Below are 56,384 nucleotides of genomic sequence, written 5' to 3' on the forward strand. Positions count from 1 at the left end.
TGGCACGACAGCCCTCCACTCACAACCGCCGCAACGACCCGCTTCCTCACATCCAAAGAGTAAGGCTTGCCCATCCATGCCGGCCTCCAGCCCAGCCAGCATGGGGAATCAGAAACCGCCTGATTTGCGAATCCCAAATCGATTCAAGCTAACTTCATTCCGCTTTAGGCGCGGACAGTACAATTTTCTCCGGGAACTTGAACCTTTTTCGGCATCCGGAGACAGAAATGCACTGGGGGTTTTCAGGGCCCAGTATTTAGCGCAGCGCCCCGTGACGAATATACTCCGTCAGGCGGCGCTGTTGCATTTTAGAGTTCAACCTTAAGGTCAAGGGTTCGGTCCACAAGCGCAATCGAGCCAAGTCATGGTGCCGTCCCTTTTGTCCGCTCACCGTCGCGGCCTGTGACTGTTCACCATAGTTCCTTGTCGCCGCTCACCGACAGCGACATCAGATTCAATCGTTGAGGTTTATCGAGGAAGCCGCGATGGCTTGCTCCACTTCCTTCACCAATGCTCGGTGATGTTCGGCGAGCTTGGCGAATAGCGCTTTCTTGGTCGCGTTGGTCGCGAGCTTGCTGATTAAATCGCACTCTGCCGCTTCATTCCGAAGCTTCTCCAAGTGCGCTTGCATGTCTTTCATGAGTCGCTCCCGCAGACGGCGGGAAGATTAGGCAACATGGAATCCGCTGGCAACCCCCTGAGAAGCGACGAGATCAAGCCAAATCACGTTCCAAAATAGACCGAGATGAGATGCGAAGAGTTACTTACTTCCGGGTTGCTTTTTGCCCGGTTTTTGTTTGGTTTTCAGCTTTTCCTTAGCTTTGAGCACGTCGGCCTGACTGCGGTACGCCTTCGCCAGATTGAGGAAGGTTTCTGAGATTTCAGCATCGGCGAGTGCGAGCGCGATGCGCTCTGCGCTCTTTGCTTGTTTCCGGTATTGCTTGGATTGCCTCACCGTCCGCACTCCGCGTAGGCAAAGCATGGCAGAAATCATAACACGAGAGCAAGGGTGCGCGATTAGACTCATGGGGCAGCGCCCTACAAGTGGGTGCATCTGGATAAGGAGGATCGCTGTGCGCTGCGGCAGCCTTAGTGCTCGAGACGACTCCGGAGCTTCTTGATGATTTCCCGCAGATTGCCCGCGTATTCTTGGACGGCTCGGCGCGCCTCCTCCAAGCGCGAAGGCTCGGGCTTTGGCGCTTCCTGACCGGAGCGATGATCCTCTGGCGGCGGCTTCATACCCTCTGGTCGGAGAAACCACACGGGCACCATTGATCTAAATCAATGAAACCGACATCCGCCATCGATGCGTCTCCGATCGCTACTTGTCTTGGCTGAAGAGCCAGGAAATGCGGGCGCTCTACCTATTGAGCTAAGCCGGCTGAATGGTTGCGCGCTTGACCGCCTAACCCATGTTAGCGGCCGGCGCTCTTCCGCGACGATGATGTGACAGAACAGCGGGGAAAACCGGCATCATTCGATTAGGAACGAAGTCTGATTTCCTCTATTGTCGTTGCATCATCGCACTGACCTTGGCATCTATCGGTGATGAGAACGCCGGTTGCGCTCCCGCCCCCACTCAAAATAGGGAGCAGCGCATGCAAGAGCGGCGTCGTCTCCAACAATCAGGACCACTCGAAGAACGGCTAGCTGAAGAAGCAGCACGCCTGCGCAAACAGGCCCAAGGCACTCACCCGGGTATCGAACGCGAACGACTTATTCGCAGAGCACGGCAAGCCGAGACTGGAGCGCAACTGAGCCAATGGCTGAAACCATCCGCTCATCGACTGCCACGATAAGCCCGCCGTTCCGCGTTATTTGGCTGAAGAGGAGGATTCGAACCTGCGACCACGGCATTAACGGTGCCCTGCGCTACCGCTGCGCCACTCTCCAATCTTTTCGGCTGAGCAAGGAACAAAATTGATCGACGATGGTCGATTCTGCGCCTCCGGTCCCGGTTGCGACTGCACCCTCAGCCCCCCGGCCGGAGGAAAACCAGTCGTGTGGTTGGCGGCCCCAGCGGTGACAGGCTGAGGCCGTTTCGTTGAGCCCTTACAGCGCTACTCGACCTCGCCTTTGGGACTAGCCAGCAGCATAGACTAACGTAGATCAATGAAGCTTGGTGGCCGTGGGACTAAATCACGGGGCATGAAACGCAAACGCAATCGAGCCAAGCAAACCACCTCGGCCTACAATGACGTCCGCGTTGCACCTGGTCCGGTCGCTTCAGCGCCCATTCGCCAAGTGCCGTGCGAGGGCAGCGGACATGGGCACCAATCATGAGCTATGCGTCGAGGGTCATTCTTCACCTGCCACTATCGAACGAAGACCTATTGAGCGCCTTCGTCGAGCCGTGCCTTCGCGATAAAGTTGCTCTTATTGCAGTCGTCGGAGAAGGCGCGGCGCGGATAGAGGATATCATCGACGAACTCGTGGTGGGCGACGCGTCGGATGACACGCGCTTTGTTACCACCACCTCGCACTCGAATGAGTCGGTGGAGGAGGTGTTGGAGTTCGCTGGTTGGTGGAACGACGAGCGAGATCGGCCGGTCCAAATAGTAAAATTATAGTCCGCAAGGATATCCGCTATGGGTCAAAAGCGCCGTCCAAGCGGATTGCTTGCGACGTTCGGTCCGCCCTGGAGAGCAGACCACTGAGCGCTCTCTGAAGACTTCGCCATCGGGCCAGTAGGCGACACGCGTCGAGGCGCTGAAACGGCCGAGACTGGGATGGCCTCACGCGTCATCCCGCCGAGGGAATGGCTCTTGTGTCTTCCGGCCGAGGAACATGTCAGGCATCGGCTGCCGGAGCAGTTCACGTGACCGGTGCAACAGTTCGCGCGTCTGCTCGATTGTTTGTCGGAAATACTGTTCGAGTGGAAAACGGGACGGCGTGCGTTGATCCATGAAGCGCTCCCTCGCTGTGCAGGCGGGAGCGCGACGGTCTCTCAGCCACCGACGCCTACGGGCAGAGCCTCGGCCGGTGATGCGGAACAACGATCTCCGGGCTCTTGGGTTCCAAAGTGAACTCTGGCTGGTGATTGACTTATGCTATTCGTCGGTATGACTGATGCCTCGGATGCCGGTGAAAAGCTTTTTCGCCCGTGTTGTTGCCGCCATCACTGAGGCTGAGCGGCTGACTGCTAGGAACAAGGCATGGCGGGCTGAGGTTCTTTTCAGCTTAAGGTGGATGGTCACCCGAACGACCTTCCATCCGAAGAGAGCGCACGAGGACGAACTCTTCGGGCGGTACAGAAAACGTGCGAATTGATTTCGTGGTGCAGCTGGCGTTCCCCATCCCGCTCTTGCTTGGATTTCGTGGGCATTTCCGAAACCGGCGGACGACATTTGCGAGGATGCGGGACACGTCGTTGTCGTAACGATTGTGGCATAGGCTGCCGATGAAGGTGATTGACCCGGTCGAGAAGAAGTACCCGCGATCGCCACCGCCGACCACCATGAGCGCTTCCGGCTTGATATCGGCCGTCAACGACAGCGTACTCGCGACCTGGCGGAGCGGCTCCGCTCTGTTATCCAAGCGACGTGACGGCTGAAATGATTGAGGCCTATAAACGGCGAACTGCATCACGTTGAGGAGGACAAATCGCGTTGGCGTACCAAGACGATGTAGTCGGGAGCTTTGAGCAGGTGCTAAGACTAATACCGCCCTGGATGCGCGCGCCTTCAGACAGGGTGAAGGCCAATGCCGCATGATACGCTGCGGATTGTCTTGCGCGGGGGCGGACAAGGAAGATCAGCAGCGGCGCAGAGCTATTCACCAGTTTTGTAACGTCCGAACATTCAGGCTGCGGGGAAATGATCGAACTTGTCGAATTTTGGAAGAATTGTGATCTGAGCCAGCCTCCATACGTTCACGACGATGACCGATCATTCATTGATGCGGCTACGAACATAAGCAAGATTACCCTTCGAAGTCATCGCGCATTCGTTGAGCACCCCACCTTTGGTGACGAAAACGATGGCTCGCTTCACTTAGGACTCCTGCCTGTGCCCTATCAGGGCAATCTATTGAGGGCGGATATTTTCATCATCATGCTCAATCCCGGTCTCGGCCTCAGCGATTACCAGACCGAGGAAGATGCAGAGCACGCCGAGCAGGTCCGTTTAATCATCAGGCAGAACTTTGCTGAGGTAGAAGTATCCTTTTCTGTCCCTAAATCCTGACTACGCCTGGACGGGAGGCTTCCAGTGGTGGGAACGGAAGCTACGGAAAGTCATCCAGCAGATTGCAAGCGACCATTGCGGGAATGACTACGCTGCCGCGCTGCGCTCGCTATCGCAGCGATTAGCTGCGATAGAAATCTTTCCGTACCATTCACGGACGTTCAAAGCAGCCTCCCTTAGGTCAAGCCTGCCATCGGTGCGGAAGGCGAAGGAATTTGTGCAAAGCCTAGTGCCGCGTGCTCAAATGGGGGAAATCACCGTCATCGTATCAAGGGGGATCAAATCAATCGGAATAGACGACCATAAACTTGCGAACTACGATCCAAAGCTGGCTCGTGGCGCTTCGCTTGGTCCTGGGACGCAGGGAGGCGCGGCCATCCTCAGAGCGTTTGAACGGAAAACATCGCGGTGAGTTCTTTGGTGATCCCCGCCGAATGATGTGCTCAAGATCGCGATGCCAGGGCGCGGACAAAGAAGACAAGGCGGGCTAGATGCAAGATTGGAACGACATCAGATTCCTTGAAAGCACCACAAATCTCAAAACAATCATTAAGAAATCAACTGGAAAGACCCCATCAACTGAAGTCGCTCGAGATATCGCCGCTTGCTTGCAGCAAGGCAGATTGTTTTTCGAAATAGCATCTTCCGCTCCGCTCCAAGTACAGCCATTGCAGATCTATTACGGCATGGTTGGCTTTGCCAAAGCAATCGTCCTTGCGCGCAACATCCAATCAATATCAACGATCGCACAATCTCATGGGTTGTCTGACGTAGCGCAACCCACTTCAAAAATTGAAGACTTGACACTAAAATTCCACCAAAAGGGTTTGTTCGCGCAGTTCAATGACGTAGTCGCCTCTTTAGGTCGGCTGAATTATTTCGATAATTCTATGCCGCGCTCAGAGCCAAAGCCCTTCGACTCCGCCGCTGCATTGGGTGGTACCACTTGCTCTTTCAAAGACATCCTCGGCAGAATTCCAAGCTTGCAGAGGCTTTATCAACGGACGTTTTCCGAAGATGCAGCCTGTTGGTCGATAAGCTTCTATCATAGAGGTAATGATGTCGAGCTGCGAATTGACGATCCCCATTTGATAGCCGACAGGAATGACCTGCGGTTGGTCATAGACAAATGGCGTCAGAAATTTCCGTTTCTGCGGCAATGGTGTCTTTGCGAAGCCGGTCATGCATGGGACAACACGGTCCTACTTTCCCATAACGTTGATAAGCCCTCTAACGGTGAGTTTTCCGATAAATTCCTCATTGAAACCGAAAGTGGTTTTAGTGCAGCGCCATATCCGAGTCAGGTACGCATTCCTTTTTCGTCGATATTGCCTGCTTTGGCTGGGGGCATCACCAATGATCATCCCACCGCTATCCAACCACTGAACGGAGTTAACCTGTCGGAGTTTGCCCTACAGTTTTGCGGCGCATTTCTCCTGAGTTCTTTGGTGCGGTATCGACCCCAAGTCTGGCAGCACGCTCTTTCTCATTCGGCATTTGAGAGACGTGCAGCGGATGACCGCGCGCTTTCAATAATTGAGGCATTTTCAGCCAAAGTGCTCAGCGACTTTCCGAAGCTTGTCGAAAAATCTATCGATTGGGCAAATTCGCGAAACCTCTATGGATAGGACGTGGCTCGTGTCTTGATAAGTCAACTCCTACCCCGATGGACAAGGGGCAACCTGCGCAGTAGATGGTGTCGATCTCGCCGCATGGCTCGTCCGCAACGGCTACTCGCTCGATTACGCTGCTGAACCGGGGCGGTTTGTATGGGAATTTGGGACGTATGTCGGGATGCCGTTCCTTGGCCAGCTTGGGATAGTGGGATGCTTCTATTTTCGGGTATGCGCTGATGGCACTACCGCCCATCACCATGATCAGCGCAGCAAGTTCGTAATGTGCAACCTCTACAGCATCACCTCCAACCAGGAAGCGATCCGCGCGCTGTTCCGAGTCATCAACCGCTACGTCGGCAACCTGCCGCCGATGCCCGGGGTGTTTCCTGATTATCCGGCCCCCGTGTGCGCAACGGTGCCGACGGCCGCGAAATGGTGTTGATGCGCTGGGGCATGCCGCCTCCGCCGAGCAAACCCGGTCCGCCCGTGACGAATATCCGCAGGACCAGCTCGCCGCACTGGCGCGGCTGCTGAAGCCGGAGAACCGGTGCCTGGTCCCCTTCAACAGTTTCGCTGAATACGCGCCGGAGCCAAATCCGGCCACGAAAAAAAAGGACGTGGTCTGGTTCGCGCTGAACGAGGACCGGCCGCTTACGGCATTTGCCGGGATCTGGACCGAGTTCAAGGGTGACCGGGGCACCAAGTCGAAACCGGTCCCCGGTCTTCATCTCGTCTATGGCTTCCTCACCACCGAGCCGAATGCGATCGTCGCGCCGATCCACCCCAAGGCGATGCCCATGGTCCTGACGACCGACGAGGAACGCGACGTCTGGCTCCGCGCACCGTGGGATGAAGCTAAAGCGCTGCAGCGTCCGTTGCCGGATCATGCGCTCAAGATCGTCCTGAGAGGGCCGGACAAAGAAGACAAGCTGGCAGCCTGACACCGGCCTGCGGTTTGGCCCGCACCGTGTTTTGGTGTCAGGAAACATCAGCATAGTGGCGCCTACCCGGTTGGGGTGAGGCGGCTGGCCTTGATCTAAATCAACGGTCGCGCTCGATCCTCGACCAAGCATTAAACTTATGACGAGGTCCGAGGAACCAGATCGACAGGCGTCGTCGAAGCCCAAGTCGTCACCCTTAGAGGAGGCGCTACGTATCCTCGAGGAGTATGCGCGCGACCTGCGCGAGATCATCGAGAAGCTGCGCCAGCGGCTCCATTGAGGGATGTCGCCTCAAAGTAAAAGCTGAGGTTCAAGGCCAGCTGCCACTCGGCCGCTCACGTTCGCCAGCTGTTCTGTCGGCCACAGAAAAGTCCTACTAGCGATCGAAGAACCAAAGCGCAAGACGTGCCTGCCAGCTTGTTCAATCTTTATCTGGAAAGAGCCGGTCGCGAATGTAGCGCGACGTCGGCGTCAAACGGACGGCTCCCGGCTTGTGCCAGGCTACCCGATCGATTTCCTTTTTATCACCGATCGTCAGCTTCCCCTTCGCGTTTTTGGCGACAAAGATGACGTCGCTCATTTTGCGGCCGGACCGCTTATTCTTGGCCTTCAGTTCTTTCCAAAGACGCACTCTGCCGACCTTGATATCTGGAAGCCCCTCCCTGAGCTCTCGTCGCAGACACTCCCTTTCGGTCTCTCTCGTCCGCTTACGGCCGCCTGGAAACATCCACAAACCATCACGTCGCCGCCTCACCAGCAGAACTCTGCCCCGCTTTGCTGCGACGAGTTTAGACGACTTCGCCATCCTCAGCTCTCCCAGCCTGGCCTAAACCTGATGAGACAGCGCCGGAGCGCGAGAAGTAGGAACCACTTACATCAATTGGTTTTAGGCCGCATCACTGGATAAGGAGATACGTGATGAAGGCGAACGTCGGCCCGGGCACTGACAACCTTACCGGTAAGCAATCCGGCGGCAGATAACCTGAAATAGTAAATCCCGAGGTGTAGTGAGAAGGGCCTCGGCAAAGTGGAAGCTGAGGCCACCGGTTGGCTGGGCCACTCAAATTGGCACCGTTTGGCCGCTCTTGTAATGCACTATAAGCCAAGCGGTTTCTATCTCTTCCGCGCGAGCCGCTTCTCCACGCGCTTCCTGCTGTTGCCGACCTTCTTGACCGCCTTCTTCACGCTCGTGGCTGATCGGCCGGTCTTCTTGGATTCATAACTGACTTCGTGCCGCTGCCCGCCGGCGACACGCGCGCGATCCTGCTTGCGACCCCGCTGTCTGTTTCTTTGCCTTTTTCGCCATTCTGGCCTCCCTTACTGTATCGGCGCAACGCGGGATGCACGTCCCTAGTTCCCGGCAAAGGGGCGGCGCTCCGGAACCAATCGAGACGACCTCATTTGATTTAGCCTTCGCCCTTGGAGTTGTGGAGTGGCGTCTCAGCGTAAGAAGTCGGCAGCGATCGGCGCCAAGGCTCCCTACCCGGGCTTCATCGAGCCGGCGCTGGCCACCGAGATCGAGCGCGTGCCAAGCGGCGCCAGATGGATTCATGAGATCAAGTTCGACGGCTACCGCGTCCAGGTCCACCTAGCCAATGAGACGATCAAGGTATTCACCCGTCGCGGCCATGACTGGACCCACCGCTTCCGCAGGATCGCCGACGACGCTTGGCACATCTCCGCCGGCAGCGCGATCGTCGACGGCGAAGTGGTCGCGCCGGCCGAAGATGGCACCACGGATTTCTCGGTGCTGCAGAGCGAGCTTAAGGGCCGGTCGAAGAAAATCGTGCTGGTCGCGTTCGACCTGCTCTACCTCAACGGCCACGACCTGCGGAAGCTGTCGCTTTCCACGCGCAAGGCTGCCCTGAAAAACCTGATCGCCGGCACCGACGTCCAGTTCAGCGAGAGCTTCGACGTCGACGGCCGCGCGATGTTCGCACACGCCTGCAAGGCCGGCTACGAAGGCGTCGTGTCGAAGATCGCCGACAGCCCCTACGTTTCAGGCCGCGGCCGCAATTGGTTGAAGAAGCCGTGCGCGCAGCGGGAGACGCTGACGATCGCCGGCTTCGCCCTGGACGAAGGAAAATGGGACGGCATCTATCTCGGCCGGCGTAAGGGCGCCGAGCTGATCTACGCCGGCAAGGTCGACCACGGCTTCGATAAGGCATCCGCGGCCGACTTGCGGAAGCGCCTGACGCCGCTGATCCGGAAGACGCGACCCTACACCAAGCGGATCGCGCACAAGGGCATCTGGGTTGAGCCGACGCTGCTGGCCGAAATCGAGTACCGCGCCAAGTCGGCCGCGGGCAAGGTGCGGCACCCATTCTTTAAAGGCCTGCGGGAGGATCTATGATGGACCGCCGGAAGTTCCTGACGAGCGGCAGTGCAGGGGCAAATCTCGCTTGCTATTCCATTCAAGGCCGGGATTCCCAGAGGCGATATCTACGACGGATCCAGCTCCATCTGAATAAGGGAAAGGCGAAGGCCTACACTCGAACCGCCTGGACTGGACCAAACGCTTCTCGGTCATCGCCGGTGCCCTTGGCATCCCCGGTCAAGCCATTATCGATGGGGAACGCGTGACGAATCCTAAGTGTCCGATCTGCTTGGGCCTCGGTTGGGTCTGCGAGAACCATCCGAAACTCGCCTGGAGTGAAGAGCTCGGCTGTCAGTGCAGCGCGGGGATGCCATGCGAAGTGCAACCGGCCTGACGATGAGGGCATCGACGAACCGGACGTGAGCAAGGTCCTCGATGAGACCCCGCCCGTAAAGCATTAGCCTCGCTGCCTTCTTTCGACGATACGCTGCGACGCCGCCCCCGCCCGACGTTATCGAATATGCCGCGCTCGGCCCTGCCTGGAGTGAGTCATTGCGAGCAAGTCTAGGGTGATCGAAGCAGATGGAATTCCCCCGCTGCTACGTCACGCCTGTTCGAAGCTAGCGGCAGCGAGGTGCCGCAGCCCACCACCGTGATGCTGCGTACGGTCGGACCGCAGGTTGAAAATCTTGCGCTACGCGTTCGAAGCTGCAGGCCTGCACTGCAGGTCGCACTCGGCCGACGACGAGCCGCAGGTCGTGGAGACGTGGGTCTGATCGCCAAGACTTCGCTCAAAACGCGAGAAGAGCAAACGCTGTCATGACTGTCGTGAGAGCGCCCGCGTGAGAACGAACGCGGTGAATAAACGGTCAGTGTCCAGCATGACACATCCCCAGCCCGAATTGTGAGCTGTGAAATATACATCCTTGGAGCGAGGTCTGCAGTAGCTATTTCCGGAGGGAAGGCATGGTGCTACGTCGATGGCGGGAGCAATTCAACTGATTTAAGCCGATCAAAAGAGAGCCCCCGAAGGGATTCCCTTCGGAGGCTGTCGAAGTTACTGCTCTGAAACGCTGGGGGAGAAACGGGACTTCTCCAACCGGCGCGCAAGCGTGCCATGCCGACCGGCGCGATCAACAACCTGGGTTAAGAGCCCCCCGCGGGGGCGATCACCAGCCCCACCGTCGTCCGATCCTAACCGACATTATTGATCTCACGAATTTCTGCGCCATCTGTGTGCAGAAGTGCACAGACTTCCCGCCCACGCGGCGCTTGGCTCGGCGTGCAACCTCCTGGCCGATCATCTCGATTCCTCCAGACCAATGGTCGGCCGAAGAGGAAGCGCAGCCCCGGCGTGCTCCCCCACGAAAGTCGCGTCGGGGCAGCGCTCTCGCCTATCGACGGAAACGGATGCGCAAGCGCTGGTTCGGATTAAGTGAACGACGGGACATGATGATGACGCCGCGCGAGGAACGCGACATGCCCTACATTGTCGGACTCGCTGTGTGGCGGCGGCAATGATGGTCGCGTTTGCTGTGTTTTGGCGATAGCGCGCAGCCCGCTGTTCGCGCGGCGAAATGAGATCATATCGGGGTATAACCTAAAAACGCCGGGACGGCGGCACAAACTGCGCTGCCCTTGCGGCGTCGGCGTGCTTATCGTGCGGCGCTGGCTCTCGCCGATCACCTACAGCCCCCAGCCCCAGTGGTCGGCCGAAAGACGGCACGCCCCGGCGTTGATCCTGCATGGTTGGCGTCGGGGCACTCCCGTCACAACACCGATCACCAGCCCCACGGCCCACGGTCAAAAGAGAGAGGCCCGCCTTTGGGACGAGCCGCCCGCTCGCATCAGCGCCTATTCCCCGCGCCCATGCCGATGCCCTCCATGCCGAATTGCGGGATAGGTGGCCGCCAAGGCCGATGCCGTAAGGCCCAACGGCACAATCCGCGCCTGACATCCAGGTCACCGTGGTGGCTTTCTTAATCTAAGTAATTGATCCCCCAGGTCGGCATGGCACCCTACCAGTGCTGGTGGAGAAAAGTGCCGTTTCTCTGTCAGCTGCTCTTAAACCCGAATGACTAGCCCCCTCTTCTGGGGGCTTTCTTTTGGTCTGCGGCGGGGCAGTCGAAACAAATGAGCAAGCGGCAGCGTTTGTTTTCATTGCGCTAAAGTGTTGCGTTGATGGTCGCGCTTGGGATGTTCTGGCGATAGCGCGTTACGACTACTTTCACGGGGATGAATTGAGCAGCACGCGGCTGATAGTGGTACGCAAAATCCTTGCCGAGCACGGGCCGATGACAGCAGAAGCCATGGTCCGGGAAATGCTGAAACTCGGCCATGACGTGTCCGTTCACGAAACGCTGCCCGGCAAAGTCTCTTCGCTTCTCATAAGTCTGTGGCGGTTGGAAAAAGCCGGCATGGTCGCGCGTGAAGGCAAAGGCCGTTCGGCGCTGTGGCGGTTCAGCGTATCACAAACGCAAACACCGCACCGGATTTGAAGGCTACAGCCGCATCGGCAGCGCCAGCGGATCGCGGACGGCTCGCCATAGCGCCCGATGAACGCCGCCAATTGCTCCGGAATTTCGCCCCGTTCCGGGCAGCGCTGGCGCAGCTCGGCGGCGATCTCCTCCGCGGCGTCCTGCGCCAGCCTTCGCTGGATCCGGATGGGGTTGCGGTACTGGCCCTCCATCAGGTGACGCAGCACGGTCTCGCGGTCAGTGTCCTCCTCGTGAGCGGCGGTTTCATCGTGACGCGCTTTCCGCAACTTTTGGTCCCGCTCATGGCCAGGTGGGAGCGCTTTAGCTTCCTCGCGTAGGCACTTGGCCTCTTCGATCAGACGATTTTCGAGTGTTTGAGTCACCTTGAAGTGATGCCGCTTAAGCATAGCGCTACTCCCTATGCCTGAGTGGGCGGGAGCGCGACGGTTATCGAGCGTTCTCCCATAGATACCAAGAGCCGTGCGGTGATGCCCATCAACGTCCCAGCACGGGTATTGGTCGCTGGTTCCAAATGAGGAACCAACCGGGGCGCCCTACTCGCCTGAAGGCTTCCTGCACCAGCAAGCCCAGCGAGTTCATGCCGCGCCGCATATCGGTGTGGCCGGTCGCAATCCACACCCGCACGCCCGACGCGATGGGGATCACCGTGGGCGTCCATCTGCCAGCGCCGCCGCGGCGGCCTTCAGCGTCGCCGCGTCGACCGTACCCATGATCCGCATCCGAGCCCCGGCAGCAAACTCGATCTCGATCCACCCGCCGCTGCTCGCCGGCGCGACTGGACAGGGCGTCGGCCCTGATTCCGCGACCACCATCGCCGGTATGGCTGAAACGAGCGTCGCCATCGCAGCAGCAATGAGCGCGAAACGCCATATCGCCGCGCTGTTGCCGCGACTTGGCGCGGCGCCTGTAAGCTCTCCAGGACGATCTTGAGCTTCTCATCCTCGGGCCAGCGCCGCCGCCGGCCCGTGTCCACCACCTCAAGCCGTTCGACTTGGGCACTGCGCCTATCACTGTCCATAAGGACAGTTCTCAACAACACGCCTCATTCCGCAAGGCGGCCTTCACCGAACGGATACGTATGTGCCAGAGCCGAATGGGCTGCGCGTCAATTTTCGCTGGCTAGATAACTTAGCATAGTTGTGCAGGCGGCCTCGGCCTCGGCAAAAGTTTTGAAGGGCGAGCCAACGACCCTGATCGCGCCACGGCTCTGTTCAAACGGACGCCATGACGCGACATAGCCGGGCCTTCCGCGAAAGCCAGGGCCGGTAAGACTTTCGAAGCTGATCACGAATGAATAGCCGTCGCTGCTGGCGCTCCATATTTCCATGTGCTCGACGGCACGATGGAAAAGCAGGGACATTTGCAGTCACTCACCTGTGGTCGCCAAGTCAATTGGTGCTAGCCTACCGCATTCGCAATCCATCCTCCTGGGGTCGGCGACCCGGCAAGTGGTAGCAGCGGAAAAAACTGCATTGCTGTTGTATTCGCGCAACGCTCCTTTCTGATCTGCGGCGATATGCTGGCGTTGGCTGGGGAGAACCGCGATGTTCGATGTCTATCTAAACGGCAGGCGCGATTTGCTCGTCGTTCGCAGGGGATTTCCAATCCCTCCTGGCGGTGCATCAGGCAGGTGGCGCAGGCGTAGGAAACGCGTCGCCAGTGTCAGCGAAGAGATTTGGCGGGCCGTTCAGAGGCAAGGCTACTACATGCGGAAACTGAGCGGTCTCAAGTAAAACTAGCGGGGTTGGCTTGGTGCTTGCACTTGAGGACTAGGCCGCCGTTTGCTTCGACCGCTCCGTAGGTCGTCGAGCCGATACACCCTAAAGAGCCATGCGTGACAGTCTGGATGTGGGCGCCGTGGGATGAGGCGAAGACATTGCAAGCGGCCCGTTGCCGGACGACGTGCTCAAGATCGTGATGCGGCGGATAGATCGCTTCGGGCCGCACATTTCGATCATCGTATCCAAGATACTGGAGCGCGAGATCAACATTGTGATGGGTTGCCGGCAGCTTGTCGGTTGACCTCTATCAGAGCGGCCTACACTCACAAGGTCTCTGACCGATGTCCCGATCCCTTTGTAGATCAGCTTCGAGTTGTTCGATAATGGCGTGAAGCAGACACGTGGCAAGCGGATCTGTGACTTCCCGCTCCAACAGGCGATAGCGCACGATCTCGACTTCTCGGTCTCTCAACTGGCGCTCTGTCATGATCGATGCCCTCCGGCAAACCGACGTGGAGGCGGCTGAATTGTTTCGCTAAAATTTTCGGATCATTTCCTATGGTTGCTAATCAGTGAAAATGAGGCGAGCGACGTGCACCAGCCGTGTCCGATCTCACCCGAGAACGGAGGAGAAATCCGTAAATCCCCATCGTCTGAATATTTGCTATATTAAATTCTGGGGTAAATATATACACGTAAATTAAACAAATTAAATGTGGACGCTATTTAACTTTGGATTAAGATTGGAGCACTTGGCGCCGGATGAACGCGTCAAGGATCTCGGAGAAACGGCTCCAGCATCCTGCCCCCTTGATGTAGGGGCCGTTTCTTCGAAATGGTGAGGTGAGACATGCGGTTCCTATCACCGGGTGACCTGTTTCTTGTCTCCGCCATGACAGGGGCGGTCTTACTGGTTGAAATCGGACTTTTCATCATTGTGGGCGTGATCTGACTTCCGTTGGAAAACCGGCAGTCAAAAAAGTAGGTGGAGGCAAGCGGACAAATATTCGGTGGTCTCCAGCTTTCGCGCCGCACCAGCTAGGTGCATTGCCGCAACTCTGGTTCTTTGTTGCCGCCGAAAATGTACTAAGTTCCCTGGCTCGAGGGGATTGCACCAATGGCGACCTATCGCGCCTATCTCTTGGATGAGACCGGCCACGTCGCGAACCGGCTCGATCTGGAATGTCCAGACGATGAGACAGCGAGAGAGCGCGCGAAGTCCCTGCTGAATGAGAATGGCTTGGAACTCTGGTTGCTCGACCGGCGCATCGCCGTGTTCAAGCCCGATGGGCGGGGATCAACAACGATGAAGACATGACGGAAGGCTCGAAAAGCTTTTGATGGAGGCCGAGGATTCCACCTTTTCAGCCGGCCCAGGAGGTCCCGATTATGTTGATTGCAGATAGGTTTGACAGCCGGACCTTTGCCCACATGCAAGTCGCGCTCGAAAGGGCTTGTCAGGCGCTGCCGCAAGGCAGCAATAATCATGAGGCTCGCGGTCACATTGCGAGCAGGATTATCGAATGCGCGGAAGGCGGCGATCGAACGCTCAGCGGCCTGACCGAGGTCGGGCGACGGGCCGCGTTGGAGCTGCCGCCACACCAGGCTGCCTAGCTCGCCATACCAACAAGAAGCTATCTACCTCACGGACGCTTCCGTTCGCGTACGAGCAGATCGGCGATTGATCTCGGGGTGCGGCCCTTCCCCAGAGTTCAACGGCAGGTCTCGCGGTACCTTCGGCAATTGCCCATGCCTTCCTCGCCCAGGCGTTCCTTATTCAGGCATGCGGCTCTCAGTTCTGCACACACATCGCCACGACGAGCGCCCCTTTGACAGGTTTCCCGATATCGCCGGCAGCCGCCTTCGCCCCTCTCACACGACCGTCTTAGCTCCTCACATTGCCCGTAGACACGCACTCCGCCAGGACCGATTTCGAAGCCCTGAGACATAGCTGTACCGGGCGACAGGGAAATGACCATCAAAGCGAAAACAACCAATGCAGAGGTTCTCATTTTTAACCTCCGAAACAAGACAAGGAAACTCTTGTGGTTTTGTTCCGCCACCCACTAGGCAAGACCCTGGACGATCGCGGGCGTGAATCGGTCGCGGGCCGCGACGCTGCGCCGAAGCGACAGCGGCTCCTGCGCTCCGAGAAATTTTCCCAGCCATAATGGCAAGAGATTGGGAACGAAAGCTCCCGCCACGATTTCAGAAGCCATGAGACCGCCGCTCGCCGTTAAAACTACACGGCGCATGTCGCGGATAGCCAAAGGTCGCAAGACCCGCTGTTGTCGGAACAAGCGCTCGCGCAGATAGCCAAAAGCGGCGGTCTCCGGGTCCATTTGCCAGGGGTGCTCGGCAAGTTGGGAGGAGCTACGGGTGGCGTGGGCGTGGGTCTGTGGTGGGCGGCATTCTTACCCGCACGAGGCTTCGTGATGTCCAACCGCATTGACATAGACCACAAACACGGCCGCGCCATTGTTCGAGAGATCGGCGAGAGATTGCGTGCGTTGCTGAAACCAGAGCCGGATTTACCGGCGAACGTTCCAACGCAAATCAACCGGCTCCGCGCATTGGAAGAGCAGTCACCATCGATCATCCCAGCGGCCGAGCATTGGGACAAGCCGCGCCGGTAAGCTGCGATGGGGCAGCACAGACGGCTCGGCGGAACAGGGGCGAGCAGTGTCATCGGCCAAGCTTCGTGCGTCAAAAATTTTGAGTGAGTTCGGTGAGGCACAATCCGAACTGATCGGCATCGCCGTCGTCCTTACTAACGGAAAGGCAGGTACGGTCGAGAACGTTTGGCTGGATGAGTTGCACGGCCTTCGGATTTCGATCAAAGGCCACGACGGGAAATGGCCGGTCTCAACCATCAAGTTCCCTGAGGACTAATTTCTTGCACCGGCCCCCGCTGTCCACCTGCGCGCTCTTTTCAGAACATTCCGATCAGGATGAAGAAGCCGACCTCGAGCAGAAACGTCGTCGACATGGTGGCGACGGTCAGGAACACATCGCCCGCTGAGAGAGGGTTCATGCTGCCTCGCATCTCGCGAAGCCCCGTCATGAAATGCACATGGGTTAGAAAGGTTTCGGTTCCAAACACGGGAGATGCGAGCGGCGCCGGCCTATCGCATTTCGAGTTCTTTGATGGCCAGAGCCGAAATTTGGGCGGGGTCCTTGATGCCGGATTGCGCGATCTTGATGACCTTCTTTGCGATCATTTCCGTTAGAGGGTCGTCGCGATCCTTGACGCACAGGGTATGCAATGCGCGCTCGTAAGCCGCTGTGATGCGGCTGATCTCCTCCGGCTTCACCCCGGAGTTTAGCAACAGTCGATAAATGGCCAATTCTCACCGCCCAAGTCCATGCCGGCGAGCAAGGAAACCACAGTATAGGAACCTTGTACACGGTCGGAGAACTACGGGCGCTTGGCTTCCCGTCCAGCCGCCACGGCTACTGCTTCTGCTCGCGCGCAGCAGCGCCGCTCTCGTCCTTGCTGAAAAGAGCCAAGTCCTCGACCCGCTCGTTGAGGTCGGCGGCCTTCTCCACCAATGCGGCCGCCAGGTTGCGGTCGGAAGTCGATTTTGCAAAGCGGAGCAGCGTCGCTGCCGCTTCGCGAGTATACTTGCCTCTCACGATCCAATGTCCGCGCTTTTCCCAGCACGCTCATGACGCGTGACAAGGCCATTCGTTCCACAGCAACTCCTAACTTGGAACGATCGGGCCGGGCGGCCGTTCGCCCTCTGCGTCTGTTGGAACGCCTGTAGGAGAAAGCGGCCCTTGCTCCTCTCTCCGAGGCAGGGGCCGCTTTCCAGTGCCTGGATGTAGAGCCCCGTTACGGCCCCTCCGTCAGAGCGCCCTCTGCCACGGCGCAGCCGTGAAAGCCGAATACCGTCCTGGACGGCCATTCTGACACGCCGGCCCCGATAGCGACGCACTAGACAGCCTCTATGATCGGCACGCAGGCCGTGAGCCGGATTTTTCCGGCATCGGTAAACCGGAAATGCGTCCGCACGCGCTTGCCGTCATATCCGCGATAGTCGAGCGAGAGGCCGTCCCCCTCCGGCATCAATGCGTCGATCCCGAAAGCATCGGCTGCGGATGCCGCGAGCCTTTGACCCCAGTACCATTTCATCGCGGCTCGGCCTTGAAAGCGCCCACCCTCGCAGCACTCGACCGTAGCCGCCTCATCATAGAGATCTAGCAAATCATCCAACCGACCCTGCTTACAGGCGTCGATCCAATCGACAACGATATCGATCGCATCGAAGCCCTCGCGAGCGTTCGACATGTTACACCTCCTCGTTGACGCTTCCCGCGGAGATGAGTACGGGCTTTGGCCTGAATGGACTGTGAACCGCCCAAATTCTGCCGAGAATTTTTCAAGTTCCGGCAACCATCAGTCTCCTCGCGCGTCTTGCTCACGCAAGGAGTGCGCAATGACCGACGACGAGCAACAGCGGGAACTTGAAGAGCGGCTGATGCGCTATCGCATGATGGAACGCGAGGTCACCGACCCGCTCGCAATCCGTCTCTTGCAAGACATCGTTGCAGAAATGGAAGCGGACCTATGGAGTCCCGAGGAGTAGTTCAAATCGTCAGCAGCCATCGGGCGTGACTGGGCTTTTTCAAGGTACCCCCCGTCGGCGTCGCTGATGCGTGCGGACGCCGTGTTGTTTCTCAGCGCGGCGCCGAGGGTTGGTGACCCAGCCTTAGGGCTGCTGGCTTTTGTGCGCAATGCTGGCGACCTCTGCCAGAGCTCCAAACAGCCCAGTTCGTCAAAACCGGGCACACGGACACGGGCACACCAACGGAGCCCCGGGGCCAATCGCCGGCGCAGGCCTTCCGATCCTTGCCCTCGGCTACGGCGTGTAGTGGCTGGTAAGGCGCCGATGGCAAGCTCATCACCTAAACGCTTGAATAGCTCGCGTTGACTTGGATCTGTCGCCGACACATTCAAGAGGGCAAAATGCTTTCAAGAGGGCAAAATGCTTTGCATCGGCGCGGAGTCGGCGCCACTTTCCTGGGAGGTCCTTCATGGCTCACTTCCTTGGTTTGAGTGGGACGGAACTCCACCCAGCGTTCGGCCGGCGCCCAGGGACTGGCACGTGTGTGCCGCGTCGGACACCTTTTTTCGAAGAGCAAGCAGCTGAGCCCTCTCCTGTTCCAGCCGATCAACCACGATAATCACAACTTGAGGGTCCTTTTTGGGATCAGCCTCGATCGGAAAAGCCATCTACGTCTCCCTCGGGAAAAAATAGCATGACCCGCTCTCGAGCAGCCGTCCACCTAACTGTGTTAAGCGGAGGCGCGATTTCCAGGCCATGGCGGCAGACATTCCACAGCCTAGCGTACAAGAAAATTCGGATGGGTGCGACAGGTTGCAGGGTCGGAACGATTTCTTTTGTGCCAATTTGATCAGCACATAGCGTCGGGATTCCTTGGCGTGGCGTTTCAGCGTAAGAAACCGGTGCCGATCGGCGTCAAGGCTGCCTACTCCGGCTTCATCGAGCCGGCACTAGCGATCGACGTCGAACGGGTGCCGACCGGCGCCAGGTGGATCCACGAGATCAAGTTCGACGGCTACCGCGTCCAAACCCACATCGCCAATGAGGCCGTCAAGATCTTCACGCGGCGAGGCCATGACTGGACCCACCGCTTCCGTTAGATCACCGCCGACGCCTGGCACATCTCCGCCGCCAGCGCGATCATCGATGGCGAGGTGGTCGCGCCGGCCAAAGACGGCACTACGGATTTCTCGGTGCTGCAAAACGAGCTCAAGGGCCGATCAAAGAAGATCATCCTGGTCGCCTTCGACCTGCTCTATCTCGACGGTCACGATTTGCGGAAGCTGCCGCTCTCCACGCGCACGGCCGAGTTAAGGAGACTCATCGCCGGCACCGATGTCCAATTCAGCGAGAGCTTCGAGGTCGACGGCCGTGCGATGTTCGGTCACGCCTGCAAGGCTGGCTATGAGGGCGTGGTCTCGAAGGTCGCCGATAGCCCTTATATCTCGGGCCGTGGCCGCAATTGGGTGAAGAAGCCTTGCGCGCAGCGGGAGACGTTGATCATCGACCAGAATGTCGACTTTTGGGCATCGCGACGGATTTGGCATGTCTCGCTCAGGTCTCGTTTCGCAGGCAGAGCTGACGTGATTTGCTCGCCGCGAGCATTACGGCTCGTGACCCGAAGCGGACCAAGGCTCGTTCGATTGCTGCCCGTCCGCGGTTTGGAGTTTTTTCACCGGGATCTACGTCAAATGTGAAGGAAGTATAGGTTAGCTTCGCCCGGCGTCCCGATAACCCTCGTCAATGGCGCCACGCGCCGCAAGGAAGCAACGGCAGGAGATCATCTCAACCTTCGTGCAGCATTGACCGCAGACGCGCCGCCAATTCTGACATGCGGAACGGTTTGTCGATAATCGGAAATTCGCCCACCGCCTGATGTCGTTCCAACACGTCTCCCGCATAGCCGCAGGCGAGCAGGACATTGATGCGCCTGTTCAATCGCCGCGCTTCGCGGGCAAGCTCAATGCCGTTAATCCCGTTTGGCATCACGATGTCACTTAACAGGAGGTCAAATTCTTCGCCGCTGAGCAGCTGAAGTGCTTCCGCGCCGTTTCGAGCGCAGCGAACCTGATAGCCCGACTTGGTCAGCATCGCCGAGGTGAGGTCCAGAAGATCGAAATTGTCCTCGACAACCAGGATTCGCTCCGAGCCTGCCGGTATCGCTTCGGGCTGGATGTCTTCCATCTCGGCGTCAGGCTTTTGCGTGGCTCTGGGTAAGTAGAGAGCGACGGTGGTCCCCTTTCCAGGTGCGGTTTCGATGGCAATGTGCCCCCCGGACTGACGGACAAAGCCGTAGACCATGCTGAGGCCGAGCCCGGTACCTTTGCCAACTTCCTTTGTTGTGAAGAAGGGCTCAAACACCCGATCCCGCACTTCGGGGGGCATTCCACAACCAGTGTCTCTGACGGACAGCCTGACGTACGATCCGGGCAGGCACCCCGCCACCGCCCCTGCATCAACGACGATGTTCCTCATCTCGATCTCGAGCACGCCGCCATCCGGCATGGCGTCACGCGCGTTTACGGCCAGGTTGAGGAGTGCGGTCTCCAGCAGCGCCGGGTCGACATGGCACAGCCACAGGCCTTCATCAGTCTGCAGCTTGACTTGGCATGCTTCCCCGACGGCGTGGCGAACGAGCCCCTGGAACTCACAGACAAGCTGGTTGGCGTTGACTGGTCTTGGGTTCAATACCTGCCGTCGTGAGAAGGCGAGGAGCTGCGCCGTCACCTTTGCTCCCCGATCGACGGCACGCAGTGCAGCCGCGGCGGAGTGTCGGGCTTTGCCAATATCGTCGTTAACCTGGATGAGTTCGAGGTTCGCGGCGATCACCGTGAGCAGGTTGTTGAAGTCGTGCGCGACGCCACCGGTGAGCTGGCCGACGGACTCCATCTTCTGGCTCTGATGGAACTGCTCCTCGATCAGGCGGCGCTCCTCCAGGGCAAGCTTGTGATCGGTGATGTCTCTGACGAACACCGCGAGACCTTGGCTCGAGGGGAACGCACTGATCGCGTACCAGATATTTTTGAGGGTGCAGAACGCTTCTGCAAAGACCGGGCGTTGCTCCGACATCGCCTCCCGGAGTTGGCTCAAGAGATCATCCATTTCGGCGACTTGGGGAAAGACGTCCGACAGGTTGATTCCGATGAGATCGCGTCCTTCGGCGATTTGCGACCAAGCCTGTCCGTTGAGGTAGCTGATGCGCCAGTTCTGATCGATAATGAGGACGCTGTCGGTCGTGCTCTCGAAGATCATCGTAATTTGAGCCGCGGCTTCCTCGGCCTTCTCCCTCGCTTCCTCGGCCTTCTCCTTCGCTTCGAACAATTCGTGCTCGCGGTGCTTCAGCGCATCGGCCATGGCGTTGAACGCGCCGGCGACCCGCGCAATTTCCGAGTTGTCCCGGATGTCCATACGCCGGGCAAAGTCGCCGAGCCGCCACCGGTTCGCGGCGTCAACCAATTGCGCAAACGGGCGTTGGATGAACCGTTGGCCGCCCCACACCGTCAGGACCAAGACAATCAGGGTGCTCAGAGCGATGAACAACACGTCGCGCTGCGTGCGACGTTCCATCTTGGCGAAAGTCTGCGCCCTGCCGAGGCCGTAGCTGACAAGAAGATCTTGCCCCGCAGCGGCGAAGCCGACGATCCTTCGCACGCCGTCAATGCCAGCCATCTCCGCCACGGTCCCATTGTCGAGTATCGGGTCTCTGCGGGCGGGCGACTTCTTGCCGACGAACAGAGCGTTACCAGGATAGCGAGCGAGAACGATGCCGTTGCGGTCCGTGATGGCGAGCGCGGCTCCCTCCGGAACGCCCATTTTTGCGATGTAGTCAGCGAGCCAATCGAGGCTGAGAGCGGCGATAACGACGCCACCCATGTGGCCCTCGTCGTCGTAGAATGGCAGCGCAAAATGGAGGGCCTTGCTGCCGGTCACTCGACTGATCGCGAACTCTCCGACTGTGAATTCGCCGGTTTTCAGGACGTGGGCGAAGTAGGCCCGCCCGGCAGCGGTCGTTGGCTTATGATCGCTGCTTGTGTCGCAGATGCGGCTGCCATTGATGTCGACCACGTCAAAGCTGATGAACCCCGGATAGCGTTCCTTGATTCTGGACAGATAGACGTTGCATCCGTCGGCGTCCTTCGCCTTGATCGCCGGATGCTCCGAGAGCGCAATCAGGGCCTGATGAACTCCCTGGACGATCTGCTGCTGCTCAGCGGCGGCGAGCTTGGCACGGCCGAGTGCTTCGTCCCGCGCTTCGACTTGGCGCGTGCGACGCAGGTCGATTTCATTGTACGCCTGTATCGCGATGGCCGGCAGCATGGCCGCAGCCACCAGCACGAATAGACGTGATAACAGGCTACTCATTCGACCATTTCCTACCCACGATCACCCGCATGAGACCGAGCGTGCCAGTCCACCGACAAGCGCTGCGACGGTGAGCGTTCGGGCGAACACCACGATCGGCTGACGGTCATATCGACCATAAGCTGGCGCATGGAACAGCGGCGCGACGGCAGAAACCAAGCACTAGAAGATTCACGTCCCGCCGGCCTACGCGGGAGCGACACGGAGGGTGGCACCCATGGCCATGAAGGTTGGCTGTCTCATGTTGATGCCAAAGGATGGCAGGGCGACGGGCTATGATCAAACTGAACCGGCCGTATTGCAGCGCTGTTTCAGTCCGTCTAAGAACGGTTACGATTGTAGGTGCCATGTGTGGACGTTGGCCAGTCTGTGTTTCAACATGCCCATATCGCCCCCCTGTCAGCGGAACAGGACGCAACTTGCCGTCGACCACGACGGCGGGAACGAAACGAATACCCAGTAGCTTCGCGCGTCTGACGACCTGCATATCTTTGATATCGTGCACGATCACTTCCCAGCAGGAACCTGCATCTCGCTTGACTGTCTCGATTGCGTCTTGGCAAATCGCGGAACCCGCGCTGAATACCTCGATTTTCGGTTTGTCGGCCATCCTACGCTCCTGTGCGATTTGACGTGCGGGTGGAGGATGCGTCTCCGCGCGATCGGGCGATCCCCATGAGCCACTGAGGAGGCTTATCGCCGAAACGCAATTGGCGCGACGTGCGATGATGATCGCAATCTTTGGCTTGGCCATGTTCGACTCCTCTATCCGTATTACCGAGCGGACGAGCTGATCAGGTCATGATCAACCAGCGACCCTGCCGCGGCTTGCACGGCCTTTAGGTGAGGCCCCATCCGTGATAAGAAAACCTGGATAATTTTGAAAAGTGTGTTCAGGAAATCTGAAATGGCGATCGCCCCGGCACTGAGCTTGGATCAGTTGCAGGTCCTTCTCACTGTGGTCGACACAGGCAGCTTTGCCGCAGCCGGAAGGAAGCTAAATCGGGCGACGTCGGCAATTAGTTACGCCATCGACACACTCGAGCATCAGCTCGGCATTCAGCTGTTTGATCGCGGCAGCACGCGCCGGCCCCAACTGACTCACGCTGGTGAAGCCGTGGTCGCGGAGGCCCGCGCGGTCATGCTGGGCGCCGATATGCTGCGGGCGCGCGTGAAGGGCCTCGTGGAAGGGTTGGAAGCCGAGGTGTCTTTGGCCATAGACCAAATGGTGCCACCACAGCAGCTTGCAGAAATTCTCAGCGCCTTCCATCGGGAGTTTCCGACAGTACCGTTGCGAATGAACTCCGAGACGATGGGCGGCGTCGAACGTATCCTGCAGAGCGGTCACTGCGGGATTGGAATTGGCGGCCTTCTCCACATGAGTGGGGATGGTTTTACGAGCGTGCGCATCGACGGCGTACGGATCATTCCGGTCGCCAGGCCGGATCATCCCTTGGCAAGGGCGCGCGCGAAGGCGGCCGCTGCACGCGAGCACCTTCAGATTGTCCTCACCGACTCAGGGCAGACCGACACGCGTACCTACAGCGTTGTCGCGGGCTCAATCTGGCGCGTGGGCGACCTCTCATGGAAGCGTGCCCTTCCGCTCGCCGGCGTGGGGTGGGGAGGGATGCCAGAGCCCATGGTTCGGGAGGACCTTCAGGCCGGGCGCCTGACCCATCTCCGGCTGTCCGAGTTTCGCGGAAGCAAATACCCCCTGCAGATCGTGCACAAGAACGATAGTCCGCCAGGGCCGGCGGGGAGCTGGCTGATCGAGCGAATTGCACGAGACATGGGGCGCACAGCGGGCCGAACGTTCTAACGCCGGCGAGCTGGCCGATCGGTCAAGAAAATTCGCTAGCGACCGGCAGGTTGCTTGCTGCCGCAGCGAGGCAACACGCAGGACGCGGGTCGGGAAGCCGTGGTTTTCCGCGCCGCACGTCTTCCTTTTCGGTCGCTCGCCTTAGCCGAATGCGTCGAGCAATATCCGAGTTCGAGGGCAAAGCGGAAAACATATGCTCGCGCTGATTCTTCTCGATTTGGGTGGAGTCGAGATGTGGCGCGGTGGCTTTAGGCTACACATATCTGTTCCCGCCCCTTTCGTCTGGCGGTGCCCTAGTGGTGTAGCCGTGACTCCGTTTCCACATCCCGCTCGTCGAACCGGACAGGCAGATCTCCCGCATCCGGCTCTCGGACAAGACCTCACGCCTTCGCCCACGGCCGGTCGCGGCCAAGCGCGGTTAGACGTACGAGCCCAAAGTGCCCGTAAAGGTGCGAGAGTGGATAGGTCCCGCCCTTGCATCGCCTGACCTTGTGCTTGATGCGCAACCACCGGCGCAACCGCACAGCGGTGTAGTTGTCGATCGCCCGATACGCTTTGGTGACGGTGCCTACATTGAAGTAGTTCGCCCATCCGCGCAGCGTGCGGTTCAACTTCGCCACCAACTCTGTGGTGTCTTGCCCTAACCCGGTTCGAGCCGTCAGCGCATGAAGGGTTTCCACCATGCGCTTGATGCTTTTCTTCGATGGCCGGTACCCCAGGCGCGCCTGGCCGGTTCTCGCTGAGTACATCCGTCCGAACGAGTATCCCAGGAAGTCGAACTCTCCTTCCGGCGCCTTGCAGATTCGTGTCTTGTCCTCGTTGACCGTCAGCTTCAACTTTCCCATGATCTCGCGCAGTCGCGACAAGGCCTCTTCGGCTTTGCCCCGCCGGCATAGGATCACGAGATCGTCGGCGTAGGTCACGATGCGAGTGCCGAGGCTTCGCTCGAGACCGAGCATCTTCCATCCCAGCACGAACCGGCGCATGTAGAGATTCGCCAGCAATGGGGAGATGGGTGAACCTTGCGGGATGCCGCGCCGCTTGTCTCGGGCTTCGGTCGTACGTGTCTTCCTTCCTCGATCGTCGGTTTCTTCCACGGGACACTCCAGCCACATCTTGATCAGATGCAGCACGCGCCGATCGACAATTCGGCGTGCTACCGACTTCAGAAGTTCGGCATGCGGAATGCTCCCGAAGTAGTCCGCGAGGTCGGCGTCGACGACTTCCGGGTGACCACGGAACAGCAGCGCTTCCACCTCAACCACCGCCTGCTGGGCATTGCGCCCCGGACGGTAGGCATACTGCTCCGGTGGAAGATCGGCCTCAAAGATCGGCTCCAGCACCAGCATCGCTGCCGTCATGCAGACCCGATCCCGCAAGGTCGAGATGCCCAATGGCCTGAGTTTGCCATTGGCCTTCGGTATGTACACTCTTCTGATAGGATCCGGTCGATACGTCTCCTGCCTGAGCGCAAGCGCCAGTTCGCCAAGCCACCGCTGCACCCCATACACTTCGATGTCCGCGAAGTCCTGCCCGTCCACGCCCGGTGCGCCCTTGTTGGAGCGGCATTGAGCATAGGCATGGGCCAAGATGTCTTCCCGGCTGATCTTGTCGTGCAGGGCGTAGAAGCGGTAGCCGGCTTCTGCCTTCGCTTTCGCGTGCAACGCCGTCTGCAGCTTCTGAACACTCTTCGGAGTTGATAGGTTGCCCAATCCCCAGGTCCCTCACTACGTCTTGCGTTCGTCTTGAACTGAGGTCCCTTCCCTCCGCCGGCGTTACCCGGCTTCAGCGGTACTACGAACCCCTCCGCATCCCCACGGCGCCCGGCCTGTCCCTCGCGGGCGTCCGGTTGATCATCCCTGACCACGTCGTGGGGCCTCCCGTGTTGCGTACGCTTTCCTTGTGTACATGCCGTCGCCACTACCCCGGCACAGCGACTGGAGGTATTGCTTCGCTCACTTCGCCCCAGCCGTATCAGCCTTCCCCGAAAGGGTCATCGGGTCGGCCTGCGCATCGTCCTTTTCGAGGCTTGCTCGGCGTTCACTCGCGTTACGGCCTGCACACTCGCGCTGTCACCAATTCGTGACACGCTAATCGAAGGCTTCAGCCACTTCGTTACCTCCATGACTGCTCCGACTGCTTCCGGCTGGAGCGTTTGCCGGGTGGGACTTGCACCCACTGGAAAGCGCCGCCTTGTCACGGCCCACACCCAGAACGGACATTCCGCGATGCTTGGACTTGCGTCGGGAATTAGGAAACGGGCCATGCCGACCGCGATGAAACGGTTCGTGATCAGGGGAGACCGGAAGTCATCACCGGAGAGCAAACGACGCGAAGGCCTCCTAAACGGGCCTCGCGCCATTGCACCTTGTGACGTATCTGACGGCAAGCCGAGCCCGGATAAGCTACTTTAATCCGATCACCATCGAATCCGGGCCGACAAGCGGTTCGACCCGCGTTTCTGAAAATCCGACTTCGCGCATCCAAGCCTGACAGTCCTCGCCTGTATAGTCGAACCCCCCGGCAGTTTCGATCAGCATATTTAAGCTCATCATGAGACCGAAAGCATTTTTGCGGCGGTCATCATCGATGATGGCATCATAAACGATGACTGCGCCGCCTTTCGGAAGCGCATCAAACGCTTTGCCGAGAAGCGCCTTTTTCTCGGCAAGGTTCCAATCATGGAGGATGTGCCCCATGACGATGACGTCAACTTTCGGCAGTGGGTCCTCGAAGAAATCTCCTTCGTGAAACCGCACGCGGTCCTTCACCCCTCGGTGAGCAACAAATTCCTCGAAAACCGGCTTGACCGCGGGAAGGTCGAAGCCAATGCCGATGAGGTGGGGATGGGCGCGGACAACAGTGGTGGGTACCATGCCTTGAGCGGAGCCAAGATCCATGAAGGTCTTGTAGTCTTTCCATGGGAAGCGGGCGGCGATGGCTTGGGCGGCACCCACACTTATTCCACTCATCGCGCTCAGAAACTCGCGCAACTGATCCGGATCGACATACAGTGCCGCAAAGAGGTTTTCTCCTCCACCCTTACTCTCGTTCTGCACTTCACCGGTGCGCAGGGCCTCCGTGAGCGATCCCCAGAAACGGTAGAGCCGGGCATTAGCCATCTCCAGGACACCGCCGATATAGGATGGCTTGGCTCGATCGAGAAACACGTCCGTGTCTGCGGTGTTGCTGTAGATGCCGTTCTCGCGCTCCAGCAACTTGAGTGCGACCAGCGCATCGAGGAAGTCGCGGGCTGATCGTTGATGCAGCGCAAGCTTTCTTTGAAGCGTCGGCAGGTCGGCGGGTGCATTGGCCAAAGTGCTGAATACGCCCAGTTCGACAGCACTCAGCAGCGTTTTGGATGCCCAAAAGCCAAAACCAACCTCAATAATATGTTCCGGTGTTGCTGCGCCCACGACTTGATCCTCAGTTTGGCTGTCACTTGATACGCCGGACTAGTCGCACGAACTCGCTACGGCGTAATTTCAAAACGATTGCGGCCGTAACATTCGGCTCGGCAGGCACCATCGGCGCAGATTAAGGGTTCTTCAGGTCCGCAACTGGCCCTAATGCGAAGTCCGCCCGGGTTCTGAAATTGGTCTGCTTATCGGGGTAGACCGGAAGTGACTGATCAACCTTCCAAGCGGCGCTTTTGACCCAAAGCCGACCTCCAGAGCTGAGCCCTCACGTCGGCTTGGGCCCAAACAGAACTATTGCGTTGCCTCTCGACGAAAGCTGGGCGGGAGTCTGATCCTTGGAAGCCTCTTAAGCCGCGTGGCCCCGCACCGCATCCAAATCGAAAGAGAAGCCCCACCCCGGTCGATCCGGGACGATCGCGTTGCCATCTCTGTCCAGTTCGATCCGCTCAGCATAAATCGGTTCGAACCACGGCATATGCTCAAGAATGTAAGCGTTCGGTGCAGCGGCAAGTAGCGACAGGCTCATCTCGCTGAACAAATGCGAAGACAGCTTGACGTCGAACGCCGCGGCGAGGTGACCCGTCCGAATGAACTCGGTCGGACCTCCCATCCGCTGCAGGTCCGGCATCAGAACGTCGGCCGATTTCATCTGCATCATCGCAAACATTCCGCGGCTTGTGTACTCGGTCTCACCGCTTGCAATCGGCGTGTCGAGCGCAGCCGCGATGGTTGCCTCGCCCGCGTGGTCCCAATACGGAATAGGCTCTTCGAACCATGTCAAATCGTATTCTTCCATCGCACGGCCAAGGCATATCGCCTCGGAGACGGTTAGTGATTGGTTTGCGTCGGCCATGAGCTTGATGTCTGGGCCGATCACTTGGCGCACGGCGCGGACCCGCTCGATATTCCACGCAACCGGGCGGGCGCCGACACGCATTTTGATCGCCTTAAAGCCGCAAGCCAAATAGTCCGCTGCCTCTCGCTGCAACTCATCGACGGATGAGGAGAGCCACAGTCCACCGCTAGCGTAGGTCGGTACCGCGGTTGCGGCAGCGCCAAGCAGGCGAGATACGTTGAGATCGACAATGCGACCCCGGAGGTCCCACAATGCGGTTTCGGCGCCGGCAAAACCGGCGATAGTCGCGCCGGTATGGCCAAAAAAGGCAATATCGGCCCAGGCGCGTTTGTAAAAAGACGATGCCATCGTCGGATCGAGGCCAATAAGTAGGGGTTCGAACGAGCGAACCATATCGTGCAAGAGATTCAGGCGGTTGCCGTTGAGTGCGAAGCACAGGCCTTCGCCGGTCACGCCTTCGTCGGTGTCGAGGAACACCAGAACTGCGTCCGTTGAATGGATCTCGAGAGTCGCCGACAAGATTGGCCGCGGTAGTGGCAGCCTCACGATCTTGGTACGTAGCCCGGTTATTTTCACCTTCCGTCTCCTTGCAGCCACCCTAGATGGCGCTAGTGGTAGCGTCGTATCCTGGTCCGATCCAGACAAGATTGCGCTCAGGAAGTCGGGCCATCGCCCAACTTAGGGGGCCGTTCTTGTTGCCGTAGGGGGCGGCTTCTGACCCCAAGCAGTCTTACTAATGCGCGGCCTTTCGCATCATCCCTTGCAGAAGAGCCAGAGCCTCATCGGCCCTGTCATGAGGCACAAACAGGTGATCGTGGTAAAACGCTGAAACCACGTTTACGCTTATTCCGGCTTCAGACAATCGCGTCGTGATCGTGGCCAGAAAACCGACAGCCTCAAGCGAGGAATGAACGGTCAAGGTGATAAGACGTGATATAAACTGGTAAGTGAGACCGAGACTTTCGGCTTCCTCTCGCTGGACGACAAATGTCGTTCCCTCGCTCTCACGGAAGGTAAAGAGCGGCTTTATCATGGCTGGAACTTCTGTCTCTTCCGAAATCGTGCAAAACACAAAGATGCCCGGCTGCATTTCCGGCTTCATACGGCTTAAGAGTACCTGAAGATCGATTTCGCTCGCCATTACAATCTGACCAGCCGCTGTTCGGTTTGCGATTTTAGAGCACTAACTAGCGCGGACAAACGGGATGTACACTTAGAGCTGGTTTTCGGGCGACGATCCGGCGAACCTAGTCTATTGAGATACGCTTTCGCATATGCACCGCAACAGCGCCTGGCGCCACGGTTTCCCGCATATATTCGATGTAACCGCGCTTAGCGTAAAAGGCCAAATTTGAGGCGAAAGCGGCGTTTGTGTAAAGGCGAGTTTCGGTCAAACGGAGTGCGCGAGCTCGATCTTCGGCGTGCTGTAGCAGTTTATCACCCAAACCGAAGCCTTGCTGATCGGGACGAACAGCGATGCTCTCAATCAGCAGGTGATCGGCTAGTGGAACTACTTCGATCAGCGCTAAGAGCTGACCGTTCTCTTCGTAGAGGTCGATGATGTGGTCAATGATTGCACGCTCGTAATCGGCGGTCATTGGTTTAGGTTCGCGCGCAATTAGCGGCACCCATTTCGCGTAAGCTGACCGGGTGACTACACGAGCTTTATCGGCGTCAATCAAGGTCGCTCTTCTGAGCGGTAGCGGCGCCATCGAAATCTCCAGATCAATTTGTGTCCAATAAGGGCCGATATTTGGGGCATTAGTCTTGTACGGGCTTATGTGCCCCAAGCCAACTCGAGGCCAACAGCCTCGCGATGCAGACAGTCCCCGACTTCGGCAACGACGTCTTCAGGTTCAAGGTCGCCAGGGGGATCCTGAAGGATTTTCCGGAGGTCGAAGTCACAATCCGGATGAGAACCTGGACGGCCAATTCCAAGTGTCAAATTGAAGTAGAGCAGTATGGTCACGAGCAGGACATCGGCTTGGCTACGGAACAGGTCGTCAGGAATGCCAAGATATTCGCCAAGTTCAAAACCCACATGCTCGGTCCCAGGGGACAACGGCAAGCAATAGGCAAGACACGGTCGGCCAAGCCGAGAAGCCGCCAGTCGAGCAACGTCCGCTTCTGGCCCTAATGCGAAGTCCGTGCGGGTTCTGAAATGGTCCGTTTATCTGGGCAGAGCGGAAGCGACTGGCTGGCTTCCTAGACGGCTCTTTTGACCCGAACCGGAAATCGACCAACTGTCCGGGTGGCCGATGATCAGCCCAGAGATTCGGCTCCATTGCTCGTCGCTCAGAACCGGTGGATCCAGGACACCCAAGGCAGCCTCCCAAAAAGCAGCCTTGAATCATGCTTCGACTGATTTGAGAATCCCAGGAGTCGACACAACCTAGATGGCTTGCTGGCTGACCGATGCCTCATACGTCGGTGATGGGCCAGCACAACGCCAGCATTGCGGCCCAACCCCGCCGCGTGGGGCTCTCAGCCTCGCGTCACGTTACCCAGCCGACCTTCTGGCGCCACAGGAGTGCTGCGGCCCGCCTAGCCTCGTGCTCCAGCGGCGTAGGGAGCGGATCGGCCTTTGCCCTGGCGAGAACGACGGCGATTGCTGGCAAGCCTGCCTCTTTCCGCCACGCATCGACTTGAGACGCGTCTTCCAGTTTGTGGACTTGCGGCCCCTCCGGCCGAAGGTCGATCTGTGTTCCAAAGCGCTGAGGAATTACATCCTTCAGGTCGTTCTTAAAGTTGAGTGCGCTTGCGAGTTTGAGGGCTAAGACAGTCTGGGGCGAACAATTTCTTCTATCGCCATCAAGCGCCTTGGCGTTTTCACACAGCCAAGACCCGAAGCCGACATTCCGCAACGCAAGGAATCCTCGCCGCGAACTTCTGTCCCACTGCGTAACGAACTTCAAACCCCAAGTTTAAAGCCTTTGCTCGTCTCTGGGGTTAGCGCAGCTCGCCGATGCCGCTTGTGAAAGATAGGGCTCTCCCACGATTACCGATTGTTCACTACACTTCCGCCGAAAATGCGCTCAGCATAGTTCGAAGCAAAACGATGGTGGATGCGTAACAGATCGAGTCATCGCCATGCGCCACGCCCTACTCTTGCACGCTCTTGCCACAGCCGGCCTGTTCACCGGTCTGGGATCCAGCAGCCTCATCTCAGATGCATCCGCCGGGACCGCCGGCCACGCCTTGGCTGTCTCCGTCGACGATTTCTGCTATAGAGACACGTCGAACGAGCCCACCGATCAGACGGCCGTGCATGAAAAGCGATTGCGGGCTTTCATGACCTCGCTGCGGGACGATGTCACGGCAGACGGCCGTTTTGAGCTCGTGCTGTCCTCCTGCGCACCAAATTGTCCGACCGACGGACCGGCGTTGCGCGATCGGCTGCGCGCGGCGTCACAGGCCGGCGCGCAAATCCTGATCATCGGGGGCGTTCATAAGATGAGCACTCTGGTGCAGTTTGCGCAGACTGTTGCCATCGATACAACATCCCAGCGCGTCGTGTTCCGGAAGTACTTCCAGTTCCGCGGCGACAATGACGAGGCATGGCAGCGGGCGGAGCGCTTTGTATCGGAGGAGCTCCGCGACCGGCTGCTTGAAAGCAGATCGCAGCAATAGGCGGCGCGCGGCGAATGTGCATGGCCCGTGAGTCCGTTTTAACCGTTCGCGACAACATCCGCCTGTCGCCTCCATGTCGGCTCTGAAGGGGTAGACCGGACCGGATCGAGATCGGGCAAAACCGTCGCGATTGACCCGGAGCGGACTCGGATCAGCGCTCCTGAACGCTTCGCGGTGGTCGAGCGCGCGCCAAGCTCAGCACGCGCCCCACCGTCACCAGCTGATGCATCACTTCACTTCGCGTCTTGTGCGGCGCGACTCGCCTCCATCAGCTTCTTCTCATCCTCCGGCGTCAGCTTCGGAGGGGCGACGGCAAGGGTCACCTTGTTGATCTTGCCCGTGAACGGGAACGGGACCTTGTAGTCGCGGTCGTCGACAGGTGTGGCACCGCTGGTGCCGATGTTGAACGTCTGATCGAGCGGCAAGCCAAGGGGAATGCTGCGCTCCATCCGTTTCGTGGATACCGCCTGCCCGTCCACCTTCAGGGCCCCCCTTCCGCCGCGGCCGACGCCGCTGACATTGTTGAACGCGAGCGTGCCGGCGCCGAGCCCGTCATAGTGGAAGTCGTACACGATCGTGTGCTTGCCAGGACCAAGCGCGTCTGTGCCTTCCCAGCGCACCCGTTCGAGGTCGAGCAGGTTCTGAGTGAACACGGGTTTGCCTTTCACCAAGTACAGCGCGTATCCGGCAAATCGTCCTCCCTCGCCGATGATCACGCCCTCGGAGCCGTTCTGCGGCACGTCGATCTCGGCCGTTATCGTGAAGGAGGTGTTCAGCAGGCTCGGCTGGTTACCATTGGGCATGCTCATGGGCGTACCCGAATAGGTGAAGACGTTGCGTCCTGCCGCCATGCTCGGACGGGGCGTGACAAAGCGCGTTGACGCCGAGCCGTCCAGCGGCAGCACCTGATACTTGGCAAACTGGCCGAACATCAGGTCCCGCATCTCTTGCACCTTGACCGGGTACTTCGCCGCGACGTCGTTTGACTGCGTCCAATCATTGCCGAGATCATAAAGCTCGAACTTGAACGCGGTGGCAGGATCGGCGACCGCCGCGCCGGCCAATTGCCAGGGGGCACGGATCGGAACGGCGCTCAGCATCCAGCCGTCATTGTACAGTCCCTGCACGCTCAACATCTCGAAATACTGGGTCCGGTGTGTGGACGGCGCGTTCGCGTTGGCCTTGTCGAAAGTGTAGCCCATGCTCACCCCTTCGATCGGCTTCTGGCCGACGCCATCGACCATAACAGGGGCTGGAATGCCGGTGGCCTCCAACAACGTCGGAACGATATCGATAACATGGTGAAACTGGGAGCGGATGCCGCCCTTATCCTTGATCTTGGCCGGCCAGGAGATTGCCATGCCCTGGCGCGTCCCGCCGAAGAACGAGGGAATCTGCTTGGTCCATTTGTACGGAGTGCAAAAGGCCCAGGCCCATCCCACCGCATAGTGCGGGTAGGTTTGCGCCGACCCCCAGGCGTCATACCACGGCATTTGCTGTTCAGCGCTCATGTCGATGCCATTGAACGGCAAAGCCTCATTGACTGTCCCGGTAACCGACCCCTCGGCTGAAGCACCGTTGTCGCCGCTAATGTAGATGATGAGCGTATTGTCGAGTTTGTCCATGTCCTCGACCGCCTGGATCACGCGGCCGATCTCGTGATCAGTATAGGCAAGATACGCCGCGTACACGTCGGCTTGTTTGATGAACAGCTTCCTCTCGACGTCAGTGAGCTTATCCCAACTCTTCAATAGATCGTCGGGCCACGGCGTCAGCTTCGCATCGGCAGGGATCACGCCAAGCTTCTTCTGGTTGTCGAAGATCTGATCGCGCAAGGCATTCCAGCCCTTGTCGAACAGATGCATGTCGCTGATCTTCTTGATCCATTCGGGAGTCGGATGGTGCGGCGCGTGCGTGCCGCCTGGAACGTAGTACAGGAAGAACGGGATCTCCGGATTGACGTCGTTGAGCCCGTTCATCCACTGGATGGCGTCATCGGCCATGGCTGTGGTCAGATTCCAGTCGGGTTTTCCGAGGTAGGGCTGGATGTGCGTCGTGTTCCGGAACAGCGAGCCGGGCGTCCACTGGTCGGTGTCGCCGCCCATGAAACCATAGAAGTACTCGAACCCCATGCCAGTCGGCCACTGGTCGAACGGGCCGGCCAGGCTGGTCTGATAGACCGGCGTGTTGTGGTTCTTGCCGAACCACGAGGTGCGATAGCCGTTCTCCAGCAGGATGCGGCCGATCGTGGCGCTGTCCTTGCCGATTACGCTGTTATAGCCGGGGTAGCCCGTCGCGATCTCGGAGATCACGCCGAAGCCTACCGAGTGGTGATTTCGTCCGGTGATGAGCGCCGCTCGCGTCGGCGAGCACAGCGAGGTCGAGTGGAAATTGTTGTAGCGCAGCCCCTCGGCTGCGATCCTGTCCAGTGCGGGCGTCGGAATGACGCCGCCGAAGGTCGACGGCGCACCAAAACCGACATCGTCGGTCATGATGAGCAGGACATTCGGCGCCCCCTTCGGCGGCACGACGCGCGCGGGCCAGCCGGGCTGTGACTGGAGAGCATTGAGATTGATCTGGCCGTCGAATTTTTGCGGAGGGGGCGGCAAATAGCGGCCGTCGATCGTCGTGGTAGCATCAGGCGAGCCACGAACGCCCGTGGTCTGCTGACCGAAAGCTGACGCAACGGTCAGCACGGTCAAAGCCACACCTGAGAGAGCAATCTTGAAAGTCTTCATGTGCAACCCTCCAATTCCATCAGCCGATGTTGCTCGAAAACTTTGAGGCTGCTTCAGCCTGACGAGAACCCTGCCCGGCGTTATGCAATTCCGGCAAAATACGGGCAGATGATGGTGGGCTGAATCTTCGGTCATGTTGATTTGGATCAATGCCTTTTTTGAGCCCGGGCCAGGGTGGGATAGTCCCACCTTCCGCGCCCCGACACCTTCCCCTGGAAGGCACAAGGGCCGTGCCCGCCAAAGCCCGTAAACGACATTCCCTTGATCTAACTCAAAGGCCGCCCATCCCCGTTTCGGACCATCGGGCCGTGCCGGAGCTCGACAAACAAGCTGAGGGCCGAGAGTCTAAGCCGTCGCGCTTGGAAGAAGTGCGGCGCGTGATCGAGGAGTATGCGGCCGACCTCCGCGAGATCATCAGGAAGCTCCGGCAAAAGATGAATTAGGCCCGCCGTCAGTTGGCGGCATCATTCATTCAGCGACTTCCGCTTGTGGCCCTAATGCTAAGTCCGTGCGGGTTCTGAAATGGTCCGTTTATCTGGGCAGAGCGGAAGCGACTGGCTGGCTTCCCAAACGGCGCTTTTGACCCCATAGCGGACTTGCGCGGTGATTTGTTGTCAGCGACATGCTCGGAGGCTAGTGGCTAACAGGCCCTCAGAAGCCCTAAGCCTTTTGTGTGCGAGCAGTTGGCGCTGAAAAGTTCGGGTGCGATGATCTGACTTGGTGCGCCAATATCATCGCCAAAGTTCGGTAAGGAAACGGAGAACTGCCTTCACGTTCGGGCTGTGACGCCGGCTTTCGGGCCAGACGGCCGTTACCGACGAACGGTCTAGCGCATAGTCCTCAAGTATGGGCACCAGTTCACCCCGCGCGACATGCGGAGCGGCTATGTAGGTCGCCGAGATGCCGATGCCACCGCCTGCGATCAGCACCGCCGACACGCCATCACTGGTGTCCACCGTGATCGCCGCATCAGGAACGAACTCCACGATGTCCCTATCGATAAGGAAGGGCCATCGCAGCGATTGACCCGAACTCTGGAAGCGAAAGTTGACGCATCTATGACCAGACAGTTCGTCCGGATGCTGGGGTGTCCCGAACTTCTTCAGATATGATGGAGCCGCGTAGGCGCAAAGTCGGTGCGGTCCCAGTTTTTTCGAGAGAAGACGGGTATCTGCCAGATCACCAACGCGGATAGCCACGTCTATACCTTCTTCGGCGACGTCGACGAACCGATCTGCGAGCCTTAGGTCGATGAGCAATTGTGGATACTGCTCGCAAAAGCGTGGTAGCGCAGGTCCCAGTACGTGGACACCAATCGGCAAAGGTGCCGCGATCCGGATTGTGCCTTTCGGCTCGGCGCGGGTCGCCAGCGCCGCCTGCTCGATCTCCTCCGCCTCCCGCAGCAGACGCATTGCGCGCTCGTGGAGGTCGCGTCCCTCCGGCGTCAGCGTGAGTGATCGGGTCGTCCGGTTGAAGAGCGAAAGGCCGAACTGCTGCTCGAGCCGCTGAACGCTCTTGCTCACCGCCGACGGTGACACCCCGAGCGCCCGCGCCGCCGCCGTATAGCTGCCAAGCGAGGCGGCCCGCGCGAACGCGATCAGCCCCGTCAGCCTTTCCAAACCGATTTGTGCCACCACGGCATCAGTAAAGCGAAGCCGAGAGCAATTATCAATCCCGTCCCACGTCCGTAAATCGAAGCCCTGAGCGCCCTAGCGTGTGCCTTCAAGGAGTTCGACAGATGACAAACCAATTCCCATCCAGCCAGATCGAGGGTCAAAAGGTCCTGATCGTCGGCGGTACGTCCGGCATCGGTCTCTCGGCCGCGATCCAGGCCAAAGCGGCCGGCGCCGAGGTGACCGTGCTCGGATCGGACCCAGCGCGCGCGGCCCAGGTCGCGGCCGAACACGGTTTAACCGGTGGGCTGAGTGCGGACGTGACCCGGCCCGAGACGATCGAGGTGGCGCTCAGGGGTGTGGCACACGTTGATCATCTGGTGCTATTGGCCGGCAGCTTCGCAGTGGGCAAGGTGCTCGAAGCCGATCTCCTTCGACTGCATCGAGCTTTCGACGAGCGCGTCTGGGCCGCCGTGCACGTCCTGCGGGCCTTGGGCGAACGCCTCGCTCCCGACGCTTCGATTACCTTTATCTCAGGCGCACTCAGCGACCGCCCCAACGGCTACGGTACTGCCGTGCTCGCCGCAGCCTCGTCGGCGATGGAGTCGCTGGCGCGCGGCCTGGCGCTGGAGCTCGCTCCGCGTCGGGTAAACACGCTCTCGCCCGGTCCGATCGACACGCCGTTGCTCGGAAAAGCGTTGGGCGACGGACGCGATTCCTATGTCGCCCAGCTTCGGCAGACGCTGCCGCTCCATCGCTTAGGCACCCCGGATGAAGCGGGCGCGGCGGTCGTTTTCCTGATGGCGGACGGCTTCATGAACGGGGCCACTCTAAACATCGACGGCGGCTCGCGCCTCGTCTGATCCCGCCACCGCGACCCAGAGCACAACTTGGTACGTTCGTTAGCATACAAGAAGGCTTTGGTGACCGGCGGCTCCCGCGGCATCCGCGCCAACGTAATTGAGCCCGGTCCGATCGACACCGGCATGGCGCCGACCGAAGGGCCTGGGGCTGACATGCTCAAGGCCCACTTCGCTCTCAAGCGCTACGGCACGCCCGAAGAAGTGGCCGCGGCCGTGGCCGTTGCGTTCCTGGTCGGGCCCGAAGCAAGCTTCATCACAGGTGCGACGCTTGCCATTGATGGCGGCTTATCGGCCTAAACTGGACGTCAGAGCATCCCAAAGAACCAGGAAACCAGACCATGTCAGATATCAATTATGATCTCCTGCTCCGATCCAACCTCCAGCGCGTCTTCAACGAAAGAAATCCGGATCATCGAGCGCACGCGCTGGCAGAACTCTACGTCGATGATCCGGTTATGTTCGAGCCTGAAGGGGTGGTAGCCGGCAGGGAGGCGATTAGCGCCGTTGCGGGCAAGCTGCTCGACCAGTTTGGACCGACTTTTTCCTTTAAGCCCGACGGCGTCGCGCTCGGTCATCACAGTTTTGGGTTGTTGCGCTGGCATGCTGGACCGGACGGCGGTCCGGTAGCGGTCACCGGGGCTGACGCTGCAGAGTTCACCGGCGGCAGGATCGCCCGGCTCTGGGTGCTTCTTGATCGACAATGAGTGCTCGCGAATTTCTGTCGAAGTGCGAACAGCCACGGGCCCGTGTTGCAGGCCGCCATCACCTTCCATAGGAACATTGCGAACAGTGAAGCCGCTTCAGTCGGCGTCGTCATTGATTCAGAACGCATGTCCGCTTCTGGCCGATTCCGTTGAAAAAGGCCGGCAGTATTTCGTTGTAATAGCTCCGTCGCGACGTGGCCGAGCTGCTCTACCGCCCTTATGCGAGCCTCGGCCTGGGCATCGGAATCAGCTTGGCCATCTTTCGAAGGTTCTGGGCGGTGGCTGCGAGGACGAACTCGTCACGCGCGCCGTTTGGACCTCGTAAACGCAAACGGTCGAGCTTGAGAATGCGCTCGAGGTGCGCGAACAACATCTCGATTTTCTTGCGGAGCAGGCGCGAGGTGCCTCCCTCCCACGATCTCGCGATCTGGCGCGCCATGTCGCGAGCGCCCTCGTAGATCGAGCGCGGCACTCTCCGTGAGGCCTGCTTGGGGCAACACCGAGCCTTCAATGCGCATCGATCACAATCGCGCTTGCTGGCGAGGTAAAGCATGGTGGCACCATCATTCACCAACGTTCCGGTCGTGGTAAGAACTTTGTCACCAGGGCAACGATAGATATCCCCGGCATGGTCATAGGTGAAGTCGTCGCGCGAGAAGATCCCATCTGTGCGGGCCGACTTATCGAAGACTGTAACGTGCGGCTCGATGCCGTGCTCATAGACCAGCCAGGCGAGCATCTCGGCCGAGCCATAGCCGCTGTCACCGAGGAGCCGGCTCGGATAGAGATCAAACCGCTCCAGCGAGCGCTCGATCATGCGCTTAGCGGCCAATACCTCCGCCTGCCGGATTGCCGTCGTTGCCTCAACATCGACGATGATCGCGTTCTCGATGTCGATCAGGTAGTTCGTCGAATAGGCGAAAAAGGCTCGGCCGCCGTGCGCCCCCGTCCAGCGCGCCGCCGGGTCGGAGGGCGACACGAACTTCGGGGTGACCTCGGTCGCGGCTCCGAAAGCGGCATCATCGAGGACAGCCAGATACTCATCGATTGCTCGGCCGGCAGCCTCCGGCGGAAGTCCCTTATCGCCTTCGATCCCTTCTGCCGATTGGCATCGGCCTTGATCAGGCTCGCATCGACTGCAAATCCTTCACCGCCGACCAGTCGTTCCTCGATGCAGCGGTGCAACACGCTCTCGAACACGCGACGGAAGAGATCGCTCTGCCGGAAGCGGCCATGCCTGTTCTTCGAGAAGGTCGAATGATCCGGCCCCCCCCATCCAGACCGAGCCGGCAGAACCACCGGTAGGCCAAATTGAGGTGAACCTCATCGCACAGGCGCCGCTCCGACCGGATGCCGAAGCAGTAGCCGATCAGGAGCATCCGGATCATCAGCTCGGGATCGATCGAAGGTCGACCGATACTGCTGTAGAAGGGCGCCAGGTCCTGCCTAATCTGTTCAAGGTCGACAAATCTATCGATCGATCGGAGCAAGTGGTCGGCGGGGATGTGCCTTTCGAGTGAGAACTCATAGAACAACGCAGCCTGCTCGACTTGCCGATGCCCCATCATGATCTTCAGTCCTGCCAACTAGACAGACTGAATCACTGATACCTCTGCGTCGCAACCGCTGCCTTTTTCAACAGAATCGGCCCGGAGCCGTCTGTAAGGGCAGCGCAGAGCACGTCTGCTCTGCCCCCGAAGTCAGACGTCAACTTGTTCGGCTATCGCGAGGGCGTCGTCGACCTCGATGCCGAGATATCGAGCGGTACTCTCGATCTTGGTATGCCCCAGAAGGAGCATTACGGCTCGCAGGTTGCCGGTTCGGCGATAGATCAAGGTCGCCTTGGTCCGGCGAAGGGAATGCGTCCCGAACAGGTGCGGGTCCAACCCGATCTCGGCGATCCAGCGGGACAGAAGGCGGGCATACTGGCGGGTCGTCATGTGTCCGGCCCGCCGCCGTCCGGTGAACAGGTATTCGCCTGACTTCTTGACGGTCACCCGCAGGTAGTCATCGATGGCCTGACGGGTCGATTCCGTTAGTTCGAATTTGACTGGCCGACCGGTCTTCTTCTGTCGGACGATCGCGCGATCGGCCGTACACCCGCCCGGCGCAACGTCATCGACTTTCAATGCGACTACATCGCAGCCGCGCAGCTTGCTGTCGATGGCGACGTTGAACAGCGCCAGATCACGCGTTCGGCCTTCGACCTGGAGCTTGGTTCGGATCGACCAGACATGCTTGGGACGGAGCGGCGGCTTTGCGCCGACGATCTTCCCCGTGTTCCAAGGAGCGTATTTAGAGACGGCAGGGATGGTGCTTGGGATATCGGTCATGGTTGACCTCCTCAGCTAGTGAGGCTGGTCATTTTCAGCTCGGAGCCCTTCCAATCCCGCGTCCGCTTTGAGACGATTGGAGACGTACTTGGGTCCAATTTGAGCGAAGCGGGGGCCGCCTTTGACCCTTAGCGGACTATTAATGTTTGACGCGCTCGATAGTTAGCGACTGGAGAAGCGAGATGTCGCTCATTTTATTCCTACTTACCATTGCGCTAATCGGCGTTGCCGGATGGGGTTTCATGTCCGTCATGAGCTAACTGGCAAAGTGGTATCCCCAAGAGCCGGTGGATACGATTTCACGTAGGTTCGAGGTTGATGGTTTCGTCTGGAGCTCCCGCGCACCGCGCGCGCTGCGCCGCCGGTACGTTGTGACACAGGCATGCGCTATTCCTGCGTTTCTGTGTTTGGCCGCACTGGTTTGGCTGAATGAGACACGTCCGGATGTCCGTATCTTCGGGACTATCGCATTCTGCTCCATGTCATTTCTCCTCGCTGGTGTTCTGGCATGGAAAGTCATTCGGCGCGGGGTGTGATCGCGCCATCTCGGACCGCAGGACTGGTATTGGCCCATCTCGTCAATAGTTGCATATCCGCCTTTGCGCCGCTCTTCGGGGGTAAGCGGACATGATCATTTATGGGTACACAGCCCAAAAACGCAAAAAAGACCCCGCCGGCCCATAGGACCGACGGGGTCGGAACGAAAGATGCGACTGTTACGGACTACCATCGCCGCAACCGCCGCTATGATCACCACTGACGCCCTCGCCGCCCCACCACTCAAACTGATGCCGATCGATTTCGTCGGCGAATGGTGCAACGGCGAGACCATCCAGGGTGAGACCAATTGGAAGTTGCCGAGCTGGATCGATGACGGCAGCAAATGCACCAATATCTTGAGTGTAACCAAATATGACTTCAGCTTCGAGATCGACGGCAAGCCATTCAGTTGCGTGCCAGACACGATCAGTCAAAGTACGGCGCCATCTGGCACCAGCTACCAGGCTACAATCAGCGCCCATTGTCGAGGAGATGGTCCGGTAACCGGGCCCTGGACTGGCAGCGACGTTCGAGTTCTCCCGCTACAAGGGCAATGTCTACATTAAGCGGAAGTGATTGGCGCCTACTGAAACCAGTTGCCGAAGATGCCGCCATCCCGCTGACGCTGGCGCTCCTTCTCCTGCCTTGCCTTTTCCTTCTCTTCCTGCAGCTTCTTCTTCATGATCTTGTGCATCTGCACGCCGCCGGCAAGGAACGCGCCGACCATGACCAGGATGCCGCCGGCGGCGATCCGCACTGTCTTGAGCGGCAGAAAATAAGTGATGGTAAGGAGCACGAGCAGGATCACGAAGGCCGCGCCGAACCAGTACACCAAGGGATCGAACAGCCACTGAAAGGACGCGGTGATGCGATCCTCGATGCTGGTGATGATGTCGTTGATCATCGTCATACCTCGGAAGCGGCCCGCCCCGCATTGTCGCCGACTGCGATCACCCTCTCCTTCGGAGGCGGCGCGGACTTCGGCCAGTAGTAGCCGACGATGCGGCTGCGCTCGTGGATCGACCGCTTGACCTGATCATCCTCATTGGCGCCGATGCCGCGCACGCCGCTCGAGTTTTCGCCGTCGTACAGGAAGACATGCCCGGTGCCGGCGTCCTTGGAGCCGCGCCACATCGTCACGATGCAGCCCAAAGCCGGGAGCTTGAGCTTGGTGAACTCAGGACTGGTCTCAAAGCTGCGCGCCGTGGCCGAGCGCGTGCCCTTGAAGCCGGAGGTCTCCAGGCAGTAGTTGGCGAAGATCGCGCACCACGCATCGCCAAGCTTGCCGCACTTGGCGCCCGCGATGAACGGCTCAGTGCCGTGGTTCTCGCCAACCTCGTGAAACCCGATCCACTTCTCCGCGGTGATGTACCACGGCGGCTTGTCCCCGGCCGAGAGCGGCGGCGGATTGAGCGGCTGGTCCTGAGTGCCGAGCCGAACGCCCTTGTTCAGCTCCATCACCGTGAGGTCACCGACCTCGCCGTCGGGGTTGAGGTTGCAGGCGGTCTCGAATTTGCGCACCACGGCCTGGCACACCGGGCCGAAGATGCCGGCGACCACCACGTCATTGAAGCCGAGCGCGATCAGGCGCCGCTGCACATCCTTGACGTCCTCGCCGGTGTCGCCAAGCTTGACGACCCGGTTCAGCTTCAGCGGTGGCTTTACGTCGGCTTTCGGCTTGAGCCACGCCGCGATTCCCGCAAGCAGCGCCTGCCACGCAGTGAGCGTGGTCGCCGGCGGCGGGACGGTGGCCGGCGGCGTAGCGGCCTGCGGGTTGGTGGATGCGCAGTCGTCCTTGTTGTAGCCGCTGATAGCGGCCTTGTCCTCTTCCGGAACTCCGGCGGCATCCGCCATCGTCGCGCCGACCTCGTCCAGCGGGACGGACCTCGTGAACGCATAGAGTGGCTCGAGGCTACGGAGGCGGATTTGCCCTTTGCCAGCTCCTGGGCGAAGCGCTCGTCCTTGGGGTTGGAGAGAACAGGCATTAGTCAGCTACTCAGCATCGCAGGGCACAATCGTAACGAAGCCGGCCTATGGCCTATGTTGGCGACGAGCGCTGGGGCAGTTGCCCGGCTTATAGGAACGTCAACAATGCCTGGGCGTTAGGAGGCGGTAAATAGATCCCGACCGCACAGGACTGCGAAGCCACCGTCCTCAGTCCTTGGAGCGCTCAGGCAACGCCGCGAACAAGAGCAACGCGGAGGGCCCATGAGAAACATCGTGAACGAAACCGGCGAAATCATCGCCAAGGCATCGGATGGCCACACGCTGGTCGGCGGCCACCACCGCATTATGGTGGCGGCTGGCCTCGGTCAAAAGCTGTTCTGGCAAGATACCGGCGAACCCGTAAAACTCGACGTTTTCAGGCGTTCGGAAAGCTATCTGCGACATTCAGCTTGAGCTGCTGCTGGCTTGGCGAAGGTCGAGCCCCGAACCCAGCTCGCGGCATTTTCGCTAGATTGATTTCCCCGGTTCTCTTGATGGCCAGCGAGCACATAAGCTTCATCGGCTGTCTTGCCCTTGGCCAGCTCTTGAGCGAAGCGCTCATGCTTTGAGTTTTTCAGGATGGGCATTGGATTGCCTGTAAGTCGTATGGAAGGGTGATGCCGCACTTTTTGGCCGGGGTGTACTCATAAAGCTGTCGTGTTCTTACTTTCGTTCGAGGACTAGATGGACGGCTAGACGAATCGCGCCAGCGCCCCAACCCGCCACAAGAATAGCAACGGTATCGTCAATTCCCCACTGCCCCTGAATCACTCTGACTAGAAAAACGTAGAGTATGAAGAGAAGGAGGGTATGAAATAAGAGATATGGAAGCCAGCCAAAAGTGTGCTGTGGAAGATTAAGCAGTAGCAGCCTGCGCACAGAAAGAGCAGTCGTTTCAAATTCCGCCAACACAGCTCGCTCAGCGACGAAGTCTTCGCGCACAGCTTTCGTGGCATCCTGCATCAACCTCTCAAGTTCGCTTCTATTTGTCTCCGGGACGTTTGCCAAGCCGGCATAACCTGCGAAACTTCTCTCGACGAAATCTATTATTCGGTTGGCTTGATCTAGTGTGCGTGCGAGCCGGCCTGCACGAACACGCGACAACAACGATGCCGCTAGTGTGCCTCCGATCGCTGTCGCTAAAGCGCTCGCTAAAGGAATTAGTATCTCATTCATTCTTCGTCGCCGCTACTTGTTGCGCTCCTTTATGTGTTTTCCAAGCGCATCCTCCGCCGCCGAAATCGCTCTCACCTCATCTTTGAGGTCATTCACGAGGCTTCTCATCATGCTGCGATCTGGCGTCGCTAATCCGGCCTCGTTGGCAAGTCTGCAAAGTGTATCGACTCGCTTTCTATCAATGTTGATCTTGAGTGCCTTGAAGGAGTCTTCCGCCGCGAACAGATCACCCTCTCGCGAGATCTGGGCAAATCTTGAGAAATGGCATCAATCCGCGTCAATGCGTCAGGTATTCTTGATAACCGTAAGTCGCTTGATATCCCTATCCCAGCAGCCCCGCCTTCCATGTGGGCCTCGACGATTTCGATCAGCCTCAATTTCTGGCTTTCGAGATCGATGATCGACGCTCGCAATTGCGTCAGACGGGACCGGCTTCTCCTCAGCGAGCTTGAGAGGTCTAGGGTCGCGAAGTAGTCCTTAATCGCGTCCCACACTCCTGGTTCAATACCTGTTTCGACCCTGTGAAAGCATTCTGATTGTTGCGCGAAGCTAGGCGAGATGCAGCCTTCCCAAAGAAAGAGAGCGGCGCATGCAAACAACATTCTGAGTCGGATTTTGGTCTTCATGCTCCACCCCACAACCCAGCGAAGGAATCAGACTACATCCCTTCAGGATGCAAGGACTACACTAAGTCCGCTAAGGTGGCGCGTCCATTGGTCGCCGGAAAGCAGGCTGTGCGAGTTTTGAAGCTCTTCAGGAGCCACAGGCGCGCGATCCTCGTGGGCGGCTTTCCGAGTCCAAGGCGCGGCCGCTCGTCGACCATGAACGGACCATCCCCTTATCGGCCCTTGGGCCCTGTCGGGACACTGCAGCGGCGAATACTGACACTGCCGGAATTGGCTGTCGAAAAATGCCGTGGCGTAGTTGGTTTGCTATCGGAGGGCGTTTTCGGCTTGTTCCTGGCTGGATGTCGGAGGCTGTCGGCAAGCCCCGCGACCAACCTACCGCCCGGTCATTCCGGACTCCCGTTGTGGCCCGTGTCCGGGTTCAGCGACGCCTCCAGCTCGGCGAGGTCATGTTCCTGCGCTTCGAGAGCAGCCTCGCTCTGATCGAACAGCACAGTCGCTTTCTGCCCGAGATCGCGGCCCCTCTGCGCGATGGTCGCGGTACGAGTGTCCTGCGCTTTCTTGTTCGCGGCGATCTTGGCCGCCAATTCTGCGATGCTGGTCATCTTGCTTCCTGCGGTCGCCGCCGCAGTGGCCTTGGGCACGCTTACGGGCGTCGCCTGAGGCGGTAGCGGCGTTTCGTAGATGTCAGGTGCCGGCGCTTGCGAGATCGCATCGGCTTGCGGGTGCGAGGACTGCACGGGCGCACTCGTCACCTGATTCATGATGGGCGCAGCAACATCAGACGGCACAGGACCGGGCTTGCCAGCGACAGTCGCGGCCAGCTCTTTCAGCCTCATGTTCATGCTCGACACCCAAAACTCGAGATTGGCTTCGAAAGTCGCCGTGATCAGCTCGCTCTCATCAGTGAAAGCTGAATTTCCCCAGGGGATGCGCAAGCAGGATGTCCGAAACCGCGTAGATGACCGGGGTCACAAGCTGACGCTTGTTGGCGTCTCCCGTCTCGACGATCGTAATCAGCACCGACCGGAGATGGTCCGCTCCATGTTCACGCAGGATGCGCTCCAGCGTGTCATGAGCGAAAGTCTCCATCAGCTTCCGCTGCCTCGTGACTGGCACGATGGAGATCCCCAGCTCGTCACACAGGTTTGCCAGCGTCATGTTGCCCTCCATTCTCTGGCGTCAGTTCGTCCAACACGTCGCCGTTGATGAACGTCCGCTTGCCGCCCCGCTTCTGGAAGAAAGACTTGTCCGGCCCGCGATACTTCTCCCCGACCACCACGTCATGTTCGATGATCGGGAAGACGGGAATGTTCCCATCCGCGTCCGGATTTGATTGCGAAAGGAATTCGGCGACGATCCGGAATACCGACGCTCGATTGTCGGGGAAATAGTGAGGCTGCACCAACTAGTTCTGCCACTGAAGGTCGAGATGGAACCGAACTTGAGAGGCGAGAACCCAATTTGGGCCACGGCTCGACGATTTGGCTGAGTGCGGGCGCAGACCGCAGCGCATTTCACGGTGATGCGAATTCTTGTCTCTTCCTTCGCGGTTCATACGGCAACTGTCGACCCCCGCCGGCTGCGGATGAACCATCCGGAACCGGTAGAATGACCCGGAACGAGCTCCCATCGGTTCGTTCGCTTACGAGTTCAATGTGCCCGCCGTTCGCCTCAATTGCCCAGCGAGCGATTGCGAGCCCCAGTCCGACTCCGCCCTCCTCCCGAGAGCGGCTTGGGTCGACGCGATAGAAGCGTGCGAAAATATGATCCCGATGCGCAGCAGGAATCCCCGGTCCGGTGTCTCGTACCTCGATTATGGCCCGCCCGTCCGTTGCATTCACTTCGATGGTGATCGTGCCGCCATTTGGCGTATATTTTATCGCATTGTGTATCAGATTCATGAGCGCAAGCCGGATGAGCGCGGCGTCTGCCGTAGCATGGACTCGGATCGGAGCTCGAAGGGCGAGATCTTGCTGCTTTTCGTCGGCGAGCACGCGGAGCTGATCGATGACATTTCCCGCCAACCCTACAAGGTCCAAGTTCTCCGGGGCCAGCTGGACCTTTCCCGAATCGGCGCGCGTGAGAATCAGAAGGCTCTCGACAAGCCGAGTGAGCCTGTCGACCTCCTCCAGCATGCTGCCGATAACGTCGCGATAAGTGACAGCGTCAAGTGTATTCTGCAGCGCCACTTCCCCAACGCTGCGCATTGCGGTGAGTGGGGTGCGCAGCTCGTGCGACGCATCGGCCGTGAAGCGGCGCAGTCGTTCGAACGCATCTTGCAGGCGGGATAGCGTGTCATTGAATACTGTCGCGAGCTGCCCGAACTCGTCCCGGGCGTTATCGACCGGAAGCCGTTTGGCGAGCGATTCCGCGGTGATTTCGCGGGCTTTTTGCGCCATGGCTCCAACCGGAGAGAGTACGCGACCGGCAAGGAAGTAACCTCCAGCGATCGCCAGGCCCGCCGCCAAGGGAATCCCCGTCGCGAGGATCACTGCGAGTGTCCAGAGCGTGTCCCGCAGGGAGGTTTCCTCAACCGCGGCGGCCACGCGATAGGACGATTCAGAAACGCTGTGGACGCGATAGCGACGGCCGCTCAGAGCCGTCCAAGACTGCGGCGATGGCGAGTCACCTGGCTGCAGCGCGCGTGATAGTTCTTCTCGCTCCCATGCTTCGGTTTGCTGACGGATCTCGCCGGCCTCGTCCACCTCGAACAATGTGATGCCCCAATGTGAAGGGAGATCCTTCAGTTCCTCCGGTTCCTCGCGATAGATATAACCAATGGTTGCTATCTCGCGCTCGAGTTGCGCGTCCAGCGCGGCGTAGAGGCGCGTCGCGACGAAAAGCAGGATGCCCGCGGAAAAAACGCATACGATGAGCGTCAACACGCCAGCGTGCCAGAGCGTAAGCCGCGCACGCACGCTTGGCAGGCGGAATCTCATTCTTGCCTCCCGCTCAGCATGTACCCAACGCCGCGGACCGTGTGCAGCAGCTTTTTCTCGGATGGTTCGTCGATTTTGCGACGCAGCCGCGCGACGGTGACATCGATCACGTTGTCGAGCGGTGTAGCTCGGGCCGTCGCGTGCCACACGTCGCGCGCCAGCATCTCTCGCGACACCACACTGCCGCTGTGGCGCAGGAGGTATTCGAGCAAGTCAAATTCCTTCGCGGTCAGGTCGGGAGAATGCGCTCCCCTGGAGACTTTGTGTGTAACGAGATCCATCTCGAGATCCTCGTGCCGTAGCTTGAGAATCTGATCCATGCGCCCCCGGCGGACCAGCGCGCGAATGCGCGCGAGCAGCTCGGAGAATGCAAACGGCTTGGTAAGGTAATCGTCGGCGCCTTGATCGAGGCCCATTACCCTGTCCTCGACGGCGTCCTTCGCCGTCAGGACCAATACCGGCGTCTGATTGCCACATTTGCGCAACGTGGCGAGGACATCGATGCCGTCGCGGCGTGGCAGCATGAGATCGAGCAACAGAAGGTCGAAGGAGCGCTGGCTCGCGAGGAAGAAGCCGTCCTCTCCCGTCGCAGCAATCGTAACTTCATAGTGCTCCGCCTTAAGGCCTTCGCGCAGCGCATTCGCGAGCTTCTTTTCGTCCTCGATAATCAAAATGCGCACGGTGTACTCCGCTGCGAGAGTTCCTACGGCATTATAGACACGGTTCGTCGCTGCGGCAGCTTCCTGACAGGAATTTCAGAAATTCTTCAGTGGTGGCGCAATGGGAGACAGGCAAGATCAACGTGGTCGAGCCGCACCACGAAGGCGAGCACCGGCTCGACCAGTGGAACTAATCGGGGACCTGAAATGGCAACAATGTTGCGTGGCCAAAAAGACCCGATCGAAATCCGCCGCGGCCGACTTTGGATGCTTCCGTCAAATTTGAGAGGCAGTCCACAGAAGCGAACTCTCGCGCATACAAGGAGGAGCTCAACATGATGAGAAAAGGCCTGATGCTCGTTATCGCGGTCGTATTCGCGACGTTGGGGCAGAATCTTGCCTGGGCTGAAGATGCTGATCAGGCAACTCTGATCAAGGCGCTGCCAAGCGCCAAGCTGACCCTGCAGCAAGGCATCGACCAGGTGGCTAAGGGAACTGAAGTGCCCATCGAGGCGAAATACGAAATGGTCAAAGACAAGCTCATGCTGTCGATCTACACCTCGGCAAAGGGCTTTGACACCGCTGCGGAGGACAACTCCTTCAACGAGTACATCGGCGATGTGACGACGGAGACCTGGAGCCCTAAGAAGGAAGTGTTCGCTGACCTAAAGCACATCGCTCGGTCGGCGCAGTACCACTCGCTCCTGTCAATGACCAAGGTAACCATACCGGCGATCATCCAGAAGGCGTCGTCGCTGGGTACGGTCCTGGCCGTTAGAGAGAAGATCCGTAGCGGCAAGCCCGTCTTCGAAGTCATGGTCGTCCAGGGCAATGCGATCAAACCAACTTTCTATGATCTCGTCAGCGGCGAGCCAACGGCGAGCTGAGCAAAGCTGACCGAATCGTCGCAGGGCGATATCAATCTCAAGCAGTTTGGGCCTGATGGAATGAAGACTATGCGTCGATATTGCGTGGTATGCTTCACCGTGATTGCGGTGGCGACGGTCGCAGTGGATCGATCGCTTGGTCAGGCGTCGGCGACGCCACCGCTCCAGCTCGAGAACAAGATCACTTTGGGCGCGGTGAGCGGCCGGATTGATCACTTAGCCATCGATCTGGCCCGGCAGCGCCTCTTCGTCGCCGAGCTTGGTGACGATAGGGTCCAGGTCGTCGATCTAAAGGAAAGCAGCGCCCAGCGTGTCATTACCGGGCTGAAACGACCGCAAGGTATAGGCTACGTGCCGTCGAGCGACACGCTCGCCGGTGATGGTTCGGTGCAGTTGTTCCGCGGTCCGAATTACGAGACAGCAGGACAGATCGATCTGGGAGATGATGCCGATAACATTCGCATTGATCCTGCATCCAACCGGATATTCGTCGGCTACGGCAATGGCTCACTGGCAGAGATCGACCCGGCGACGAATGGCAAGATCGCAGACGTTCCGCTGCGGGCTCACCCCGAGAGTTTCCAACTTGCCCGCTCGTCCCGTCGCATCTTCGTAAACGTCCCGAAATCGCGTGAGATAGCGGTGATAGATCGCTTTGCCAGCAAGCAGGTGGCGAACTGGCCGGTCGACACCGGCAGCAATTTTCCGATGACCCTGGACGAAGAGTCCGGACGCATTCTCGTGGCGTCCCGGAATCCCGCTCAGCTTGGCGTCTTCTCAATGCAGGACGGCACCATCATTGCAACCACCGATAGCTGCGGTGATTCAGACGACCTCTTCTTCGATGCGAAGCGCCATCGCGTATACCTCATCTGCGGCGATGGATACCTGGATGTGTTCGAGGCAAACGGAGATGCATACCGTCGCTCAGCTCACATGCCCACAATATCGGGCGCGCGAACCGCGCTGTTTGTCCCCGATCTCGATCGGCTTTTCGTCGCCGCGCGCGCCAATCCCGGCGAACCCGCCGCAATCTGGGTGTTCCGTCCGACGCCGTGAGCTAGGGTCACAATACGTGAGGTGGCCGCGAGCTGACGCCGCGCCTCTTGGGCGCTCGGGAGCCGCCGCACGCTGATAGTCGATCAGCCGGTTGAAAGAGCACCGAAACATTTGGAGCGTGGGGGCGGCACATCCCCGACCGGGATCAGAAAACGTTGGATTCAGTGTGAGAATGCCCAAAGGTACCGTGGTCACTTATGCATCCCGACTTGGAAAGCCGCTACGTGCCCATCAGAGAATCATGTTGGTTGCCGACGCCAAAGCGATCGCCGGGCTAACGCAATATGAATTTGGCGGCGATTACGGCGCCGCTGCCAACAACAAGCGCAGTGGTCATATCTACTTCGTTCCAGACGACACCCTGTTGTTGGATGAAGCAGAATCTCTCGGTATTCGAGCCGCCACCGATCTCTATGGTGGCGTTGTTCCACATCCATTTGTCAAGACAAAGGCCATAACACATCCACTCGTCGACAAGGACGCACATCGGCCAGATGGATGGCTATTCAGATTCGGAGAGCGAATACGCAATGCGGTATTGCCCGGCTATACTGTCTTCTGTCGTCGGGACGCGAGGATTGCGGCAGGCCGAATGCTCCTTCGCGGACCAATCCGCTTGAAAGACCCGCGAGAGGCTGGAGGTCGAGGCCAGACGGTTATCACCGCGCCCAACGAGCTGGACGAACTCCTCGATCGCTTCTCGATGGACAATCTGGCCTACTCTGGCTTGGTGCTTGAAGAAAATCTGCATCAAGTTGCAACGTTGAGCGTTGGTCACATTGCGGTTAGTAACTTGAGTTTCACGTATTGTGGAAGGCAAAGGGTGACGACGAATAACGAGAATCGGCCGGCTTATGGTGGCTCGGATCTCATCTGTGTGCGGGGAGGATGGGACGCCCTCTATCAGCTGCCGATGGGCCATGCAGTTCGCGTCGGAGTCGAGAAGGCAAGAGTTTATGACGAGGCGACGAACGCGTATGCCGGTTTTATGGCCTCGCGCCGAAACTATGATGTCGGTTTGGGCCTTGACGTGAACGGTAATTATGGATCGGGGGTTTTCGAGTCCTCGTGGCGGGCCGGAGGGGCCACGGGCGCGGAAGTGGCGGCATTGGCCGAATTCATGCGGGATTCCTCAGTAGAGATCGTCGAAGCATCTCACGTCGAAGAATTCGGCAGGGATCTTGAACCGCCACCAGAAGCTCTCACCTCCATTCGGCTCGATGATCCCCAAGACGGGCCTATGATCCGGTATACGGTCGTCCGACGTATTGAACGAGCCAAGCGTCGGGCTTGAGACTTCGGGAAGAGCATCCAACGAAGCCTGCGAATGAAGCTTACGAATTGTTTGCGGGTGGCGCTCAATACGATGGCGAGTACGTGACTGGGAGATCGGCGAAGTCGCGTGCGTCTGTTCTTCTCGACGACCAAAATGCGTGCATGGTGCTCCGCTTCGTGAGCTCCTCCGGTGTTATAGACGCGGTTCCCCTTCGGCCGCAGCTTCCTGACAGTAATTTCAGAAATTCTTCAGTGGTGGCACGCTGAGAGACGGGCAAGATCAACGTGGTCGAGCTGGCGTCTTACAGGAGGATGCGATGAGAACTGCCCCAATGTGGATTAGCCTAATGCTGGCTGCCGGCGTGGTGACGACCGGACTCGGAATTGATAGCGCAGGCTGGAGCGGCGCCGCGGTCGCCCAGAAGAGGTCCCAAGGTCGGGAATCGGTGGACCGGATCGTGAGTTCGTTGCGCGCGGTGGATACAGCCTACGCGTCAGGCAACGCCGCCGAAGCTCAAACCCGGTTTGGCGAAGCGCGTGCGGCTTGGAACAGCTTGGCGCCGAGGGTTTCCGCGCGTGAGGCTCGCGAGCAACAACTGTTGTTCGATTCGCTAGACAAGGAGATCACGAGCGGCGCGCCCGCCACCAAGGTGAAATCGACCATTTCCGGCATGATCGGCGAGCTCCACGAGGATATCGAGCGCGAACTGAGATAGGAACGATCGTGTATCGCGGGCTGATTTGGCTCGCCTTCGTCGATCTCAAGAGGGCGTGGCTGCGGTCTCTGGTGACAGCGCTGGCGATCGCGCTCGCACTGATCGCAGTCACGTTCTTTGCGGGGCAAATAGGCCTTCGACAGGCGGAGCTCCTGACCGGCTATGAAGCGTCCGGAGCAGCAACATTTGTTGTTGAGCTCGGGAGCCTACCTGCGGGCGAAGTCGCGAATCTAATTGAGGCGCTACGTTCGATTGCCGGCGTGCAGTCAGTCGATGCTCCCTACAACGGGACGCAGCTCGGCTTGGTGGCCGACACCTCCTTTGTGGTCTTCGAAAACGAGAAGCAGCAGGAATCTCTCGGTGCCCGGACAACTGTGCTGGGCGTCGATCGGTCATTCGATCCAGTCCGCAGCTATTATGTGAATTTCCACGATCTGAATCCGACCGCGCCCACGGCAGTTCTCGGAACCCCCCTGCTTGCGACATCTGGAACGGTCCGTCCGCCCGATCGCAATGAGGTCGTTATCCCCTCCGGGGTCACCGACTATGTCGGGATTCGACCTGGTGCCGAAGCAACTGTCGATCTGACGTATCCGAATGCAAATCCACCAATCGTTCGACGCTACGAGAAGCTACGCCTGATCGGGACATTCGAGCTCGTAGGCCCGGATCAGGGTCGATTTGAGCCATTTTGGCGCCTTGCTGCGCGCGGCAGCGAAGTTCTCACAGTCCGCCGGCCGGATGCGCCAGAGGGCGTGGCAACCACGTTGCCCATTCTTTTGAACAAACAGCTCTTGAAGGAATTTCTTGGATTTGTCGGCGAGGAATTGGCCGCCCGCGGCATACAACCCCCGAAAGAGGCGGCAGCCAGGGAACTTGTCGTGCGAGCGAAATCAGTTCGGGCAGTGCCGACAGTCGAAGGCGAAGCGACTTCCTTGCTCGATCAGCGCGGTCTCAAGCAAGACTGCGGCGCTGCCAGTCAAGCTACCTTCTGCCTGAGAGTGCCGGAGCGAAACAATTTCGAAGCGGCACTCCAAGAGCAAAGGAAACTGGAAGCAGGAGGGTCGTTCTTCGTCCTTCTCCTGCTCGGGCTCGTGGCTGCCGGGGCAGCGGGTCAGCAGATCCAGTTGGTCCTGGCACGTTGGCGCGAACTCGGCATTTTGCAGGCCGTTGGTTTTTCTCCGTCAAGAGTTTTGCTCTATCTCGCGGTTCGACTGTACGCTGTGCTTGCCGCAGGCATAGTAATCGCTGCAGTGGCGGTGAGCATTCTGCCATTCGCTCGCAGCGCTTCAACGTTCGGTTTTGCCGTCGCCGTTGCGCTTGCGGCTGCGAGCATCGCAGCTCTTCCGGTACTGCTTTGGCCGCTTGCGCAAGCGCCTGCCCAGCTCCTTCGGGTGTCTGCATGATATGGGTGAAGCTTACCTTCGGAGGCTACGGCCGCCGCTTCGTCGAAGCGCTTGCGGCCGCCATCGTTCTCGCTGCTACCAGCGCGACCGTAGCGGCTTCGCTGATGGTGGTCGAGGGGGCCCGAAACACATTGACCAGGGCTACACGTCAAGATCGGCCCGACGTCGTTGAGGTGAAGAGTCGTTTCAATCGTGCTCTGTTTGAAACCCCCCGCAGCGGATATTTGCCGCCGCTCACAATTCCGGTCTATGAACCGCTCATCGATCCCACCGAGCTGAGAACGGCTGCGGGCGACAACCGGGTCGTTAAACGGCAGTCGCTATTTCGCAACGTCGTCAACGGCGACAGCTTTCTCAATATCTATATTTTCGGTATCGATCCCGACGTCGAGCGCGATTTGAGCAGCTTCTCGCTCGCGCGCGGTCGATTCCTGCGGAGGGAGGACCGTGCTGTGGCGGTGATCGATCAAGCATCGGCTCGGGCGCTCGGCATAGACATCGGCGGGACCTTCCCGGTACGGAAGGCGGATGGCACGGATCTGCAGCTCACCGTCATCGGCATTCTCGACGGAGTAGAGTTACGGGGCGCCCCGCCAAGGTCGGCTGAAGCGCCCTCGCTGAGGCCCGATTCGACCTTCGTCTCGAGTGGTGCGTTCGTGAACATCCAGACGAGCGAAGACATCTTCGGTCGCGAAAGCCTGACCGATGCCCTCGTTATTGCAAGAAGCACCCCTGACGTGCCAGCTCTCGTCGCCAAGCTCCAGGAAGCCTTTCGGCTGGAGCCCGGCATCTTCGTGACGGAACGATACAGCCAATACCAGCGCAAGGTGCGCGATTTCGCTCTGACCCTGACGTTGTTTTCGGCCATGAGTATCGCGACGCTGTTATTGGCCGGATCCTTCGCCGCAAACCTGCTGCACGACATTTATGTCGAGCGTCGGCGGCAGTATGCCACGCTCATGGCCCTCGGGTTTCCGCCCGGGATGGGCGTCTCTCCGGCTATCGCCTTCGGGCTAATGCTTGGATTGGTCGCGGTTGCCGTTGGCGGTCTCGCCGCCAGCGCTTTCGTGCCGAGCACCTTCGCGATGCCTTCTCTCATGGCCGATCTTGGCCCGACGGAGCCCACAATCGATTGGGTGGTGGTGTGCTCCATGGTGGCGATCGCCATTGCAGCCGTGAGCCTGGGCTTGGCTTCCACCATAGCTCGGCTCCTGCGAGAGCCGGTTGCAGCGACTCTATCGGAGGCAAGCCCGTGACTCCTGCATTTGTCTCCCTGCGTTCAGTTTCGAAGACATATCGTAGCGACCGCGCCACAATTGGTGCATTGCGCGAAGTCTCACTTGAGATCGAAAAGGGCGGGTTCGTTCGGCTCAGCGGTCCATCCGGATCAGGCAAGACCACGCTTCTCAATCTCGTCGCGGGACTTGATCGGCCTGATCAGGGGGAAGTCTTCGTGTCGGGTATCGACGTCGGTCGGCTGTCCGGAAGTCGGGCATCAAAGTATCGGGCTGAGCAGATCGGTATGGTGTTTCAGAGTTATAATCTGATCCCGCAGCTGACCGCGCTAGAGAACGTTCTGCTCCCAATGATTGCGCTTGGGCGAGCGAACCAAGGCCGCGCCCGCGAAGTTCTCGATCTCGTCGGCTTGGCCGATCGCAGCGACCACAATCCGTCCCAGCTCAGCGGGGGAGAGCAACAACGGGTTGCTGTTGCCAGGGCGTTGGCAAATGATCCTGCGCTCGTCCTTGCTGACGAGCCAACCGGGAATCTTGACGACCAAAGTGCACAACGTGTGATGGGGCTGCTAACGCGCCTAGTTCGCGAACACGGCAAGACCCTGCTTCTCGTTACTCACGAGCGCGACCTACAGACTGCTCAAAGATCTCTCGAACTGCGAGGTGGTGTACTAATGGCGGCGCCGGAATGATGCGCCGGGAACCTTGCCATTGCACGGAGCAGCGCTCGTATGATGACGGTATATCTGAGCAGCGGCCCCTCTTCGGGGTCGTCGCCCTCAAAATGCACAATTGCGCCAGGCGGGATTTTGCGCGGCTTTCCGAAATGTTTCACAGAGGCAGCTTCGACAACCTGCAAGGCGGAGTCTTGCGCGAACGCGGTCAGGGCCGCGAGTTCGGCGGTGCTTGCACCACCTGAACGCCACGACGCCTCGAACACCCCGGACCGCCATTGCCCGTGCCCGTCGATGCCTTGGCCGACGTCATAGTTTCGGCGCGAGGCCAGAAAGCCGGGATATTGGGCTGCATTGCGGTCATAGGTTCGGGCCTGAACTATGGCGAGGCGTGCCTCGGCATTCATCGGCAGGTTTTCCAGTTCTGCCCAGCCGCCGCGCACGCAAGTCAAATGCGAGCCACCGTAGACGGAAACTCCGAGATTGTTCGTAGCCGATCGTTGCGTGCCGTGATAAGCGATCGTCCGATCGCCGACCATTGTGTAACCGATGCTTCGCGTCGTAACGCAGCGCAAGTTCGTTTCGAGAACCAGTCCATGGCACGCGATCTTCTCGGTTGGTAAACTGTCGAGAAGAGCGTCTAACTCTGCAATCGTGCCAATCACCGTTTGTCCGTGGCCGCCGTCTCCGAGCGGCTCCTTTACGCGGACAGGTCCCTGCAACAGCAGCCGCCTGACGGCCGTCCCAGCGTCGTCCGGATCGAACGCGGTATAGCCCGGCAGGACAGCATTGCTCACATTTTCTGCGAATGCCACCGACCAGCCGCACGGGTGCGCTGCGAGCGGATTTATCAGCCGGTGTGTGATGGCTTTCGTTTTGGCGAAAGGATAAGGCACAACCGCGCCATAAAGCTGGCGGGGCGAGTGGATGCCGAGGTTCCCCGCCTCGTCGAGCATGAGCGTGTCGTCCGGAACGAAGAAGATATCTCCGGTCGAATGCTTCTTGGCATCGAAGATACCGG

General features: G+C 59.1%; 55 protein-coding genes, 1 tRNA gene and 5 pseudogenes (1 of these 61 running past the window's edge). 23 read left to right on the forward strand and 38 right to left on the reverse strand.

All coding sequences use genetic code 11. The annotated features are described in order from the left end of the window. Positions 1-454: 454 nt before the first annotated feature. From ACZIRK_RS16310 to ACZIRK_RS16320, 3 genes are all read right to left on the reverse strand, one after another. Positions 455-640 carry a hypothetical protein gene (locus tag ACZIRK_RS16310; RefSeq protein WP_130229592.1) on the reverse strand — a complete coding sequence of 62 codons (186 nt, stop codon included), beginning with the start codon at positions 638-640 and terminating at the stop codon, positions 455-457. Between the two features lie 120 nt (positions 641-760). After that, complete coding sequence (locus tag ACZIRK_RS16315) at positions 761-955, reverse strand: hypothetical protein (RefSeq protein WP_130229593.1); 195 nt, start codon at positions 953-955, stop codon at positions 761-763. Positions 956-1,819: 864 nt separating this feature from the next. Then, positions 1,820-1,893, reverse strand: a tRNA-Asn gene (locus ACZIRK_RS16320). A 386-nt stretch (positions 1,894-2,279) separates the two neighbouring features. Here ACZIRK_RS16320 and ACZIRK_RS16325 point away from each other — a divergent pair. Then, entirely contained in the window at positions 2,280-2,570 is a 291-nt protein-coding gene (locus tag ACZIRK_RS16325) for a hypothetical protein (protein ID WP_130229595.1), read from the forward strand. 610 nt (positions 2,571-3,180) lie between these two features. Here the strand turns inward: ACZIRK_RS16325 and ACZIRK_RS16330 are convergent. Continuing rightward, a complete protein-coding gene (locus ACZIRK_RS16330) occupies positions 3,181-3,489 on the reverse strand; it encodes a hypothetical protein (protein WP_463327740.1) in 309 nt (102 codons plus the stop codon). A gap of 326 nt (positions 3,490-3,815) precedes the next feature. Here ACZIRK_RS16330 and ACZIRK_RS16335 point away from each other — a divergent pair, with 326 nt between their 5' ends. The 3 genes and pseudogenes from ACZIRK_RS16335 to ACZIRK_RS16345 all read left to right on the forward strand — a co-directional run bounded on the left by ACZIRK_RS16335 (position 3,816) and on the right by ACZIRK_RS16345 (position 6,741). Continuing rightward, the gene (locus tag ACZIRK_RS16335; protein ID WP_456646858.1) at positions 3,816-4,184 is read left to right on the forward strand and encodes a hypothetical protein; all 369 of its coding nucleotides are present in this window, start codon (positions 3,816-3,818) and stop codon (positions 4,182-4,184) included. Positions 4,185-4,675: 491 nt separating this feature from the next. Continuing rightward, positions 4,676-5,812, forward strand: coding sequence for a YaaC family protein (locus tag ACZIRK_RS16340; RefSeq protein ID WP_130229598.1), 1,137 nt, complete (start codon positions 4,676-4,678; stop codon positions 5,810-5,812). Positions 5,813-6,080: 268 nt separating this feature from the next. After that, positions 6,081-6,741, forward strand: a pseudogene (locus ACZIRK_RS16345) (SOS response-associated peptidase). 421 nt (positions 6,742-7,162) lie between these two features. Here the strand turns inward: ACZIRK_RS16345 and ACZIRK_RS16350 are convergent. After that, a complete protein-coding gene (locus ACZIRK_RS16350; protein ID WP_130229599.1) occupies positions 7,163-7,546 on the reverse strand; it encodes an NUDIX hydrolase in 384 nt (127 codons plus the stop codon). 308 nt (positions 7,547-7,854) lie between these two features. After that, positions 7,855-8,022, reverse strand: a pseudogene (locus ACZIRK_RS16355) (DUF3606 domain-containing protein); the annotation flags it as partial. Between the two features lie 151 nt (positions 8,023-8,173). Here ACZIRK_RS16355 and ligD point away from each other — a divergent pair. Then, a complete protein-coding gene (gene ligD, locus ACZIRK_RS16360) occupies positions 8,174-9,094 on the forward strand; it encodes a non-homologous end-joining DNA ligase (protein ID WP_130229600.1) in 921 nt (306 codons plus the stop codon). A gap of 2,129 nt (positions 9,095-11,223) precedes the next feature. Here the strand turns inward: ligD and ACZIRK_RS16365 are convergent. From ACZIRK_RS16365 to ACZIRK_RS16385, 5 genes and pseudogenes are all read right to left on the reverse strand, one after another. After that, positions 11,224-11,397 (reverse strand): hypothetical protein, encoded by a 174-nt coding sequence (locus ACZIRK_RS16365; RefSeq protein WP_165435541.1) that lies wholly within the window; start codon positions 11,395-11,397, stop codon positions 11,224-11,226. Positions 11,398-11,408: 11 nt separating this feature from the next. Beyond that, positions 11,409-11,942, reverse strand: a complete 534-nt coding sequence (locus ACZIRK_RS16370) for a hypothetical protein (protein ID WP_130229601.1) — start codon at positions 11,940-11,942, stop codon at positions 11,409-11,411. A 255-nt stretch (positions 11,943-12,197) separates the two neighbouring features. Beyond that, complete coding sequence (locus ACZIRK_RS16375) at positions 12,198-12,398, reverse strand: hypothetical protein (RefSeq protein WP_463327790.1); 201 nt, start codon at positions 12,396-12,398, stop codon at positions 12,198-12,200. Between the two features lie 35 nt (positions 12,399-12,433). Further along, positions 12,434-12,574: pseudogene (locus ACZIRK_RS16380) on the reverse strand (IS66-like element accessory protein TnpA); the annotation flags it as partial. Between the two features lie 87 nt (positions 12,575-12,661). Beyond that, a complete protein-coding gene (locus ACZIRK_RS16385; protein ID WP_130229602.1) occupies positions 12,662-12,916 on the reverse strand; it encodes a hypothetical protein in 255 nt (84 codons plus the stop codon). A 1,478-nt stretch (positions 12,917-14,394) separates the two neighbouring features. On the opposite strand from ACZIRK_RS16385, the gene ACZIRK_RS16390 reads away from it, so the two are divergent. Further along, positions 14,395-14,595 (forward strand): hypothetical protein, encoded by a 201-nt coding sequence (locus ACZIRK_RS16390; protein WP_130229605.1) that lies wholly within the window; start codon positions 14,395-14,397, stop codon positions 14,593-14,595. A 748-nt stretch (positions 14,596-15,343) separates the two neighbouring features. Here the strand turns inward: ACZIRK_RS16390 and ACZIRK_RS16395 are convergent. Further along, positions 15,344-15,619, reverse strand: a complete 276-nt coding sequence (locus tag ACZIRK_RS16395; protein WP_130229607.1) for a hypothetical protein — start codon at positions 15,617-15,619, stop codon at positions 15,344-15,346. 93 nt (positions 15,620-15,712) lie between these two features. Here ACZIRK_RS16395 and ACZIRK_RS16400 point away from each other — a divergent pair, with 93 nt between their 5' ends. Together ACZIRK_RS16400 and ACZIRK_RS16405 are read left to right on the forward strand one after the other, a co-directional pair. Further along, complete coding sequence (locus tag ACZIRK_RS16400; protein ID WP_165435542.1) at positions 15,713-15,913, forward strand: hypothetical protein; 201 nt, start codon at positions 15,713-15,715, stop codon at positions 15,911-15,913. A gap of 46 nt (positions 15,914-15,959) precedes the next feature. Beyond that, entirely contained in the window at positions 15,960-16,169 is a 210-nt protein-coding gene (locus ACZIRK_RS16405) for a PRC-barrel domain-containing protein (RefSeq protein WP_130229608.1), read from the forward strand. A 233-nt stretch (positions 16,170-16,402) separates the two neighbouring features. On the opposite strand, the gene ACZIRK_RS16410 is transcribed toward ACZIRK_RS16405, so the two are convergent. From ACZIRK_RS16410 to ACZIRK_RS16420, 3 genes are all read right to left on the reverse strand, one after another. After that, positions 16,403-16,591 (reverse strand): hypothetical protein, encoded by a 189-nt coding sequence (locus ACZIRK_RS16410; protein ID WP_245475047.1) that lies wholly within the window; start codon positions 16,589-16,591, stop codon positions 16,403-16,405. A 139-nt stretch (positions 16,592-16,730) separates the two neighbouring features. Next, entirely contained in the window at positions 16,731-16,913 is a 183-nt protein-coding gene (locus ACZIRK_RS16415; protein ID WP_245475048.1) for a hypothetical protein, read from the reverse strand. Positions 16,914-17,214: 301 nt separating this feature from the next. Further along, the gene (locus tag ACZIRK_RS16420; protein ID WP_463327741.1) at positions 17,215-17,568 is read right to left on the reverse strand and encodes a nuclear transport factor 2 family protein; all 354 of its coding nucleotides are present in this window, start codon (positions 17,566-17,568) and stop codon (positions 17,215-17,217) included. Between the two features lie 148 nt (positions 17,569-17,716). On the opposite strand from ACZIRK_RS16420, the gene ACZIRK_RS16425 reads away from it, so the two are divergent. Continuing rightward, the gene (locus tag ACZIRK_RS16425; RefSeq protein WP_165435632.1) at positions 17,717-17,866 is read left to right on the forward strand and encodes a hypothetical protein; all 150 of its coding nucleotides are present in this window, start codon (positions 17,717-17,719) and stop codon (positions 17,864-17,866) included. Between the two features lie 857 nt (positions 17,867-18,723). Beyond that, a pseudogene (locus ACZIRK_RS16430) lies at positions 18,724-19,350 on the forward strand (ATP-dependent DNA ligase); the annotation flags it as partial. A 280-nt stretch (positions 19,351-19,630) separates the two neighbouring features. On the opposite strand, the gene ACZIRK_RS16435 reads toward ACZIRK_RS16430, so the two are convergent. Beyond that, entirely contained in the window at positions 19,631-22,207 is a 2,577-nt protein-coding gene (locus ACZIRK_RS16435; RefSeq protein WP_130231313.1) for an ATP-binding protein, read from the reverse strand. Positions 22,208-23,114: 907 nt separating this feature from the next. On the opposite strand from ACZIRK_RS16435, the gene ACZIRK_RS16440 reads away from it, so the two are divergent. Beyond that, positions 23,115-24,026 carry a LysR family transcriptional regulator gene (locus ACZIRK_RS16440; protein WP_463327742.1) on the forward strand — a complete coding sequence of 304 codons (912 nt, stop codon included), beginning with the start codon at positions 23,115-23,117 and terminating at the stop codon, positions 24,024-24,026. 380 nt (positions 24,027-24,406) lie between these two features. Here the strand turns inward: ACZIRK_RS16440 and ltrA are convergent, their stop codons facing one another. The 7 genes from ltrA to ACZIRK_RS16475 all read right to left on the reverse strand — a co-directional run bounded on the left by ltrA (position 24,407) and on the right by ACZIRK_RS16475 (position 31,165). Next, a complete protein-coding gene (gene ltrA / locus ACZIRK_RS16445) occupies positions 24,407-25,738 on the reverse strand; it encodes a group II intron reverse transcriptase/maturase (RefSeq protein WP_463327743.1) in 1,332 nt (443 codons plus the stop codon). 693 nt (positions 25,739-26,431) lie between these two features. Further along, positions 26,432-27,442: a methyltransferase gene (locus tag ACZIRK_RS16450; RefSeq protein WP_130225123.1), complete on the reverse strand. Its 1,011-nt coding sequence runs from the start codon at positions 27,440-27,442 to the stop codon at positions 26,432-26,434. Positions 27,443-27,791: 349 nt separating this feature from the next. Beyond that, on the reverse strand, positions 27,792-28,898 hold the full coding sequence (locus ACZIRK_RS16455) for a mandelate racemase/muconate lactonizing enzyme family protein (protein WP_463327744.1): 1,107 nt from the start codon (positions 28,896-28,898) through the stop codon (positions 27,792-27,794). Between the two features lie 136 nt (positions 28,899-29,034). Beyond that, complete coding sequence (locus ACZIRK_RS16460; RefSeq protein ID WP_130225121.1) at positions 29,035-29,442, reverse strand: ACT domain-containing protein; 408 nt, start codon at positions 29,440-29,442, stop codon at positions 29,035-29,037. 106 nt (positions 29,443-29,548) lie between these two features. Beyond that, the gene (locus ACZIRK_RS16465; protein ID WP_130225120.1) at positions 29,549-30,013 is read right to left on the reverse strand and encodes a GNAT family N-acetyltransferase; all 465 of its coding nucleotides are present in this window, start codon (positions 30,011-30,013) and stop codon (positions 29,549-29,551) included. A 65-nt stretch (positions 30,014-30,078) separates the two neighbouring features. Beyond that, positions 30,079-30,342 (reverse strand): hypothetical protein, encoded by a 264-nt coding sequence (locus tag ACZIRK_RS16470; RefSeq protein ID WP_130225119.1) that lies wholly within the window; start codon positions 30,340-30,342, stop codon positions 30,079-30,081. A 454-nt stretch (positions 30,343-30,796) separates the two neighbouring features. Further along, the gene (locus ACZIRK_RS16475; RefSeq protein WP_130225118.1) at positions 30,797-31,165 is read right to left on the reverse strand and encodes a hypothetical protein; all 369 of its coding nucleotides are present in this window, start codon (positions 31,163-31,165) and stop codon (positions 30,797-30,799) included. A gap of 226 nt (positions 31,166-31,391) precedes the next feature. Here ACZIRK_RS16475 and ACZIRK_RS16480 point away from each other — a divergent pair, with 226 nt between their 5' ends. Next, the gene (locus ACZIRK_RS16480) at positions 31,392-31,931 is read left to right on the forward strand and encodes a DUF2380 domain-containing protein (protein ID WP_130225117.1); all 540 of its coding nucleotides are present in this window, start codon (positions 31,392-31,394) and stop codon (positions 31,929-31,931) included. Between the two features lie 233 nt (positions 31,932-32,164). Here ACZIRK_RS16480 and ACZIRK_RS16485 read toward each other — a convergent pair whose 3' ends face one another. Then, complete coding sequence (locus ACZIRK_RS16485) at positions 32,165-34,669, reverse strand: arylsulfatase (protein ID WP_130225116.1); 2,505 nt, start codon at positions 34,667-34,669, stop codon at positions 32,165-32,167. Between the two features lie 731 nt (positions 34,670-35,400). After that, positions 35,401-36,303, reverse strand: coding sequence for a LysR family transcriptional regulator (locus ACZIRK_RS16490; protein ID WP_130225131.1), 903 nt, complete (start codon positions 36,301-36,303; stop codon positions 35,401-35,403). Positions 36,304-36,407: 104 nt separating this feature from the next. Between ACZIRK_RS16490 and ACZIRK_RS16495 the strand changes: the two genes are divergently transcribed. The 3 genes from ACZIRK_RS16495 to ACZIRK_RS16505 are packed head-to-tail and all read left to right on the forward strand — an operon-like array spanning position 36,408 to position 37,849. Beyond that, complete coding sequence (locus ACZIRK_RS16495; protein WP_463327747.1) at positions 36,408-37,145, forward strand: SDR family oxidoreductase; 738 nt, start codon at positions 36,408-36,410, stop codon at positions 37,143-37,145. A gap of 27 nt (positions 37,146-37,172) precedes the next feature. Then, complete coding sequence (locus ACZIRK_RS16500; protein ID WP_463327748.1) at positions 37,173-37,442, forward strand: SDR family oxidoreductase; 270 nt, start codon at positions 37,173-37,175, stop codon at positions 37,440-37,442. Positions 37,443-37,483: 41 nt separating this feature from the next. Continuing rightward, on the forward strand, positions 37,484-37,849 hold the full coding sequence (locus ACZIRK_RS16505; protein WP_130225113.1) for a nuclear transport factor 2 family protein: 366 nt from the start codon (positions 37,484-37,486) through the stop codon (positions 37,847-37,849). A gap of 217 nt (positions 37,850-38,066) precedes the next feature. On the opposite strand, the pseudogene ACZIRK_RS16510 reads toward ACZIRK_RS16505, so the two are convergent. The 5 genes and pseudogenes from ACZIRK_RS16510 to ACZIRK_RS16530 form a co-directional block, all read right to left on the reverse strand. Further along, positions 38,067-39,417 (reverse strand): annotated as a pseudogene (locus ACZIRK_RS16510) (transposase). 132 nt (positions 39,418-39,549) lie between these two features. Further along, complete coding sequence (locus ACZIRK_RS16515) at positions 39,550-40,182, reverse strand: tyrosine-type recombinase/integrase (RefSeq protein ID WP_130225112.1); 633 nt, start codon at positions 40,180-40,182, stop codon at positions 39,550-39,552. A gap of 716 nt (positions 40,183-40,898) precedes the next feature. Then, the gene (locus tag ACZIRK_RS16520; protein ID WP_130225110.1) at positions 40,899-41,156 is read right to left on the reverse strand and encodes a hypothetical protein; all 258 of its coding nucleotides are present in this window, start codon (positions 41,154-41,156) and stop codon (positions 40,899-40,901) included. A gap of 149 nt (positions 41,157-41,305) precedes the next feature. Further along, on the reverse strand, positions 41,306-41,626 hold the full coding sequence (locus tag ACZIRK_RS16525; RefSeq protein ID WP_130225109.1) for a hypothetical protein: 321 nt from the start codon (positions 41,624-41,626) through the stop codon (positions 41,306-41,308). A gap of 2 nt (positions 41,627-41,628) precedes the next feature. Beyond that, complete coding sequence (locus ACZIRK_RS16530) at positions 41,629-42,576, reverse strand: NlpC/P60 family protein (protein WP_463327749.1); 948 nt, start codon at positions 42,574-42,576, stop codon at positions 41,629-41,631. Positions 42,577-42,930: 354 nt separating this feature from the next. Here ACZIRK_RS16530 and ACZIRK_RS16535 point away from each other — a divergent pair, with 354 nt between their 5' ends. After that, positions 42,931-43,122: a hypothetical protein gene (locus ACZIRK_RS16535; protein ID WP_130225107.1), complete on the forward strand. Its 192-nt coding sequence runs from the start codon at positions 42,931-42,933 to the stop codon at positions 43,120-43,122. Here the strand turns inward: ACZIRK_RS16535 and ACZIRK_RS16540 are convergent. The 7 genes from ACZIRK_RS16540 to ACZIRK_RS16570 all read right to left on the reverse strand — a co-directional run bounded on the left by ACZIRK_RS16540 (position 43,101) and on the right by ACZIRK_RS16570 (position 48,132). Next, positions 43,101-43,295 carry a hypothetical protein gene (locus tag ACZIRK_RS16540; protein WP_463327750.1) on the reverse strand — a complete coding sequence of 65 codons (195 nt, stop codon included), beginning with the start codon at positions 43,293-43,295 and terminating at the stop codon, positions 43,101-43,103. The two genes, ACZIRK_RS16535 and ACZIRK_RS16540, sit on opposite strands and share 22 nt — an antisense overlap. Before the next feature lie 76 nt (positions 43,296-43,371). Beyond that, entirely contained in the window at positions 43,372-43,671 is a 300-nt protein-coding gene (locus ACZIRK_RS16545; protein WP_130225105.1) for a hypothetical protein, read from the reverse strand. A gap of 1,225 nt (positions 43,672-44,896) precedes the next feature. Continuing rightward, on the reverse strand, positions 44,897-45,349 hold the full coding sequence (locus ACZIRK_RS16550) for a hypothetical protein (RefSeq protein WP_130225103.1): 453 nt from the start codon (positions 45,347-45,349) through the stop codon (positions 44,897-44,899). Positions 45,350-45,413: 64 nt separating this feature from the next. Continuing rightward, positions 45,414-45,671 carry a hypothetical protein gene (locus tag ACZIRK_RS16555; protein ID WP_130225102.1) on the reverse strand — a complete coding sequence of 86 codons (258 nt, stop codon included), beginning with the start codon at positions 45,669-45,671 and terminating at the stop codon, positions 45,414-45,416. After that, positions 45,649-45,918 carry a hypothetical protein gene (locus tag ACZIRK_RS16560; RefSeq protein WP_463327751.1) on the reverse strand — a complete coding sequence of 90 codons (270 nt, stop codon included), beginning with the start codon at positions 45,916-45,918 and terminating at the stop codon, positions 45,649-45,651. Before ACZIRK_RS16560 ends, ACZIRK_RS16555 begins: the two co-directional genes overlap by 23 nt. A gap of 109 nt (positions 45,919-46,027) precedes the next feature. Then, complete coding sequence (locus tag ACZIRK_RS16565; RefSeq protein ID WP_463327752.1) at positions 46,028-47,452, reverse strand: sensor histidine kinase; 1,425 nt, start codon at positions 47,450-47,452, stop codon at positions 46,028-46,030. Continuing rightward, positions 47,449-48,132 carry a response regulator gene (locus ACZIRK_RS16570; protein ID WP_130225099.1) on the reverse strand — a complete coding sequence of 228 codons (684 nt, stop codon included), beginning with the start codon at positions 48,130-48,132 and terminating at the stop codon, positions 47,449-47,451. The genes ACZIRK_RS16565 and ACZIRK_RS16570 overlap by 4 nt, the downstream gene beginning before the upstream one ends. Before the next feature lie 314 nt (positions 48,133-48,446). Here ACZIRK_RS16570 and ACZIRK_RS16575 point away from each other — a divergent pair, with 314 nt between their 5' ends. The 7 genes from ACZIRK_RS16575 (at position 48,447) to ACZIRK_RS16605 (ending at position 55,381) form a co-directional block, all read left to right on the forward strand. Next, positions 48,447-48,998: a hypothetical protein gene (locus tag ACZIRK_RS16575; protein WP_130225098.1), complete on the forward strand. Its 552-nt coding sequence runs from the start codon at positions 48,447-48,449 to the stop codon at positions 48,996-48,998. 60 nt (positions 48,999-49,058) lie between these two features. After that, positions 49,059-50,057 carry a YncE family protein gene (locus ACZIRK_RS16580; RefSeq protein WP_463327753.1) on the forward strand — a complete coding sequence of 333 codons (999 nt, stop codon included), beginning with the start codon at positions 49,059-49,061 and terminating at the stop codon, positions 50,055-50,057. A gap of 172 nt (positions 50,058-50,229) precedes the next feature. Further along, positions 50,230-51,351 carry a DUF3182 family protein gene (locus tag ACZIRK_RS16585; RefSeq protein WP_130225097.1) on the forward strand — a complete coding sequence of 374 codons (1,122 nt, stop codon included), beginning with the start codon at positions 50,230-50,232 and terminating at the stop codon, positions 51,349-51,351. Between the two features lie 328 nt (positions 51,352-51,679). Next, positions 51,680-52,048: a hypothetical protein gene (locus ACZIRK_RS16590; protein ID WP_463327754.1), complete on the forward strand. Its 369-nt coding sequence runs from the start codon at positions 51,680-51,682 to the stop codon at positions 52,046-52,048. Between the two features lie 8 nt (positions 52,049-52,056). After that, positions 52,057-53,454: a hypothetical protein gene (locus tag ACZIRK_RS16595; protein WP_130225095.1), complete on the forward strand. Its 1,398-nt coding sequence runs from the start codon at positions 52,057-52,059 to the stop codon at positions 53,452-53,454. Positions 53,455-53,459: 5 nt separating this feature from the next. Then, positions 53,460-54,710: an ABC transporter permease gene (locus ACZIRK_RS16600; protein WP_474418173.1), complete on the forward strand. Its 1,251-nt coding sequence runs from the start codon at positions 53,460-53,462 to the stop codon at positions 54,708-54,710. Next, complete coding sequence (locus tag ACZIRK_RS16605) at positions 54,707-55,381, forward strand: ABC transporter ATP-binding protein (RefSeq protein ID WP_463327755.1); 675 nt, start codon at positions 54,707-54,709, stop codon at positions 55,379-55,381. Before ACZIRK_RS16600 ends, ACZIRK_RS16605 begins: the two co-directional genes overlap by 4 nt. Here ACZIRK_RS16605 and ACZIRK_RS16610 read toward each other — a convergent pair. After that, positions 55,330-56,384 carry the 3' portion of a DUF3182 family protein gene (locus ACZIRK_RS16610; RefSeq protein ID WP_130225092.1) on the reverse strand. 205 nt of this gene lie beyond the right edge of the window, so 1,055 of the gene's 1,260 nt are visible here — the last part of the coding sequence; its start codon lies off the right edge, out of view; its stop codon occupies positions 55,330-55,332. The two genes, ACZIRK_RS16605 and ACZIRK_RS16610, sit on opposite strands and share 52 nt — an antisense overlap.

This window comes from Bradyrhizobium sp. Leo114, from assembly GCF_055229415.2.

What these genes read in the sequence shown, in the direction of transcription:
- ACZIRK_RS16370 (WP_130229601.1), bottom strand. Translation starts at nt 11,942, where the DNA reads ATGCTTAAGCGGCATCACTTCAAGGTGACTCAAACACTCGAAAATCGT.
- ACZIRK_RS16340 (WP_130229598.1), top strand. Translation starts at nt 4,676, where the DNA reads ATGCAAGATTGGAACGACATCAGATTCCTTGAAAGCACCACAAATCTC.
- ACZIRK_RS16480 (WP_130225117.1), top strand. Translation starts at nt 31,392, where the DNA reads ATGCGCCACGCCCTACTCTTGCACGCTCTTGCCACAGCCGGCCTGTTC.
- ACZIRK_RS16395 (WP_130229607.1), bottom strand. Translation starts at nt 15,619, where the DNA reads ATGGACCCGGAGACCGCCGCTTTTGGCTATCTGCGCGAGCGCTTGTTC.
- ACZIRK_RS16555 (WP_130225102.1), bottom strand. Translation starts at nt 45,671, where the DNA reads ATGACGCTGGCAAACCTGTGTGACGAGCTGGGGATCTCCATCGTGCCA.
- ACZIRK_RS16375 (WP_463327790.1), bottom strand. Translation starts at nt 12,398, where the DNA reads ATGGCGACGCTCGTTTCAGCCATACCGGCGATGGTGGTCGCGGAATCA.
- ACZIRK_RS16465 (WP_130225120.1), bottom strand. Translation starts at nt 30,013, where the DNA reads ATGGCGCCGCTACCGCTCAGAAGAGCGACCTTGATTGACGCCGATAAA.
- ACZIRK_RS16535 (WP_130225107.1), top strand. Translation starts at nt 42,931, where the DNA reads ATGAGAAACATCGTGAACGAAACCGGCGAAATCATCGCCAAGGCATCG.
- ACZIRK_RS16580 (WP_463327753.1), top strand. Translation starts at nt 49,059, where the DNA reads ATGAAGACTATGCGTCGATATTGCGTGGTATGCTTCACCGTGATTGCG.
- ACZIRK_RS16460 (WP_130225121.1), bottom strand. Translation starts at nt 29,442, where the DNA reads ATGGCGAGCGAAATCGATCTTCAGGTACTCTTAAGCCGTATGAAGCCG.
- ACZIRK_RS16590 (WP_463327754.1), top strand. Translation starts at nt 51,680, where the DNA reads ATGCTGGCTGCCGGCGTGGTGACGACCGGACTCGGAATTGATAGCGCA.
- ACZIRK_RS16385 (WP_130229602.1), bottom strand. Translation starts at nt 12,916, where the DNA reads ATGTCCCTGCTTTTCCATCGTGCCGTCGAGCACATGGAAATATGGAGC.
- ACZIRK_RS16310 (WP_130229592.1), bottom strand. Translation starts at nt 640, where the DNA reads ATGAAAGACATGCAAGCGCACTTGGAGAAGCTTCGGAATGAAGCGGCA.
- ACZIRK_RS16575 (WP_130225098.1), top strand. Translation starts at nt 48,447, where the DNA reads ATGATGAGAAAAGGCCTGATGCTCGTTATCGCGGTCGTATTCGCGACG.
- ACZIRK_RS16540 (WP_463327750.1), bottom strand. Translation starts at nt 43,295, where the DNA reads ATGCCCATCCTGAAAAACTCAAAGCATGAGCGCTTCGCTCAAGAGCTG.
- ACZIRK_RS16495 (WP_463327747.1), top strand. Translation starts at nt 36,408, where the DNA reads ATGACAAACCAATTCCCATCCAGCCAGATCGAGGGTCAAAAGGTCCTG.
- ACZIRK_RS16585 (WP_130225097.1), top strand. Translation starts at nt 50,230, where the DNA reads ATGCCCAAAGGTACCGTGGTCACTTATGCATCCCGACTTGGAAAGCCG.
- ACZIRK_RS16525 (WP_130225109.1), bottom strand. Translation starts at nt 41,626, where the DNA reads ATGATCAACGACATCATCACCAGCATCGAGGATCGCATCACCGCGTCC.
- ACZIRK_RS16365 (WP_165435541.1), bottom strand. Translation starts at nt 11,397, where the DNA reads ATGGCCGAGTTTCAGCATTTCCCGGACCATGGCTTCTGCTGTCATCGG.
- ACZIRK_RS16435 (WP_130231313.1), bottom strand. Translation starts at nt 22,207, where the DNA reads ATGAGTAGCCTGTTATCACGTCTATTCGTGCTGGTGGCTGCGGCCATG.
- ACZIRK_RS16425 (WP_165435632.1), top strand. Translation starts at nt 17,717, where the DNA reads ATGACCGACGACGAGCAACAGCGGGAACTTGAAGAGCGGCTGATGCGC.
- ACZIRK_RS16350 (WP_130229599.1), bottom strand. Translation starts at nt 7,546, where the DNA reads ATGGCGAAGTCGTCTAAACTCGTCGCAGCAAAGCGGGGCAGAGTTCTG.
- ACZIRK_RS16530 (WP_463327749.1), bottom strand. Translation starts at nt 42,576, where the DNA reads ATGGCGGATGCCGCCGGAGTTCCGGAAGAGGACAAGGCCGCTATCAGC.
- ACZIRK_RS16335 (WP_456646858.1), top strand. Translation starts at nt 3,816, where the DNA reads ATGATCGAACTTGTCGAATTTTGGAAGAATTGTGATCTGAGCCAGCCT.
- ACZIRK_RS16505 (WP_130225113.1), top strand. Translation starts at nt 37,484, where the DNA reads ATGTCAGATATCAATTATGATCTCCTGCTCCGATCCAACCTCCAGCGC.
- ACZIRK_RS16565 (WP_463327752.1), bottom strand. Translation starts at nt 47,452, where the DNA reads ATGAGATTCCGCCTGCCAAGCGTGCGTGCGCGGCTTACGCTCTGGCAC.
- ACZIRK_RS16440 (WP_463327742.1), top strand. Translation starts at nt 23,115, where the DNA reads ATGGCGATCGCCCCGGCACTGAGCTTGGATCAGTTGCAGGTCCTTCTC.
- ACZIRK_RS16420 (WP_463327741.1), bottom strand. Translation starts at nt 17,568, where the DNA reads ATGTCGAACGCTCGCGAGGGCTTCGATGCGATCGATATCGTTGTCGAT.
- ACZIRK_RS16390 (WP_130229605.1), top strand. Translation starts at nt 14,395, where the DNA reads ATGGCGACCTATCGCGCCTATCTCTTGGATGAGACCGGCCACGTCGCG.
- ACZIRK_RS16515 (WP_130225112.1), bottom strand. Translation starts at nt 40,182, where the DNA reads ATGACCGATATCCCAAGCACCATCCCTGCCGTCTCTAAATACGCTCCT.
- ACZIRK_RS16325 (WP_130229595.1), top strand. Translation starts at nt 2,280, where the DNA reads ATGAGCTATGCGTCGAGGGTCATTCTTCACCTGCCACTATCGAACGAA.
- ACZIRK_RS16485 (WP_130225116.1), bottom strand. Translation starts at nt 34,669, where the DNA reads ATGAAGACTTTCAAGATTGCTCTCTCAGGTGTGGCTTTGACCGTGCTG.
- ACZIRK_RS16400 (WP_165435542.1), top strand. Translation starts at nt 15,713, where the DNA reads ATGTCCAACCGCATTGACATAGACCACAAACACGGCCGCGCCATTGTT.
- ACZIRK_RS16545 (WP_130225105.1), bottom strand. Translation starts at nt 43,671, where the DNA reads ATGCAGGATGCCACGAAAGCTGTGCGCGAAGACTTCGTCGCTGAGCGA.
- ACZIRK_RS16550 (WP_130225103.1), bottom strand. Translation starts at nt 45,349, where the DNA reads ATGAGGCTGAAAGAGCTGGCCGCGACTGTCGCTGGCAAGCCCGGTCCT.